51 protein-coding genes, 1 tRNA gene and 1 pseudogene (1 of these 53 only partly in view) are annotated in these 57,671 nt (G+C 54.8%); 32 read left to right on the top strand and 21 right to left on the bottom strand.

Translation table 11 applies throughout. The features are described 5' to 3' along the window. Positions 1–9: 9 nt before the first annotated feature. Positions 10–840, bottom strand: a complete 831-nt coding sequence (locus WC184_03395; protein ID MFA7476923.1) for a sigma-70 family RNA polymerase sigma factor — start codon at positions 838–840, stop codon at positions 10–12. 319 nt (positions 841–1,159) lie between these two features. Here WC184_03395 and nadD point away from each other — a divergent pair, with 319 nt between their 5' ends. From nadD to WC184_03365, 6 genes are all read left to right on the top strand, one after another. Next, positions 1,160–1,783 carry a nicotinate-nucleotide adenylyltransferase gene (nadD, locus tag WC184_03390; protein ID MFA7476922.1) on the top strand — a complete coding sequence of 208 codons (624 nt, stop codon included), beginning with the start codon at positions 1,160–1,162 and terminating at the stop codon, positions 1,781–1,783. A gap of 4 nt (positions 1,784–1,787) precedes the next feature. Next, complete coding sequence (locus WC184_03385; GenBank protein ID MFA7476921.1) at positions 1,788–3,158, top strand: LytR C-terminal domain-containing protein; 1,371 nt, start codon at positions 1,788–1,790, stop codon at positions 3,156–3,158. 156 nt (positions 3,159–3,314) lie between these two features. Next, a complete protein-coding gene (gene rsfS, locus WC184_03380) occupies positions 3,315–3,722 on the top strand; it encodes a ribosome silencing factor (GenBank protein MFA7476920.1) in 408 nt (135 codons plus the stop codon). A gap of 5 nt (positions 3,723–3,727) precedes the next feature. Then, positions 3,728–5,050, top strand: a complete 1,323-nt coding sequence (locus tag WC184_03375) for an MFS transporter (protein ID MFA7476919.1) — start codon at positions 3,728–3,730, stop codon at positions 5,048–5,050. 16 nt (positions 5,051–5,066) lie between these two features. After that, positions 5,067–5,795 (top strand): PIG-L deacetylase family protein, encoded by a 729-nt coding sequence (locus WC184_03370; GenBank protein MFA7476918.1) that lies wholly within the window; start codon positions 5,067–5,069, stop codon positions 5,793–5,795. 61 nt (positions 5,796–5,856) lie between these two features. Beyond that, positions 5,857–7,329 (top strand): NAD-dependent succinate-semialdehyde dehydrogenase, encoded by a 1,473-nt coding sequence (locus WC184_03365; GenBank protein MFA7476917.1) that lies wholly within the window; start codon positions 5,857–5,859, stop codon positions 7,327–7,329. Here the strand turns inward: WC184_03365 and WC184_03360 are convergent. From WC184_03360 to WC184_03340, 5 genes are read right to left on the bottom strand one after another with little or no spacing between them, the layout of a single operon-like run. Then, positions 7,326–8,978 carry an ABC transporter permease subunit gene (locus tag WC184_03360; GenBank protein MFA7476916.1) on the bottom strand — a complete coding sequence of 551 codons (1,653 nt, stop codon included), beginning with the start codon at positions 8,976–8,978 and terminating at the stop codon, positions 7,326–7,328. The two genes, WC184_03365 and WC184_03360, sit on opposite strands and share 4 nt — an antisense overlap. Next, on the bottom strand, positions 8,975–9,859 hold the full coding sequence (locus tag WC184_03355; protein MFA7476915.1) for an ABC transporter ATP-binding protein: 885 nt from the start codon (positions 9,857–9,859) through the stop codon (positions 8,975–8,977). Before WC184_03355 ends, WC184_03360 begins: the two co-directional genes overlap by 4 nt. 51 nt (positions 9,860–9,910) lie before the next feature. Continuing rightward, positions 9,911–10,525 (bottom strand): LON peptidase substrate-binding domain-containing protein, encoded by a 615-nt coding sequence (locus WC184_03350; GenBank protein MFA7476914.1) that lies wholly within the window; start codon positions 10,523–10,525, stop codon positions 9,911–9,913. Positions 10,526–10,559: 34 nt separating this feature from the next. Beyond that, positions 10,560–10,991 carry a Zn-ribbon domain-containing OB-fold protein gene (locus WC184_03345; protein MFA7476913.1) on the bottom strand — a complete coding sequence of 144 codons (432 nt, stop codon included), beginning with the start codon at positions 10,989–10,991 and terminating at the stop codon, positions 10,560–10,562. After that, positions 10,988–12,142 (bottom strand): thiolase domain-containing protein, encoded by a 1,155-nt coding sequence (locus WC184_03340; GenBank protein ID MFA7476912.1) that lies wholly within the window; start codon positions 12,140–12,142, stop codon positions 10,988–10,990. The genes WC184_03345 and WC184_03340 overlap by 4 nt, the downstream gene beginning before the upstream one ends. A 269-nt stretch (positions 12,143–12,411) precedes the next feature. Here WC184_03340 and WC184_03335 point away from each other — a divergent pair, with 269 nt between their 5' ends. Together WC184_03335 and WC184_03330 are read left to right on the top strand one after the other, a co-directional pair. Next, entirely contained in the window at positions 12,412–13,257 is an 846-nt protein-coding gene (locus tag WC184_03335) for a sulfite exporter TauE/SafE family protein (protein MFA7476911.1), read from the top strand. Next, entirely contained in the window at positions 13,254–13,571 is a 318-nt protein-coding gene (locus tag WC184_03330) for a hypothetical protein (protein ID MFA7476910.1), read from the top strand. Before WC184_03335 ends, WC184_03330 begins: the two co-directional genes overlap by 4 nt. A gap of 7 nt (positions 13,572–13,578) precedes the next feature. Here the strand turns inward: WC184_03330 and WC184_03325 are convergent, their stop codons facing one another. From WC184_03325 to WC184_03315, 3 genes are all read right to left on the bottom strand, one after another. Then, on the bottom strand, positions 13,579–14,112 hold the full coding sequence (locus tag WC184_03325) for a DUF488 domain-containing protein (protein MFA7476909.1): 534 nt from the start codon (positions 14,110–14,112) through the stop codon (positions 13,579–13,581). Between the two features lie 27 nt (positions 14,113–14,139). Further along, positions 14,140–14,922, bottom strand: coding sequence for a methyltransferase domain-containing protein (locus WC184_03320; protein MFA7476908.1), 783 nt, complete (start codon positions 14,920–14,922; stop codon positions 14,140–14,142). A gap of 136 nt (positions 14,923–15,058) precedes the next feature. After that, on the bottom strand, positions 15,059–16,615 hold the full coding sequence (locus WC184_03315) for a DEAD/DEAH box helicase (protein ID MFA7476907.1): 1,557 nt from the start codon (positions 16,613–16,615) through the stop codon (positions 15,059–15,061). Positions 16,616–16,751: 136 nt separating this feature from the next. Here WC184_03315 and WC184_03310 point away from each other — a divergent pair, with 136 nt between their 5' ends. The 5 genes from WC184_03310 to WC184_03290 all read left to right on the top strand — a co-directional run bounded on the left by WC184_03310 (position 16,752) and on the right by WC184_03290 (position 21,912). After that, complete coding sequence (locus WC184_03310; protein MFA7476906.1) at positions 16,752–17,144, top strand: TIGR03618 family F420-dependent PPOX class oxidoreductase; 393 nt, start codon at positions 16,752–16,754, stop codon at positions 17,142–17,144. 160 nt (positions 17,145–17,304) lie between these two features. Then, positions 17,305–19,017 carry an ABC transporter substrate-binding protein gene (locus WC184_03305; GenBank protein ID MFA7476905.1) on the top strand — a complete coding sequence of 571 codons (1,713 nt, stop codon included), beginning with the start codon at positions 17,305–17,307 and terminating at the stop codon, positions 19,015–19,017. A gap of 291 nt (positions 19,018–19,308) precedes the next feature. Then, the gene (locus WC184_03300; protein MFA7476904.1) at positions 19,309–20,124 is read left to right on the top strand and encodes an SDR family oxidoreductase; all 816 of its coding nucleotides are present in this window, start codon (positions 19,309–19,311) and stop codon (positions 20,122–20,124) included. Between the two features lie 154 nt (positions 20,125–20,278). Beyond that, positions 20,279–21,430, top strand: a complete 1,152-nt coding sequence (locus tag WC184_03295) for an ImmA/IrrE family metallo-endopeptidase (GenBank protein MFA7476903.1) — start codon at positions 20,279–20,281, stop codon at positions 21,428–21,430. Between the two features lie 2 nt (positions 21,431–21,432). Next, positions 21,433–21,912: a DUF4411 family protein gene (locus WC184_03290; GenBank protein MFA7476902.1), complete on the top strand. Its 480-nt coding sequence runs from the start codon at positions 21,433–21,435 to the stop codon at positions 21,910–21,912. Positions 21,913–21,949: 37 nt separating this feature from the next. Here the strand turns inward: WC184_03290 and WC184_03285 are convergent, their stop codons facing one another. The 7 genes from WC184_03285 to WC184_03255 form a co-directional block, all read right to left on the bottom strand. Next, on the bottom strand, positions 21,950–25,075 hold the full coding sequence (locus WC184_03285) for a type I restriction endonuclease subunit R (GenBank protein ID MFA7476901.1): 3,126 nt from the start codon (positions 25,073–25,075) through the stop codon (positions 21,950–21,952). After that, positions 25,072–26,298, bottom strand: a complete 1,227-nt coding sequence (locus tag WC184_03280; protein MFA7476900.1) for a restriction endonuclease subunit S — start codon at positions 26,296–26,298, stop codon at positions 25,072–25,074. The genes WC184_03285 and WC184_03280 overlap by 4 nt, the downstream gene beginning before the upstream one ends. After that, positions 26,295–27,212 (bottom strand): restriction endonuclease, encoded by a 918-nt coding sequence (locus tag WC184_03275; protein MFA7476899.1) that lies wholly within the window; start codon positions 27,210–27,212, stop codon positions 26,295–26,297. Before WC184_03275 ends, WC184_03280 begins: the two co-directional genes overlap by 4 nt. Beyond that, a complete protein-coding gene (locus WC184_03270) occupies positions 27,209–28,774 on the bottom strand; it encodes a type I restriction-modification system subunit M (GenBank protein MFA7476898.1) in 1,566 nt (521 codons plus the stop codon). The genes WC184_03275 and WC184_03270 overlap by 4 nt, the downstream gene beginning before the upstream one ends. 571 nt (positions 28,775–29,345) lie before the next feature. After that, the gene (locus WC184_03265) at positions 29,346–29,738 is read right to left on the bottom strand and encodes a type II toxin-antitoxin system VapC family toxin (GenBank protein MFA7476897.1); all 393 of its coding nucleotides are present in this window, start codon (positions 29,736–29,738) and stop codon (positions 29,346–29,348) included. Positions 29,739–29,749: 11 nt separating this feature from the next. Then, on the bottom strand, positions 29,750–30,010 hold the full coding sequence (locus WC184_03260; GenBank protein ID MFA7476896.1) for a type II toxin-antitoxin system prevent-host-death family antitoxin: 261 nt from the start codon (positions 30,008–30,010) through the stop codon (positions 29,750–29,752). 131 nt (positions 30,011–30,141) lie between these two features. Next, positions 30,142–31,173 (bottom strand): phosphotransferase family protein, encoded by a 1,032-nt coding sequence (locus WC184_03255; GenBank protein ID MFA7476895.1) that lies wholly within the window; start codon positions 31,171–31,173, stop codon positions 30,142–30,144. Positions 31,174–31,318: 145 nt separating this feature from the next. On the opposite strand from WC184_03255, the gene WC184_03250 reads away from it, so the two are divergent. Both WC184_03250 and WC184_03245 read left to right on the top strand, forming a co-directional pair. Continuing rightward, a complete protein-coding gene (locus tag WC184_03250) occupies positions 31,319–32,128 on the top strand; it encodes an SDR family NAD(P)-dependent oxidoreductase (GenBank protein ID MFA7476894.1) in 810 nt (269 codons plus the stop codon). A gap of 123 nt (positions 32,129–32,251) precedes the next feature. Continuing rightward, complete coding sequence (locus tag WC184_03245) at positions 32,252–33,028, top strand: NYN domain-containing protein (GenBank protein MFA7476893.1); 777 nt, start codon at positions 32,252–32,254, stop codon at positions 33,026–33,028. Between the two features lie 202 nt (positions 33,029–33,230). Here WC184_03245 and pgl read toward each other — a convergent pair whose 3' ends face one another. Next, complete coding sequence (pgl, locus tag WC184_03240) at positions 33,231–33,893, bottom strand: 6-phosphogluconolactonase (protein MFA7476892.1); 663 nt, start codon at positions 33,891–33,893, stop codon at positions 33,231–33,233. 129 nt (positions 33,894–34,022) lie between these two features. Here pgl and zwf point away from each other — a divergent pair, with 129 nt between their 5' ends. The 4 genes and pseudogenes from zwf (at position 34,023) to WC184_03220 (ending at position 39,206) form a co-directional block, all read left to right on the top strand. Then, positions 34,023–35,393 (top strand): glucose-6-phosphate dehydrogenase, encoded by a 1,371-nt coding sequence (gene zwf, locus WC184_03235; protein MFA7476891.1) that lies wholly within the window; start codon positions 34,023–34,025, stop codon positions 35,391–35,393. Positions 35,394–35,500: 107 nt separating this feature from the next. Beyond that, entirely contained in the window at positions 35,501–36,346 is an 846-nt protein-coding gene (locus WC184_03230; GenBank protein MFA7476890.1) for a Cof-type HAD-IIB family hydrolase, read from the top strand. A gap of 31 nt (positions 36,347–36,377) precedes the next feature. Then, positions 36,378–37,412 (top strand): annotated as a pseudogene (gene gnd / locus WC184_03225) (decarboxylating 6-phosphogluconate dehydrogenase). A gap of 198 nt (positions 37,413–37,610) precedes the next feature. Further along, a complete protein-coding gene (locus WC184_03220; protein ID MFA7476889.1) occupies positions 37,611–39,206 on the top strand; it encodes an ATP-binding cassette domain-containing protein in 1,596 nt (531 codons plus the stop codon). 90 nt (positions 39,207–39,296) lie between these two features. On the opposite strand, the gene WC184_03215 is transcribed toward WC184_03220, so the two are convergent. Then, a tRNA-Ala gene (locus WC184_03215) sits at positions 39,297–39,369 on the bottom strand. A gap of 222 nt (positions 39,370–39,591) precedes the next feature. Here WC184_03215 and WC184_03210 point away from each other — a divergent pair. The 3 genes from WC184_03210 to WC184_03200 are packed head-to-tail and all read left to right on the top strand — an operon-like array spanning position 39,592 to position 45,196. Then, positions 39,592–41,031 carry a DUF222 domain-containing protein gene (locus WC184_03210; GenBank protein ID MFA7476888.1) on the top strand — a complete coding sequence of 480 codons (1,440 nt, stop codon included), beginning with the start codon at positions 39,592–39,594 and terminating at the stop codon, positions 41,029–41,031. Next, the gene (gene leuS, locus WC184_03205; GenBank protein ID MFA7476887.1) at positions 41,012–43,564 is read left to right on the top strand and encodes a leucine--tRNA ligase; all 2,553 of its coding nucleotides are present in this window, start codon (positions 41,012–41,014) and stop codon (positions 43,562–43,564) included. The genes WC184_03210 and leuS overlap by 20 nt, the downstream gene beginning before the upstream one ends. Further along, positions 43,565–45,196 carry an AMP-binding protein gene (locus tag WC184_03200; protein MFA7476886.1) on the top strand — a complete coding sequence of 544 codons (1,632 nt, stop codon included), beginning with the start codon at positions 43,565–43,567 and terminating at the stop codon, positions 45,194–45,196. It abuts the gene before it with no gap. 17 nt (positions 45,197–45,213) lie between these two features. Here the strand turns inward: WC184_03200 and WC184_03195 are convergent, their stop codons facing one another. Further along, positions 45,214–46,221: an LLM class F420-dependent oxidoreductase gene (locus tag WC184_03195; GenBank protein MFA7476885.1), complete on the bottom strand. Its 1,008-nt coding sequence runs from the start codon at positions 46,219–46,221 to the stop codon at positions 45,214–45,216. A 15-nt stretch (positions 46,222–46,236) separates the two neighbouring features. After that, positions 46,237–47,130: a PAC2 family protein gene (locus tag WC184_03190; protein MFA7476884.1), complete on the bottom strand. Its 894-nt coding sequence runs from the start codon at positions 47,128–47,130 to the stop codon at positions 46,237–46,239. An 83-nt stretch (positions 47,131–47,213) separates the two neighbouring features. Here WC184_03190 and WC184_03185 point away from each other — a divergent pair, with 83 nt between their 5' ends. The 5 genes from WC184_03185 to holA all read left to right on the top strand — a co-directional run bounded on the left by WC184_03185 (position 47,214) and on the right by holA (position 52,300). After that, positions 47,214–47,906 carry a tetratricopeptide repeat protein gene (locus tag WC184_03185; GenBank protein MFA7476883.1) on the top strand — a complete coding sequence of 231 codons (693 nt, stop codon included), beginning with the start codon at positions 47,214–47,216 and terminating at the stop codon, positions 47,904–47,906. A gap of 74 nt (positions 47,907–47,980) precedes the next feature. Then, a complete protein-coding gene (locus WC184_03180; protein ID MFA7476882.1) occupies positions 47,981–48,655 on the top strand; it encodes a helix-hairpin-helix domain-containing protein in 675 nt (224 codons plus the stop codon). Continuing rightward, on the top strand, positions 48,652–50,475 hold the full coding sequence (locus tag WC184_03175) for a ComEC/Rec2 family competence protein (GenBank protein ID MFA7476881.1): 1,824 nt from the start codon (positions 48,652–48,654) through the stop codon (positions 50,473–50,475). Before WC184_03180 ends, WC184_03175 begins: the two co-directional genes overlap by 4 nt. Continuing rightward, complete coding sequence (gene folP, locus WC184_03170) at positions 50,444–51,283, top strand: dihydropteroate synthase (GenBank protein MFA7476880.1); 840 nt, start codon at positions 50,444–50,446, stop codon at positions 51,281–51,283. The genes WC184_03175 and folP overlap by 32 nt, the downstream gene beginning before the upstream one ends. A 3-nt stretch (positions 51,284–51,286) precedes the next feature. Next, complete coding sequence (holA, locus tag WC184_03165; protein MFA7476879.1) at positions 51,287–52,300, top strand: DNA polymerase III subunit delta; 1,014 nt, start codon at positions 51,287–51,289, stop codon at positions 52,298–52,300. 10 nt (positions 52,301–52,310) lie between these two features. Here holA and rpsT read toward each other — a convergent pair whose 3' ends face one another. Continuing rightward, complete coding sequence (rpsT, locus tag WC184_03160; GenBank protein MFA7476878.1) at positions 52,311–52,589, bottom strand: 30S ribosomal protein S20; 279 nt, start codon at positions 52,587–52,589, stop codon at positions 52,311–52,313. Positions 52,590–52,769: 180 nt separating this feature from the next. Here rpsT and lepA point away from each other — a divergent pair, with 180 nt between their 5' ends. The 5 genes from lepA to WC184_03135 all read left to right on the top strand — a co-directional run. Further along, the gene (gene lepA / locus WC184_03155; protein MFA7476877.1) at positions 52,770–54,554 is read left to right on the top strand and encodes a translation elongation factor 4; all 1,785 of its coding nucleotides are present in this window, start codon (positions 52,770–52,772) and stop codon (positions 54,552–54,554) included. A gap of 105 nt (positions 54,555–54,659) precedes the next feature. Beyond that, positions 54,660–55,658, top strand: a complete 999-nt coding sequence (hrcA, locus tag WC184_03150) for a heat-inducible transcriptional repressor HrcA (protein ID MFA7476876.1) — start codon at positions 54,660–54,662, stop codon at positions 55,656–55,658. Continuing rightward, entirely contained in the window at positions 55,658–56,779 is a 1,122-nt protein-coding gene (gene dnaJ / locus WC184_03145; protein ID MFA7476875.1) for a molecular chaperone DnaJ, read from the top strand. The genes hrcA and dnaJ overlap by 1 nt, the downstream gene beginning before the upstream one ends. An 11-nt stretch (positions 56,780–56,790) precedes the next feature. Further along, positions 56,791–57,465 (top strand): RsmE family RNA methyltransferase, encoded by a 675-nt coding sequence (locus WC184_03140; GenBank protein ID MFA7476874.1) that lies wholly within the window; start codon positions 56,791–56,793, stop codon positions 57,463–57,465. A 133-nt stretch (positions 57,466–57,598) separates the two neighbouring features. Next, positions 57,599–57,671, top strand: the start of a protein-coding gene (locus tag WC184_03135) for a transcriptional regulator (GenBank protein MFA7476873.1). 470 nt of this gene lie beyond the right edge of the window; 73 of the gene's 543 nt are visible here — the first part of the coding sequence; its start codon is at positions 57,599–57,601; its stop codon lies off the right edge, out of view.

Below are 57,671 nucleotides of genomic sequence, written 5' to 3'. Positions count from 1 at the left end.
CAATGTTGTTTAAGCAGCGTCGGAGTTAGCCAAAGCTTGTTCACGCACTAAGTTTACGGCACGCTTTACCAATCGGCGGGCCGCTTCTGCGGTTACGCCTAAGTCTTCACCAACTTCGCGATAGCTCTTCTTGCGACCATCGTCTAGACCGAAGCGTTGCTCAACGGCACGCTTGGCCCGTGGATCGAGGATGTCGAGCAGCCCGGTGATAGCGGCCTCTTCAGCCCGTGCGATTACTTCTTGCTCGGGTGTGGCGCTGCCATCAGAGAGAAGATCGATCAATTCGTTGCTGTCATCGTCGCCGATCGTGCGATCAAGCGAGGTGGGCGTGGTGAGGCGGTGCAGCCTGGCGTGTTCATCGTCGAGTTCGTCACCATCACCAGAAGCTTGGCGCAAAGCGGCCCGCAAACTTGCGGAACGGTCGCCTGGCAAGCGCACCAGGCTGGCCTTTTGGTCAAGTGCACGACCAATGGCTTGACGAATCCAGAAGGTGGCATAAGTTGAGAACTTAAAGCCTTTACGCCAGTCGAACTTGTCGACGGCATGCTCGAGGCCAAGGTTGCCTTCCTGGATCAAATCGAGCAGCTCCATGCTGGGGGGCAGGGGATAACGCCGTGCCACACTGACGACTAGGCGCAGGTTGGCACGAATAAAACGATCTTTAGCAGCGGCCGCCTTGCGAACAGCGCGATCAAGTTCGCGGCCGGTTTCGCCAGCCTCAAGGCGGGCGCGGGCTTCGGCGCCCTTTTCGATAAGTTGAGAAAGTTCGCGCTCTTCTTCGGCATTCAGAAGCGCAACGCTTCCTATTTCATTAAGATACTGACCTACGGAATCACTCATTAGCTTTATCTCCAATAGAGGCGATGACGAACGTCCCTATTTTGTTGGAAGAGGTGGAACGGACTTCTTGGTGGGATAGCCTGCAAGTAGTACAACGCAATTCATGTCGATTTCGTTCCCACCTTGTGGGTGACTTGTGTCACTCGCGGGCTTTTGTGGTGCCCAATCGGTAGTGGCGAATTGCAGCTAGCCCACAAATCGGTCAATGAGAATGCAAACGCTAGAAGTTGTGGCTGGGTTAAGCGGGTTTCTGACGAAATTTCAAGCATATCATGTTTTGGTGTGCTAAGGGAGTCATAGACCATCTAGGCTCGGTGCGGTGAAACAACGCGGCGAGCGGTTAGGAATCTTTGGCGGCACCTTCGACCCTCCTCATGTGGGTCATTTGGTGGCCGCGGTGAATGCTCGCCATGGGGCACACCTCGATCGTGTGTTGCTAGTTGTGGCAAACGAGCCCTGGCAGAAGCTTGGTTCGCGCGACATAACCCCAGCCCCCGAGCGTTTTGCAATGGTGCAAGCCGCCGTTGAAGGGGTGGCTGGTTTAGAAGCGTCCGACATTGAAATCCGTCGAGGAGGCCGCTCCTACACCGCCGATACTCTGCAACAACTGACCCAAGAAGACCCCAGCCGGGAGCTATTCCTTGTTTTGGGTAGCGATGCGGCTGAGGGTATTGCCAGTTGGGAACACACCGATACCTTGCGTGAAATGGCGGAGATCATTCTGGTAGAACGACCGGGCACCCAAGGGGCCCGACCCCCCGAGGGTTATCGCTATCAGGTTGTAGATGTGCCTTTGCTTGAGGTGTCTAGTACCGATGTGCGGGCCCGGGTTGCTGACGGGCGACCCCTGGATTACCTGTTACCTCGATCGGTAATCTCAACTATTTATGCTCGAGGTTTATACAGTGACGAACCAGTTTCGCCCTTGGCTCGGGTGAAATAACGTTTTGGGAAATGTAACCGGCGCTTCGTCGGCACCTGATACAGCGCCAAGTCGTCGTGAACGCCTCGGTGCGCAACGCCAGAGACACCAGCGCGAACGGCGAGTGAGCTTCACCGTTTATGGTGTCTCTTTAGTGGTGTTGGGCCTCTTAATACCAGTGCTTGGTTTGGTGGGTTTACGAACACTGCTTAACAGTCGCGATGGCGAATTATTGAACCCGGTACTTGACCCCAGCCAACCGCTCTATCAGGCCATGGTTCCACCTTCACCTACTTTGTTGGTGCTGCAACTTGACCCCACGGAAACGGTAGTAGGCGCGGCATTGTTAACCTTGCCCACCTTTGAATCTCCGGGTGGGAGCGTGTTGTTGCTGCCAACCTTATTAACCGGCGACATTCCCGAGGTCGGCGAAATGCCCATTCAGGCGGCCTATGCCTTTAGCGGACTTGATGCGGCTCGGTCGGTTACGGAATGGGCCTTACATCTAGGGATTGAACGGGCAGTGGCCATCAGCGCGACCGAATGGACCGAGCTTATTGCCGCCACGGGCCCCCTAGAGGTGGTAAACCCAGATACCTTGCATGACGCCGATCATCAGGTTATTTATGCACCGGGGGAAGTTACCTTAGAGCCCGCTGACGTACCGGCTTACGCTGCGCATTTAGATGAGAATGAAAACCATTTAAACCGGCTGCTGCGCCAAGAGCTGGTTTGGAACGCCTGGCTATCGGCTTTGGCCGTGAATCCGTCGGTGCTGGGCGAATTCGATTTCGGTAACGAGCAAACCGATATCTTGAGCCTGGGACCGTTACCATCGGCTAGCTCGGCCGATGAACAAAACGGCAACAATCTGTCTGATGATCAGCCGAATGAAGCCGTGAATGACGCCGATCTTTTGGTGCGGCGCTTTATGTCGCAACTTGGTGCTGGCGATCACACCGTTGTTCAAGCACCGCTGATTGTTGACGCTAATCATCCTTCGAACGGCTCGCCTTCAACCGAACCCGGTGAGCTAACTTTTTTCCGTTTGGACCACGATCAGATGGCCCGCTTGGTACCAAGAATTATTCCCTTCCCAGCCGGTTACGCCACCAATACTCGACCGTTGGTGAAGGTACTCGATGGTTCGGGTGACCAAAGCATGATTCCTCTGGTGGCAAGGCTGGCCATTGAAGTCGGCGGTCAGGTTTCAATGATTGGAAACGCTGAAAACTTTGATTTTACGACCACAGAAATTATGTATGCCGAGGAATCGTGGCGGCCATATGTGGAAACCCTGCAAGAAACTTTGGGGTTTGGTACTGCGGTCAAGCTAGAAGACATGGATGAAAATAGTGAAGTAGTCGTGCTTATCGGTTCCGACGCCAGGTCTTAACACTGCCGGGTCGTAGCATCGCAAGACCACAGCATCGTGGGCGATATAGCTACCATTGCGGCGACATGGCGTTAGGCTCCACCGAAACGTCCTAGCCAAATGGCGCTGCTTGCACGACAATTAGAACTACCAACGACATCAACTGCAAAGGCATGAATTATTAACACGAAGCAACCGATCGACACGACAACCGACCCCATTGAATGGGCCAAGCTGGCCGCACAAACTGCTGAGGCCAAAGGTGGGCTCGACCCACAAATCTTGGCGGTTGGCGATGTTCTAGCCATCCTCGACGCTTTTGTGATCACCAGCGCCACCAATGACCGTTTAGTACGAACGTTGGTCAATGAAATTGAACGGGCCATCGGCGAGGCGGGTGGCCCGAAGCCTCAGAAGGTCGAAGGGCTCGACAAACTTGAATGGGTGCTAATGGACTACGGCGACTTTGTGGTGCATGTGTTCCTAGAAGCGTCGCGTCGCTTCTACGATCTTGAGCACCTATGGTCTGACGTCCCTAGAATTCCTTGGGATTCAAGCATTCCAAAGGCCGCCTCGAACGGTTAGCCAAGGTGCTCTTTACCCCTTCGCCTGAAGCGGCCGACGCCGCTTCTCCCGTCCCCAATGAGCAGCGTAATGTTCTGCGGGTTTTAGTTGCGGCCCAAATATTTTCTGGTGCCGGTATAGCTGCGGGTGTGACTGTAGGTGCACTCCTAGCTGAAGAAATGCTAGGCACCACCACTTTGGCTGGTATCCCAAGTGCGCTGTTCACCGGCGGCAGTGCGGCGGCCGCCGTTTTGATTGGCCGAATTTCAGGGAAACGAGGCCGACGCCCCGGTTTGGCAACCGGTTATGCGCTCGGCGCTCTCGGTAGTGCGGCCGTGGTTTTCTCGGCCATTCTCGACAATCCCGTGCTGTTGTTCATGTCGCTCTTCATCTACGGTTCAGGCACCGCCACCAACCTTCAGGCTCGATACTCAGGTGCCGACCTCGCTACGCCTAATTATCGTGCGCAAGCTATTTCCACCGTCTTGGTTGTTACCACCTTGGGCGGCGTGGTTGGGCCCAACCTGGCTTCACCCATGCAAGGGGTGGCCGAGCTAATCGGTATCCCTAAATACGCTGGTCCTTTTATCCTGTCGGGATTCGCCTACGGGGCCGCAGCGGCCGTTATTGGCATGTTCTTAAAGCCCGACCCATTGTTACGGGCGAAAGAGTTAGCCGCAGCTGGTGAAACTCGCTTGGAGGTTCCAAGCGTCAGTACCAGCGCTTCTGATTCTGGCCTTGACGATAATGGTGAGCCCATCGTCGATCCTTCTATTCGCCACGGCCTTTTTGTTGGTGCAATGGTGCTAGTGCTGTCACAACTGGTGATGGTGGCGATAATGACCATGACCCCTGTGCACATGAAAGATCATGGTCACGCCACTAGTGCAACCGGTCTCGTAATAGCGCTTCATGTGGCGGGCATGTACTTACCTTCGCCAATCTCAGGACGACTAACCGACCGACTAGGGCGGACAACGATGGCGGTAGCTTCGGGTGTGACCCTCTTGGTCTCGGGCATTGTGGCCGCTCTCGCCCCGGCCGAATCAGTGCCCTTGATTGCCTTCGCCTTATTCTTGTTGGGCTTAGGTTGGAACTTCGGTGTGGTTTCGGGTACCGCCATCATCACCGACAACGTACCTTTGGCCACTCGAGCCAAGAAACAAAGTTCGGTTGATGTTGCCATTGCCTTAGCCGGAGCTAGCGGAGGCTTGGTTTCTGGGGTGGTTATGAGCTTGTCTAACTATGCAGCTTTGGGCCTTGCGGGCGGTTTCTTGGCTTTGGCCATGGTGCCGGTGGTCTTTCGTATGGCCAATAAATTACGAGGTGTGGCGCTAGCCTCAAGCTAAAGCACAGGAGGCTTGCGTGGAACCTGACCTAAAACCATTTCCTACTGATTTCTCGTCGGTGCTAGCCATCGTGGCCCACCCCGATGATCTGGAGTTTGGTTCTGCTTCGGCGATCGCCAGGTGGACCGAAGAAGGCAAAACCGTCAATTACGTGTTGGTTACTTCGGGCGAGGCCGGCATTGATGGGCTGACCCCAGAGGAATGTAAACCCATTCGAGAGGCTGAGCAACGAGCTAGTGCGGCGGTGGTCGGCGTCACCTCGGTTGAGTTTCTGGGTTATCGCGATGGGGTAGTGGAGTATTCGCTCGACCTGCGCCGTGATCTGGCGCGCTGCATTCGGATACATCAACCTGATTTGGTGTTAACCGGTAACCGCCACGCCACCTGGCCCGGCGGCGGTGGATTCAACATGGCCGATCACCGACACGTTGGCTTGGCCGTGCTCGATGCCGCTCGTGATGCCGCTAATCGTTGGATTTTCCCCGAGCTAATCGATGAAGGTTTCGAGCCTTGGTCCGGTGTGCGCCGTGTGGCTTTAGCTTCATCACCCTTAGCCACCCACGCTGTCGACATTACCGGCTACCTGCCAAAAGGTATTGAGTCCCTTGAAGCCCACGCACAATACATGGCGGGCTTAGGTAGTTCGTGGCCTCCAGCCGACATGTTTCTAACCGCTCGGGCTGAAGCTGACGGGCCGCGCCTCGGCGTTGAACATGCGGTCACCTTCGAAGTAGTCGATCTATAGCGGCGTCGCAGCGTGGTATTGCCTGGGTATAACGGAAGGTAGCGAAAGGTAGGAACCTCAAGTGGCAATTGATCTGGCAGGTTTGAACGAAGACACCCGAGCAGTGCTGGCAAATACTCCCACCAGGGCCTTCCTCGGTGGAGAGTGGTTCGAAGCGAAGCGACGAATGCCTGTCGAGAACCCGGCTACTGCCGCCGTGATTGGCGAGGTCAGCGATGTTGAGCCCAGTGAGTTCGAAACGGCCCTAGGGGTGGCGGATGCCTTCCAAGAAGAATTCGCTGGCCTAGCCACCAGGCAACGAGCTGAAATTTTGCGGCGAACCTTCGACCTTTTGATGGCCCGCCAAGAGGAATTGGCACACATCATCACACTTGAAATGGGCAAACCCTTGGCGGAAAGCCGAAGTGAAGTGGCCTATGCCGCCGAATTCTTCCGGTGGTTCTCGGAAGAGGCAGTTCGTTTTGGTGGTGATTATCGCCAATCGCCAGCAGGTAACGGGCGTATTTTGGTGATGCACAAACCGGTCGGTCCTTCGCTGTTCATTACGCCTTGGAATTTCCCAATCGCCATGGGTGCCCGCAAAATCGCCCCTGCTTTTGCAGCTGGCTGTACAAGTATTGTTAAACCCGCTTCTGCAACACCGCTAACTATGTTGGCACTCGCCAAAATTATGGAAGAAGCAGGTGCCCCGGTTGGCAGTTTGTCGGTATTGCCAACCAGCCAGGCTAGTGCAACCACCACCCCTCTAATTCACGATCCACGACTGCGCAAGCTTTCCTTTACCGGCTCTACAGCAGTTGGTCGAGGCCTGTTGGCCGAGGCTTCGTCGCAGGTATTGCGAGTTTCAATGGAACTAGGTGGCAACGCTCCCTTTGTTGTCTTTGATGACGCCAATCTTTCGGCCGCGGTCGAGGGGGCCATGGTGGCCAAATTGCGGAACGGGGGTGAGGCCTGCACCTCGGCCAATCGTTTCTTGGTTCATGAGGCCGTGGTCGATGAATTTATCGATCGGCTAAGTGCTGCTATGGCTGCGGTGCAGGTGGGCTCGGGTTTTGAAGACGGGGTTGAACTTGGCCCCCTGATTGACCACGAGGCGCAGTCTCGGGTTTCTGAATGGATGGCCGAAGCACAACATGATGGGGCCACCCTACATTTGGGTGGTCGTTCGCTCCCTGGCCCGGGCTGGTTCTTTGAGCCAACCGTGATCAGCAATGTTGGTGCCGACACCAAATTGAACCGTGACGAGATCTTTGCTCCGGTAGCTGCGATACGGACTTTCGCTAACGAAGACGAAGCAATAGAGATGGCCAATGACACCGAGTATGGCCTGATTGCCTACGTCTACACCGAGGGGCTGCGCCGGGGTTTACGAGTTTGTGAGGCCATCGAAGCTGGGATGGTGGGCTTGAACCGTGGAGTGATTTCCGACCCGGCAGCACCTTTTGGTGGGATTAAGCAGTCGGGACTCGGTCGAGAAGGCGGTTTTCAAGGGATTTACGAATACCTGGAAACCAAATACATCGGTGTGGCCTAAACCCGCAGGTCGCGCCTGGGATAAGCCACGAGAGCAAAAACGAATAGTGCAGTGGCCGGTATCAAGAGAATGGCTAAATGGCCGAAATTGCTGCCATGCATCAGCGGTGAAGACGAAGAGTAATAGTAGAACGGTGAAATTCGCGCCCAGCTGGCGGTGCTTTCGCTGAGCGACAGGGTGACATGCAGTAAATAACCACCTAAGCCCACCACCGCCGCGGTAACCGAAGCGGCACTACGACTATGGCTAAGCGCACTAGCTGTAGCAATGGTGGCCCCCATGAAAACCCCGAGCGCCCACAGGTGCACTGAAGCTCCGACGATCTGGGAAATGGCGATGCCTAGGCCACCCACCGTGGCGCCAATGAAAAGGCCGACGCCGGTGGCCAATGCTAGCCAGGTCAGTTGAAGCAACATAGTTAGCAAGTAGATAGAGAATATCTGGGTTCGCTGAAGGGGAGTTGAGAGCAGTAAACCAAGACGCCCTGAATGTTCGTCGCCTAAGAGTTTGGAGGCGATACCGGCTGCCAAAACCACCACCACAACCGGGGCTACCATGCCCATCCCTTCGCCCCACAGGAATCCTTCGGGCGTGGTCATATCAGGAGCGTCCCAGATTTTGAGTAGCTCGGGCGGTAGGGTGGCGAAACTATCGGCTAGCTGGTCTTTCATCGAGTTATATAGCGGCCCCATTAGAGCCAAGAACACCAACATGCCAGCGCCCAAACTGGCGGCCAGAATTCTGGTTTGGTTAAAGATCAGCTGAAAGAGACCTAAGTTGGTTTTACCCCTCGGGGTTGGCGCCGAGGACGTTTTGGCAGCATGTGGTTTAGATTGTGACGATTCTTTTTGGAAGAGTCGTGGCGGCACAAAGTTGAGGTCACGGCGAGCCAGGCCATAGCTGCCAATAGCTATGAATGCCAGTGCGACAGCTACGGTTAGCGCAAAATAGCCACCGTCAAGCCCGTTTTGTAGTGGGCTGTTCCCGGCGTACCAATGCCAAGGCACCAGCCTCACCAAAGTTTGGGTTTCCGTCCAAAGCGGCAACAATCCTGACAGTAGCCAACCAATTGCCAACAAGGTGGAGCTAATAGCGAGAGCCGCGGCCTTGTTGCCGCTGAAGGCACCAATGGCAAACGCGAGAGCCCCGTATAGCCAGGCATGGGCACCAATTCCAAGCATTAACGCCCCCAAGTGGGCTCTTCCCATCTCAACGTCGAAAGGTAAATGCCCCACCTCGGCGATCAACCAAATTGCCAACGTGGAAAAAACTGCCGCAAACGTCACTGCCGCGGCTTTCGCCAGGCCCAGTTGGCTGCGAGAGATTGGCAAGCTAAGCAGCCATTGCAAGGTTCGGTCGGCTTCTTCGCTGGCTACGCTTCTAGTGCCAAGACCAATTGCCAACCCGGCCACGGTGGCGGCGCCCACCGTCGTCAGGGTGGCGTTGTATGCCAAAATTGCGGCACTGGCACCGTCGGGGATGCCCAGCAGTGAACGAAGGTAGTCGGGCAGGTCGTCATAGACCGTGGTGTCCATGACCGAGAACATTCCTACCGCTAGAACAACCATCGAACCGACGCCCACTACCACACCCAATATTGCCCATTTGGCACGGGCCAAATCGTGGGTGACGATCGGCCAGGTTTTCATGTTGGATCCCGGTAATAGGCCAAAAACACGTCTTCGAGGTCGGCCTCTTGCGACATGATATCAACCAGTCGATAATCAGATGGCACCGCTTCAAGTAGCATGCCGATCTCTCCGGTGAAATTCATAGTCACGGTATTGTGATGCGTCACCACGTCACTGACACCGGTGATAGCGGTGAAATCAGCGGCTTCGACGACTTGGTTGAAGACCAGTTCCACTCGTCGAATCGAACGCAATTCGGTTACGTTTTGTACCGAGACCAGTGCGCCATTGCGAATGATTCCTACTCGGTGCGCTACTCGTTGCACCTCGGAGAGGGTGTGACTGGATAGAAAAACGGTGCGACCCTCGGCGACGGTTTCCCCAATTAGCTGATGAAACTCGTTTTGCATCAGCGGATCTAAGCCCGCAATTGGTTCATCTAAAATCAACAGCTCGGGCTGATGCATGAACGCGGCAATAATCCCAATTTTTTGGCGGTTACCGGAAGAAAGCTCGGCGTTCCGGCGATGTAGATCGGCTTTGAAACGTTTCGCTAAAATCTCGACATTTCCCCAAGGAACCTCCCCTCGGATTCGGGCAAAAAGCCGCAGTGTTTCAGCGCCGGTGAGCTTGGGATACAGAGCCAAATCGCTCGGCAAATAGCCAAGACGGCGATGTATCTCCACAGTATCTTGGCGGGTATCTAGACCAAATATCTCGGCATGTCCGGAGGTGGCACGAATCTCGTCAAGCAAAATTCGGATGGCGGTTGACTTACCAGCACCATTTGGTCCGAGCAGTCCATAAACCTCGCCGCTCTCAACCTCTAGGTCAACGCCTCTCAGAGCTTCAGTACGACCGAAACGTTTGGTTAGGTTGAACGTCGCCAGTGCGGACATACACAAATTCTAGGCACCTTCAGCTCCCGTAATGTGCCAAGGCCAGCCCGCTTAAAGGTCTAAGAGTGCTAACTGTTCCTTAATTAGCGTGCCCAGCTTTTCCAAGCGCGCTTGCTCGGTTTCGGTCTCTAGCAAGCGTTGCTGGTCAAGAGGACCAAGGGGGCTAAGGGCCGCCAGAATAAAAGATTTGTTATCGACGGCTTTGGGAAGTTCAAAGGTTGAGGGTGGTACTGCGTATCCCATTTCCGAGGCTCTGGCTAGAAGTTGCCGTAGCGAGCTTTCAACGGCTGTCTCCAGCTGGCCAGTTTTCGCAGCGGCTTCCTGAGAAGGCACAGGATCGGGCCATTTCACCGTTTTGGCTTGCGGATAAGGGTCATCGGGCAGCCACGATTCCACCTTGATACGTTCGATGCCTCGTATTAGGACTGCGTGCTGCCCGTTGCCTAGCGGTTGGTGTTCTTCGACGATGGCAAGTGTGCCAACGCTACTGCGAACGTCTTGGCCACCAACTTCTTGGCCACGTTCTATAAGCACCACTGCTAAGCGTCGATCACCAGCCAAGACCCGATCGAGCATGACCTGATAGCGAGGTTCAAAAATTCGCAAGGGCAGCGCGGCGCCTGGCATAAGCACGCTGCCCAAGGGAAACATAGGGGTGATGGTCACAGTTTCATAATTCTAGAAGCTGTTCTTGCTGTTCTTACTGGGTTGGGCGGAACCGATAAAGTGCCAAGGGCTTGCCATCTTTAGTCTCTCCCGCTGCTTCAAAGACCACCGTTACAGCTTGACCCACCTCTACGGTCGAAGGATCACAATCCACAATGTTCGTTAGGACCCTGGGGCCTTCTTCTAGCTCAACGTAGGCCAATACGTAAGGTGCTACCTCGGCAAATTCTCCTTGGCCTCGGTTGGAAATCGAGTAGCTATACACGCTGCCTCGGCCGCTCATCTCTTCCCAGGTGACCTCCATATGGCCACATTCGGTACAAAACTGTCGGGGATACCAAATTAGATGGGCGCAGTTATTGCATCGGGGAACTAAGAAGCGTCCTTGACCGCAACCTTCCCAAAACTCCTGTGTTTCGATGTTTGTGTGGGGCTTGCGGGTTGGTAGAAAAGTGTCGTTGCTCATGCGTCGGCTACTCCTAGAATTGCGGTGGCACAACCGTGGCGGGTGGATAGCGCACCACCGGTTCCATGGGCCAAGGCCAGTTGACAGTCGGGAACTTGAACGGCGGGGTTAGCTTCGCCCCGTAACTGACGTACAGCTTCGATGATCTTGGTCATCCCGCCGCGGTTGGCGGGGTGATTGTTACAGAGCCCGCCACCATCGGTGTTGAACGGTAAGCCCCCGAAGGGTGCTTGTAGGCGGCCGTCCATTACAAACTGTCCACCTTTACCTTTTTCGCAAAAGCCCAGGTCTTCAAGAGCAATTAGTACCGTAATGGTGAAGCTGTCATAAATTGAGGCGTAGTCGATGTCGGCTGGGGTGACGCCAGCCTCAGCAAAAGCGGCCGGCCCTGACCAAGCGGCCGCCGAATAGGTGAGGTCAACTTTGCGAGAGTCTTTTAATGCCTCGCCTTGGCCTAAAATTTTCACACAGGTGCGATTGAGCGTGCGGGCAATTTCGGGGCTTACCACCACAATGGCACCGCCACCATCGGTGATCACACAGGAATCTAAACGATGAAGTGGATCGGCGACCATGGGTGATTCCAGCACTTCTTCCACCGTTACCGGGTTCGGCATGAATGCGTGGGGGTTGTGCTGGGCATGCAGTGACGCCGCGACTTTGATTTCAGCTAGCTGGGCGCTGGTAGTGCCAAACTCATACATGTGCCGACGTGCGGAAAGGGCATAGTTATTGAGCGTGTTCACACCCCATTGAGCTTCAAATTCGCTCTCGGGTGCCGGAAAACCGCCACCACCGAACTTCATTGGCTGGCGAGGTGTGCCAGCCAGCGTGATAAGCGCTACCGAAGCATGGCCAGCAGCGATTTGTGCGGCGGCGTGGCCCAAATGCACCAGATACGACGAGCCGCCAGTTTCGGTTGAGTCGATGGTCTTGCAGTTGAGCCCCATGTATTCGACGGCCGACATGGGGCCAAAACCAGGCGCATCACCAGCACAGTAATAGGCGTCCACATCAGCGAAGCTAAGACCGGCGTCGGCTAGTGCGCCTGCGGCCACTTCGGCGTGAATTTGGGTGATGGTACGGTCGGGGATGTCGCGCCGGGGGTGCTCGTATGCACCAGCGATAAAAGCGGCACCGCGTAAACTCATAAGCGATTTCTCCCGTCAAGGAAGCTGTTCAATTAGTTGGTGCGCCAAGTGTAGCCGCTGTCACACGACACCTCGGATTCGATACCGGGTCAGGTTTTTTTCCTAACCGTGACGGCAGTGCACATGTGGTGCGCACGTAGTGCTGGTGCGGTACTTGGGCCGTGGGCATGTTGTGTTCGCGTGACCCTCATATAGTCCAAGCTGGGAAAATCGGGTGTTGAGGTGGAATTGTGCAGCAAAGGGTTTTAGAGGTGTAGGTTCGAATAGTAGTGGCAGTTAGCCTTTTCATAACCTTGTTTGTTGGTGCCCTCGTGGCCAGTGCTTTAGGCAGTGCGCTGGGCATGGCTGGTGGCATATTTATAGTGCCGCTTCTCACCTTGGGTGCCGACATTCCGTTTCCCACCGCTGTGGCGGTGAGTTTGATTGCGGTCATCGCTTCGTCTTGTTCAAGTGCACCCAGGTTCTTATCGGCTGGCCTCACCAATCTTCGGCTTGCGGTGGTGCTTGAGGTTGCCACGACGTTCGGGGCTTTGGTCGGTGTAGCCATGGTCGGTTTGGTGGCCGATGAGGTTCTATACGGAATTTTCACCGGTGTGCTCTTGGTCTCGGCTGCACAAATGCTGCATGGTCGCAAGCCACGAGAACCTCTACCGGTCCCAGCGCACGCTTTTAGCCACCAACTCGATTCGTCGTTTATAGATCTTGACGGGGAAAACGTGGACTATCAGGTTTCACGCCTACCAATGGGTGTTTCGTTCATGTTTCTAGCTGGTGTTCTCTCTGCTCTGCTAGGGATTGGTAGTGGTGTTTTGAAGATTCCAGCCATGGACGCTGCCATGCGCTTGCCAATCAAAGCCTCATCTGCCACCGCTAACTTGATGATTGGGGTAACGGCATCAGGCGCGGCTGCGGCCTATCTACTGGGTGGCAATATCGACTTGATCTTGGCGGCCCCAATTGTGTTGGGTTCCCTTAGCGGTGCTGTTTTGGGGGCACGAATTTTGGTTCGTATGGCGGGCAGCGGTTTACGAATCATATTTACAGTGGTGCTCTTGTCGCTGGCGGTGCCAATGGCCGCCAACGCGCTTGGCCTGGGATGGACGATGGGCTCATGAGTAAAATCGAGGGCGACGAGATAGCCCCCGACAGGGTTTTGGCTGGGCGAATCGCGGTGCTGATGGCCTATGGCACCAACTTGGCCACCGCTTTGCTCGTAGGTGCAGTAATAGCTCTGATTTTCGGTTTGGGACCCTTGGCCACTGTTCTACTGACAGGGGGCTGTGCCACCTTGGTGCTCTTACCATTCATCCGCCTATTAATGATGTTTAGCCATTTCCGTCACCGTGGCGAGAATCGCTTTCTTATTATTACGGTGTTGGTGATCACCATGGTGTTAGCTGGGGCCGCGCTAGGTCTTTTGCGTCGGTGAGCGCTGCCTAGGTTTCCGGCGGATACCACACCTTGGTTCCTTCCACTTTGGCGAAACTGGTGAGGTTATGGGGTTTCGTTGAAGTGACGCTCATGATGTCGCAAACCTCATAACCCCTGGTCAGCATGGCATCTCCGACCAGAGAACGGTGACAACGCCAGGGCACAGCTTCGGCACACATTATGGCCACCGTGTTGGTTTTGGTCAGTTCGATTAGTTCGTCGATACCTTCGGAGAACCCTTCGGTCTGCATGTAATCGGCGTAGCTGCGAAAGCTTTTATTGCGCCAGGCTTCATTAATGCTGGGTTCTTTGGTTGAACTGTGGCGCAAACCCCCCAGCTTTTTAATCTGCACATATTCCAGGTCTGCTGCTTCTAGGCTTTCGGCCAAGGCGTGCTGGTCGAATTGCGGATTATGGCGAGATCGGGGCACCGTACGCACGTCGGCCACCATGTCGACGTGATTGGCCGACAGCATTTTTAGGAACTCTTCGATGGGATGAGTTGAGTGCCCAATGGTGTAAAGCCGTGGTTGTGCCATACCTCCATTCAAGCGGCATCTATGCCATTAAACTTTTTCGACGATCAGGCCAATGGCGCCCATGTTGTTGTGTAGCCGATTGAAGCAGGCGTGCATACTCTTAACCCGACTTCGAGCGCTGCGGTCGGTGGCCACGCGTGCGAAAAAGCGCATGGCTGGCCAGAGACCTTCATCGTCGATCACTCGTCGGGGTGCCAAAAGTGCCATGTCGGCTCGTTCTTCGGCGATGACCCGGAAGCCGTTGTTTTCAAGTATTGCTCGCCAGCTAGCCGCGGTTAGTGGCCGTGCGCCCACATGAATACTGCGAGAAAGGTCGTCCCAAACCGCTTGTGAACGTTCCTCGGAAATGTCATCAGGAATTAGGCACAGCTCATGAATGACGTAACGTCCACCGGTCTGGAGTAGCCGATGGGCCTCGCTCATCACAGCATTCTTGTTGACATCGCTTTGCATGGTGAGCATGGCTTCGCCAACGACAACGGTGGCCGATCCCTCGGGGAGCGCCGATTGTTGTGCTGTTGAAAGCACCACTTTGCCGCCAGAGGGTGTCACTACCTTGCGGGTAATGGCAGCCGCTTCTTCGTCTCGTTCGACCGCCGTGTAACTGGCTGGCTGATAGGCCAGCAAGGCGCGGGCGGTGGCACCTACACCAGGTGCAAATTCAACTACGTGATCTTGGTTGGTTAGGCCAAGTTTGTTAAGCAGCCTGGTGGTTAGCTCACGGCCGCCCGGGCGCAGAATTTTCTTGCCAAGGCGGGCCAAAAGCCAGTGGCCAGGTGCTTTTTCGTTCGACACCGTAGAGATCGACATATGGGCCTCCCCGAGGCACAGAGCTGTGGTGGTGGGGCAGTTGCCCCTTCTTAGGCGGAGTCCGACTATTTCTAGGCTTCGCTAGAAATAAATTAGGGTCGCCTAAAGCGCTCTGTCAAGGGCCCTTTATCGCGACCTAGGCAGCGTTACGGCGTTTGGCTGAGCGGTGTTTGTTTCCGCTACGCGATGCTCCAGGAGAGCTGTTACGCGATGTGCCGCCCGAACCGGTGCGTGCTGAAACCTTGGCACCGCGAGCTTTGCCACCACGATTGCTTGGACTGTGCGACCCTGGCGTTGAAGCGTCGCTTCGACGTGCCTTTGACTTGCGGTCCTTCGCCCGCCCAGGCCGCTTGGAGGCGGGGTTAGTGCGAGTTGATTCACTGGTTGCCGCCTTGCTAGCTGGTGCTTTGGTTGGGGTGACTGGCGCTAGTGAAGCCGGTGGAGTGATGCCCAAGGCGAGCTGCAATTTCCGTTGTAGTTTCTTGGCATCAGAGTTTTGTTCCTTGGGTACCAATGCCACCACTAGGCCGGTAGTTCCAGCTCGACCTGTGCGCCCCGAGCGATGCACAAAGTCTTTGTGGTCAGCTGGCAAGTCGAAGTGGATGACGGCCGCTACGTTATCTACGTGAATGCCGCGGGCGGCGACATCGGTTGCTACCAGAGCTTGCGATTGACCGTTGGTGAAGCGAGCTAACGCTCGTTCCCGTTGTGGTTGGGACCGATCGCCGTGGATTACCTCGGTTGAAACACCTGCATTGGCAAGCTGTCGTGCGGCCCGGTCGGCCCCCCGGCGCGTACGAACGAACACAATGGCCGGCCAATTGGCGCTAATAAGGCGAGCGGTGATGTCAACTCGCTCATTGCGTTCGACGTTCCAGAATTTGTATTCGTTCTGGGGAGAGTCTTCCTTCACCACATGTTCGTGGCGGGCGGGATTGTGTTGGTATTCCCGAATTAGAATGTCAACGTCACCATCCAAGGTGGCCGAAAATAGCAAGGTTTGGCGCTTGGGTGAGGTTTGGTTCAACAGACGACGAACTTCAGGTAGAAAACCCATGTCGGCCATGCGGTCAGCTTCATCTAACACCACATAACGAACCTCAGATAAGTCAACCTCGCCTTGTTTCACCAAGTCAGCCAACCGACCGGGGCAGGCCACCGCAATGTCTACGCCGCGGCGAAGATCGCGTAGTTGGTTCCCAAAACCGACGCCACCAAAGAAGGTGGTGACCCGGGCCCCTTTAGGGCCAGCCATCATTATCAGTTCCTCACGAACCTGGGTAGCCAGCTCGCGGGTGGGTACTAGCACCAGGCCTTTGGGTCGTTTTGGTGCAGCCTTGGGACCACTGGCAATGCCGTGGAGGAGCGGAATTCCAAAAGCGATAGTTTTGCCGGAACCAGTGGGGGCTTTGCCGCACACATCACGGCCAGCCAAAGCATCGGGCAGGGTGGCAGTTTGAATTGGGAAGGCTTGGGTGATGCCTTGGTTTGCCAGAGCCGACACGATATTGCTGGGTACGCCGAGCTCGGCGAAAGAAACGGTTGACTCAACCGAAGATTCAAGAACAGTTGTAGAAGACAGGGTGTTACTCCAAAAAAATAGCCCGCAGTTCGGGCGCATGACGGGTGCGATAAAACCCAGGGGCAACCTGTTCCACTCCGTTACTGGTTGTAAACCAGCGTGGCTCTGCATCGCCTACAGAGGGGGGACAGGGTGGCCTCGACCGGGTATTCCGAACGGGACCCGCCAGCACCATCGGGGTGCAAGGCAACCTGGTGTAACCAGGACTTAGGTACCTTAACAGGTTTTCGCCACTATTCTGGGCTTTATGGCACTTGACACAGAATTAAAAGACTTTGCAACCTCAAAAAACTTTGCGGCGTTGACGACTCTTGATTCACACGGCGCGCCTTCCACCCATGTGATGTGGATTGATGCCGATGATGAGCATTTGCTGATCAACACTGAGGTCCATCGGTTGAAGTTCAAGCACATGACGAATGACCCTCGGGTGGCTGTTACGGTTATCGATGCCAATACGCCATATCGCTATATCGAGGCGCGAGGTAAGGTAGTAGAAACCGTGACTGGCGATGAGGCGCGAAACCATATTGACCATGTTTCGCAGCGTTATACCGGTGCCGACTACGCGCCGACCATTACCAGCGAGCGAGTAGTGGTGAAGATCGCCGTTGATCACGTGTATAAGCGGCTTAGTTAGGCCGTAGCAAGGGTTTCAAAAGTTGCTACCAATGCGGATGGCGGGGTGCTAAGGTTTCGGTTGTGTTCGGTACATAAGTAAACCTATGTGCTTCTCACAACTATCACCAAAGATCTTTTGGTGTATTGTAATGTAATAATAGTTAAAGTAGGGGGATTTAGTGAGGAAACGTTTCCGATTTAGGGGCGCGTTTATTTCGCTGTTGGTATTGGCGGCGTTGTTGGCCGGATGCAGCAGCGATGACAATAACAATTCGAATGCTGGCGGCGGAACAACCTCTACCACAGCGGGCGATAATAACGATGACAACAACGGTTCATCGAATGGTGGCGACGTTCCGGCACCCACTCAAGGAGGTTCCCTTACCGTAGGGCTGGAGGCTGACTGTAATAGCTATGCTCCTTGGCTCTCGTCGTGTGCTCAATCCGGCGACAACGTTATGCCAGTGATTTTCGACCCGATGGTCGTTCTTACCGCTAACGGGACCGTTGAGCCATATTTGGCGGAATCGGTAGTTGCTAACGATGATTCCACCGAGTGGACCGTAACTTTGCGTCCAGGCGTTAAGTTCCATGATGGAACCGAGCTGACCGCACAAGTACAAAAAGATGGTTACGATGAGTTTCTAGCTGCTGATGGCAGTATTTTGGCCACGGTTACAAAAGATATTGCCGAGGTGAGGGTAGACGATGAGCTGACCTACACCTATGTGCTAAGCCGACCCGACCCGCAGTTCTTGTACCTACTTGCTTCTCAGCTTGGTAACGCCTTTTCTATCGAAGCTGCCCGTGCTAACCCTGAAGACTTTGGTAGCAAGCCTGTTGGTACCGGCCCCTTCAAGTTGGTGTCTTGGGTGCGAGACGGTTCGCTGATTGCCGAGCGTAACGCTGATTACTGGCAAGAAGGGTTGCCGTATCTCGACAAAATCACTTTCGTGCCGCTGCCTGACGAAGATGCTCGCCAGACGGCCATGGAAAGTGGCGATGTCGACGTAGTGCTTTATGCTCGCCTTGGCGTGTATCTCGGTCGGTTCCAGCAAAAAGCCGAATCTGGCGAAGCGAACCTGTATATGCAAGCTGGTGACTTGGCCTCGGGTATTTTGGTTAACACCGCCAAACCGCCGCTAGATGACCTACGGGTGCGCCAGGGTTTGGTGCAAACCGCTAACCCGGAAGAGCTCGTGGTGATTGTGGCTGAAGGCCCAGTGGCCGAGCCTCGTACTTTGCTGGTTGACCCCTCAAGTGAGTTCTATTCGGAGGATGCAGCGGCTGCTTATCCGAAATATGACGAAGAGGCGGGCGGTGCGAAGCTGCAGGAATACATTGATGATCCCAACCGATCTGATGGTAAAGCACCCGGCTCTGATATTGAGATCGAGTATCTCTTCACCAACACCCCGGCGGTGAGCCGTCAAGCCCAGTATTTGCAGGCCAAATGGGGCGAGCATGGTGTGAAGCTGGAACTGGTGGCCAATGAAATGGCCCAAAGTATTCAGCGAGCCATTGAAGGTAGCCACCAGCTGGTGTTCTGGCGCCCGGGCGTTCAATCGGCGCCACTTACCACTATGCGCAACGAGTTCTCCAACGTGACTGATTTGTCGAACGTTTCAAACTTCACTGACCCTCGAATTGATGAGGCCCGTGACCAGCTAGAAACATCGCAGACCTTCGCCGAGCAATATGATGCCGTGGAGAAATTCCTAACGGTTATTGCCGAACAAGTTCCTTTCATCATGATCGCTAGTAACAACGAGTTCTTTGCTACTGCACCTGATGTGTATGGGCTTGATACTTGGACAACGCCTGAAGGTGATTTGGGCTTCGGCTCACGCCGTGGCCGGACCATTTGGGGCCAGGTGTATAGGGCCTCATAATGGTGTGATTAAGCACTGACGCTTAGTTGAATAATTAATTATTGGTCCCGTCACCTCCGTGGCGGGACCAATGCATTTTTGCGCTGCTTTAGCCAATTGGCAGTTAGAAGCCGTCGTTAGGTTTTGGGTCTTTGTGCCCTCTAAATCCGAAGGTTTGCGCCGTACCCTAGATAGCAAGATGTGTTGCTTTTTGTTGGTGGAACCTAACCCATAGGGCGTAGCCACAATGTGGGCCCGACGGTGTTGGGCGCACACGACCAAGCGGTCGGGTGGGTACGAAAGGGTATAAGTATGAGCGCAGACCAGGCGGTAAACGACGACGCGTCGGCTGACCCCGAGGTGGCTCGATGGCGAGAACGAATTAATGAGGGTCGCTTTTTGGGTCAAACCGTGATTGTCACGGGCGCTGGCTCTGGTATTGGTTGGGCGGTGGCTTCACGGGTGGTTCGTGAAGGTGGGCGAGTAGTGGCGGTGGATGTTAGCCAACCTCGTTTGGATGAGCTGGTGGGCAGTCATACTGGTGCCGAAATTGTGCCGGTGGTGGCTGACATTACCGATGATGCGGGGGTGGCAGCCATTGTTGAAGCCGCCGGTGGTCGTATTGACGCGCTAGCCAACATTGCCGGGGTTATGGATGACATGACTCCCATCGGTGAAGTTAGTGATGCCGTGTGGGACCGCGTGATGAACATCAACGTGAATGGCACTATGAAACTTACCCGGGCGGTGGTTCCGGTCATGCTGGACGGCGGTGGTGGTGCGATTGTTAACACCGCTTCCGAGGCTGCGCTCCGAGGTTCGGCGGCCGGGGTGGCCTACACCGCTTCCAAACATGCGGTGGTTGGTATCACTAAATCTACGGCGTTCATGTACGCCAACCGAGGTATTCGGGTTAATGCCGTGGCTCCCGGGCCGGTGCAAACCAATATCCAGGCGTCGTTTGCTTCCGAGCTTGGCACCGAACGCATCGGCCTTGGGATGGCGGTGTTGCCTCAAATGGCCCAACCGGCTGAGCTTGCTGCGGCCATCACGTTTTTGTTGAGCGAGGACAGCGTGAATATCACTGGTGTGGTGCTACCCAGCGACGGTGGTTGGTCGGCAACTTAGTCGTTGGGTGCGGCGGTACAGGTTATCTCGGGTCTGTTGATTCGTATTTCTGACGGTGTGAACCCTGGCAGGCTGCATACTATGTAGGTTAAGTTCCTGGCTAAGTATCATCTGGCAGTACCCCGGGAGTTCTAATCGAACGGAGGTGGTTGGGGTGTCGACTCGCGTTAATGTTCATCCCAACCTGCTCCTGTGGGCGGTAGAACGTGCCGGTTGGGACGACGAGACCACTGATCGCCGGGCACCGAAGTTAGAGGAGTGGGTCGAGGGCTCGACGGCACCAACTTTTAGGCAGCTAGAAAGTTTCGCTCAGGCCACGCATACGCCGCTCGGGTTGCTCCTCTTGTCGGAACCACCTGATGAGAAGCTTCCGATACCTGATATGCGAACGATTGGGAACGTTGCCGTTCCCGAACCGAGTGTTGACCTTCTAGACACCATCTATATGTGTGAAGCGCGCCAAGATTGGTATCGCTCATTCGCTCTGGAGAACGAATTTGAAGAGCTTGATTTTGTTGGCAGTGCTTCGGTTACGTCCTCGCCAATTGAAACTGCTGCCGAGATTCGCTTAGCGCTGCGCTTTGAGATGGATGACAGATCTAGCTTGCAACCTTGGGCTCCGGTATTTCGATACTTGGTCGACCGGATCGAAGAGCTCGGTGCGTTAGTGATGGTAAATGGTGTTGTTGGTTCCAACACGCATCGAAAACTTAACCCGGACGAGTTTCGGGGGTTGGCGCTGTCCGATCGGTTAGCACCCTTAATTTTTGTGAACGGTGCTGACACCAAGGCTGCCCAGATATTTACCCTGGTACATGAACTTGCTCATATATGGTTGGGCGAAAGTGCGATTTCTGATGCCGCGGTTGGCGCGAGCGATGCCCCTCAAGAGGAACTCTGGTGTAACGCAGTAGCGGCTGAGGTTCTTGTTCCACTTGAAGAGCTTCGTAACCGCTATAAGGACACGTATCACACCGAGGAACTTGAACGGCTGGCAAAAGAATTTAGTGTGAGCACGCTAGTTATTCTGCGAAGAATCTTTGATGCAGATTTTGTGTCGTGGCCGACATTCCAATCGTTGTACCAAGAAGAGCTTCGCCGCGTGATGGCTATTCTCGACCAGCGGGAGAGCACAGGCGGTGGGGATTATTACAACGTCCAACCGCTAAGAATCAGTAGGCGGTTTGGTCGAGCGGTAATTGTTAGTGCTCTTGAAGGTTCTACTTCTTATCGTGATGCCTATCGCCTTTTGAGCGTCAAAAAGCACAGTACTTTTCAAGAGCTAGCCGAGAAACTTGGTGTTTAGCCGTGTACCTCCTCGATGCCAACGTTTTCATTGAGGCTAAGAACCGCTACTACGCCTTCGATATCGCGCCGGGCTTCTGGGAGTGGCTCGCCCAAGCCGTGACTGAAGGCAAAGTTCAAAGCGTAGAAGCTGTTCATCAGGAGGTTCTGGGGCGCAGCGATGAACTTGTGCCGTGGATCACGGCGAATCGATCAATGTTCAAGAACGTTGATGACCCTACGGTTGAAGTCTTGCGAGAGCTAAGTTTATGGGCCACACGGGAATACAGCTTTGCCGCGAGTCGTGAATTCATTGGTTCTACAGCTGACTACTTCTTGGTGGGGTATGCCTGTGCTCACGGGTTAACGCTTGTAACCCATGAGAAACCGAGCAAAGGATCTATGAAGAAAATCAAAATACCCGATGCGTGTGCAGAATTTGACGTGCCCGTAATATCTACTTTTGAGATGCTGCGTAGTGAGGGAGTGCAGCTACGTTACTAGGCAAGGTTTAACTAGACGACGGGGGCTGGTCGGCAACTTAGTTGTGGTTCTGTGTGGCAGTGCTGAGGCCGAAGAAACGGTCGAAAAAGGCTCGAAGGCGGTTAACCACCCGCTCTTTAGTTTCAGCATGGGCGGTGTCGGGGCTGAAGCGGCTTAGCGGTGGCAACACCTCGGTGATAGCGGTACCAGCCGTTTCTAACGCCCCATCGCGAAAAGCGGCTTCCATGTAGGCCCTAGCAGCGTCTTCCCGCAGGTTTTCTTCGGCGATAATGGCTGCCAGTTCGGCTTGGCGTGCCTTGGCGATAAAGGTTTCCCATTCCTCATCCACGGCGGCCGTCAAACTAACCGAATCCACAAAACGTTCAATTAGGTCGCGTTTGTTGCGCAGGGTGGGGCTGGCGTTAACGGCTCGGCTGATCTCGGCCCGAATCTCAACGTCCTCCCCGTCGCCCACCTCGGCTTGGCGTTTTGCCACCAGCATCAAGATGTAATCAACGCTGATCTCAACTTGTTTTATGAGCTCAATCTCAAAGACCAAATCGTCAATGATCGGCTCTTTGTCCCCAGTGTCTTGGGGGCGACGTTCGTCGCGGATACGCAGATATTCACTCCGGAAATCCTGTGCTTGTCGATCGGAAAGGCGCCGGTCGTTCTCAAACTCGTCAAACGAGGTGAGAATGTTCTCCAGCTTTACAATCTCACCAAAAAGCACCACAAAATCACGCTGATCGCCCTCGCTGTCAATGCGTTCCCCAGCACTAAAACGGCCTAACAGCTCGGCTACTTTTTGCGAGTACTCCTCCAAGTATTCGGCATAGGGCCGCAGCAGCACCACACCCTTGGCGTCTTTGTTGCCGAAAAGTTCTAAAGCTTGGTTGGTAGCGTCTTCTAGGTTTCTAAACGAAACGATGTTGCCATACGTTTTAACCGAGTTGAGAATGCGGTTGGTGCGTGAGTAGGCCTGCAATAACCCGTGGGAGCGCAGGTTCTTGTCTAGGAACAAGGTGTTAAGCGTGGTGGCATCAAAACCGGTTAAAAACATGTTCACCACAATCACCATGTCTACTTCACGGTTCTTTAGCCGCATCGACAGGTCGCGGTAGTAGTTGGCGAAACGGTCGGCGGTGGTGTCGTAGCTGGTACCAAAAAGCTCGTTGTAGTCGGCAATGGCGTGTTCCAGAAACTCTCGGTCATCCAGGCTTAAGCCGTCGGTGTCAACGGCTTCTTCTCCCAAGAGGTCACCATCAACTTCTTCGTTGGCCCCATACGAGTAAATCAGGGCGATTCGTAGGCGACCTTCAGGCGGCAAGTCGGCTTGGGCCAACTGGAAACTGCCGTAGTAGGCGCGGGCCGCTTTGATAGAAGCAGTAGCGAAAATAGCGTTAAAACCTCGCACCCGCTGTTTGGCCCGCGTAGGCCCCTGGCTACGGCGAGAACGTGACGCTTGAGCCACGTTGGTGACCACCGAATGTTCGTAGCTTGAAGCCCGTTTAGTTTTTTGATCGAAATGGCGCAGCGTGTAGTCCACAATCAAATCAAGCCGCGCCGGGTCGAGTAGGGCGGCTTCAGATTCAATGGCCGACACCTGTTTGTCTTCAATGGTCCCTGCCCGCACAGTATTGATGTAATCAATGCGAAACGGCAGCACGTTCTTGTCCGTAATGGCATCGACAATGGTGTAGGTGTGCAGCTTCTCGCCAAAGGCCTGTTCGGTGGTTTTTAGCTGCGCCAAACCGCCGCTGGGTGCGTTCTCAGCAAAAATGGGGGTGCCGGTGAAACCAAACAGGTTGTAGCGCTTAAAGGCTTTGGTGATGGCGGTATGCATTTCGCCAAACTGCGAACGGTGGCACTCATCAAAAATAATCACCACATGCTGGCCGTAAATCTGGTGGCCCTTGTTCTGGTTAACAAAGTTAGAAAGCTTTTGGATGGTGGTGATGATGATGCGGGCGTTGGGGTCTTCCAACTGGCGTTTTAGTACTGCCGTTGAGGCGTTGGAGTTGGCCGCCCCTTTTTCGAAGCGGTCGTACTCGCGCATGGTTTGGTAGTCGAGGTCTTTGCGATCTACCACAAAAAGCACTTTGTCGACCGAAGGAACCTTGGTGGCCAGTTGAGCGGCTTTAAACGACGTGAGGGTTTTACCCGACCCTGTGGTGTGCCAAATGTAGCCCCCGGCTTCTATCCGCCCTAGCTGTTTGTAGTTGGTGGCTACTTGGATGCGTTGCAGAATGCGTTCGGTGGCCACAATTTGGTAGGGGCGCATCACCAACAACAACCGGTCGGCGGTAAACACGCAGTAGCGGGTGAGAATGTTTAGCAGGCTGTGTTTAGCGAAGAAGGTTTTTGCGAAAGACGTTAGGTCGGCAATCGGTTTGTTTTGAGCGTCGGCCCACCACGAGGTGAACTCGAAACTGTTCGAAGTGCGTGGGGCTTTGGTGCTGGCTTGTTGTTCTTTTAGATGCTGGTGGCGGGTGGTGTTTGAGTAGTACTTGGTGTGGGTGCCGTTAGAAATAACAAATAGCTGCACGTAATCAAACAGCCCAGCTCCGGCCCAAAAACTATGTCGGTGATACCGGTTGATCTGGTTAAACGCTTCTCGAATAGCCACCCCGCGGCGTTTAAGTTCAATGTGAACCAGGGGTAGGCCGTTGACCAAAATGGTTACGTCGTAACGGTTGGCGTAGGTACCACCGGTATCGGAGGTGTCGGCCGGGTCGGCCCGGGGTACTTCGTATTGGTTGATTACTTGGAGCCGGTTGTTGTGAATGTTGGCTTTGTCGATGAGGGTGATGTTTTTGGTGCTGCCGTCGTCTCGACGTAGAAGCTGTACTGGGTCTTCTTGAATACGGGCGGTTTTCTCTACTAATCCGTCGTTCTTACTGGCGATTTTCTCGTTGAAGAACTGTTGCCATTCGGCTTCCGAGAAGGTGATGCCATTGAGGGCTTCCAGCTGGCGGCGCAGGTTAGCAATTAGCTCGGCTTCGCTGGTGATGGGCAGATATTCATAGGCTTGAGCCTGGAGAATGCGGATGAACTCGGCTTCTAAGGCGGCTTCAGATTGGTAGGCCGTTTCGGTGGGGGAGTCGGCAATGTATTCGGCCACCACCGTGCTTTCACCCGATACCGCAATCGGGTCGAACCGGCGCACCCCGTTGCCGCTCATGCGCTTAACTCGTCGAAGGTTAATAGCTGGTCACGGTAGTACTCGTACTGCTTTCGCCGGGCCTGTAGTTCCGCTGGCAAGCCAATGCTTAAGTCGTTGACCAAAGCATCAAACTTGTCGAGGATTTCTATAATTCTCTCCTGCTCCTCGAGAGGGGGTAGTGGGATTGGGAAGTTTTTAATTATCTGAGCATTGAGATCTGCTCGAGCGCCACGACCCTGGGCCTTTAGCTGTTGATAGCTATTCGCTGTCCAGTGAAAGACGTATTGATAGTTTGCAATAGTTGGATCGATTTGGAGATTACAGCAGTGCTGGTTGGTGGTTAACGGAATTTTGTTAACGGCTGATCGTCCGGCGGTAGCCCCCGAAATTGCCACGATGACACAGTTTTTGGGAATCCACGAAGCAGCAGTCTCGCTCACGGCACGTTCGGTGATTCGCATCTCGGTATCCAGAATGTCGGTGAATCTGACTTCGTTCGTCCGTAACCACGGAATTGTCCCAGTCGAGTAGTACGGCTCGTACCCGGCCTTTGGAGTGGCCCCTGATGAGACTTTGATGCTGATCTGACCGAGAGTTGACCAATTGACCTGATGGTCATTGACGCCAAACGTCAGCAGTCGGTCGCGGTAGAACTCATATTGTTTGCGGCGCGCTTCTAGCTCCGCTTCTAGCTCCGCTTCTAGCTGACTAAAGTTGTCCAAAATCCGCACGATCTCCCGCTGCACCTCCATCGGCGGCACTGGTACATAGTGGCCACGGAGCCAGGATGTTGAGAGATTCTTGACGGTGCCTCCACTTACCGACGCAACTGCCTTGTTTTCGAAGTACGTGCTATTCAGGTAGTGGTATAGGAATCGGACCATAAGATCCTTAGGTAATGGCCGGATAGCTGCGACCCGTTGGTTCAAAGCCGCTGGTAATTGGGCGTCATTTACCATTGCCACGCGACCGATACTTCCAGATAGGGATAGGACTAGATCGCCAGTGTAAAGAATATATTGTGGAATATTAGCAACCTTGTCCAGAGGATAATATTTTATGTCCTTATCGGATATGAACCCTTTTTGAACGTCAGAAATCCTAATAATTCGTACACCTGTAGACGTATATTCAGCGCTCCTAAATGCAAAACCGTTTAGAATCTCTGAAACTTCTGCCAAAGGTTTGAACTCCACACCGTCCGGACACAACTCAGCAATTAGGGGTTCGATGTGGCTCATGCGAAGAAGTCCTCGTCGATTTCCACCACGTCGTAGGTGCTTTTCACCTGAACGCCCACGTTGTAGCGAATCATCAACCTTGTTAACCGATCACCGTCAATCAAAATTATTCTGGTTGGCACATTCTCTGCGTATTGGTGAGCATCAGCCGAGAACCTACTGGTCGTAATAAATACTCCCCGGTCGGCTTTACCACTTAGTGCCCCCACAAAAGCTTGAATATCGGGGCGTCCTACCACGTTGCCCGGTCCGTAGCGTTTGGCTTGGACATAGACCCGGCTCAAACCTAAAACGTCTTGGTCGATAACCCCGTCAATCCCGCCATCACCACTAAGTGGGGTTACCACACCAGTGCCCTCGGTGCCGCCATAACCCATAGCCAACAACAGCTTCACTACGGCTTCTTCAAAGAACGCCGGTTCTTGGTCTTGCAGGCGCTCCAATAACTCGTTGGCCACCTCTTGTTCAATCTGTTCGATGCCAGCTTCCACGAGCTCTACCGGTGCCATGGCAGTTTCACGAGTGTCCGACGAGATGACTTCTTTGGGGATGCGAACTGACGATTCATACGCTTTAACCAAAGACTCAGGGTCTTGGGCCAGGCGATTTAGGTCTGCGACCGTTATCGTGTCGTTGAATTTTTCTATCAGCTCATGTCCGGTTGCAGTAATAGCGTAGCTTCCCCGCGCCACCCTCTTTAATGCCCCCACCTTGGTGAGCCGCGACAGGCCAAAACCTATGCGATTCTCATATGTGAGCTGGCCCGATGAAAGTCTCAGGCTGGTCAGCTCGGCTGGTAACCCCAGCAGGGTGGCCACGCTGGGTGCAATATCGCGGCGGTGTCGCGCCGAGCCATCAGCAAGAACCCGAAGGGTGGGAATCATAAACTCTTCCCAGGTTGGCATGGTGCTCATTTACTGCCCTCCAAGTCGGCCACAATGGCGTCAATCTCAATACGTAGTTCGGCTTGGCGTTCCACAATCCGAGCAATTTCGGCGTTTAGCTCGACAATGTCAATAACCTCGCGGGTGTCTTCGGGCTCTACATACGACGACACCGCCATGTTGTAGTCGTTCTCACCAATCGCTTCGTTTGAAACCAAGGCCGCCACGTAATCAACATCCGTCCGATCTGCCAACCACCCCAAAATGCGTTCTTGGTGCTCGGGGGCCAGCTTGTTCTTGTTGCCCGAACGCACAAACTCGGCTGAAGCATCCACAAACAACACCGAGTTATCGGCCTTCGAGCGTTTTAACACCACAATGCAAGTGGCGATGGTGGTGCCAAAGAACAGATCGGGCGGCAGCTGCACAATGGCATCCACAAAGTTGTTGTCCACCAAATACTTACGAATTTTGGCTTCGGCTCCACCCCGATACAACACACCCGGAAACTGCACAATGGCGGCCGTGCCACTGGTAGAAAGCCATGCCAGCATATGCATAGTGAAAGCCATGTCGGCTTTTGACTTGGGCGCAAGAACCCCGGCCGGAGCAAACCGTAGGTCGTTAATTAGAAGGGGGTTGGCGTCGCCTTCCCACCGGGTGGAATAGGGGGGATTAGAAACAATGGCGTCGAAAGGCTCATCGTCCCAGTGCTGGGGGTCGGTGAGGGTATCACCGTGGGCGATGCTGAAACTGTTGTAGTTCACATCGTGTAAAAACATGTTGATGCGAGCCAGGTTGTAGGTGGTGAGGTTAATTTCCTGGCCATAAAACCCACCCACGTTTTCGGTGCCCAACACCTTGGCAAACTTCAACAACAACGAACCCGAACCAGCAGCTGGGTCATACACCTTGTTCACCCGGGTTTTACCGGCCACCGCAATACGAGCCAAAACCTCGGAAACCTCTTGCGGTGTAAAGAACTCACCCCCCGATTTACCAGCCTCGGAGGCGTACATTTGCATCAGATATTCATAAGCATCACCAAAAAGGTCAATCGAGTTCGACTCGAAATTACCCAACGGCAAATCGCCAATCGCATCTAGCAACTTCACCAACTTGGCATTGCGGGCCGCCACCGTGTTGCCCAACTTGGCGCTGTTCACATCCAGATCGTCGAACAGGCCCTTAAGGTCGTCTTCACTAGCGCTGCCACGGGCCGAACCTTCAATATTCTTAAAGACCCGCTCCAGGGTTTCATTTAGGTTCTCGTCGTGGCGCGCTCGGGCACGCACGTTTTCGAATAACTCAGAAGGCAGAATGTAAAAGCCCTTTTCTTCCACCGTGGTGTGGCGGCCAAACTCGGCTTCTGCATCGCCTAGTTCGGCGTAACTGAAATCACTATGGCCCGCTTGGTGCTCGCCAGTGTTTAGATAGGCCGCCAAGTTCTCGGAAATAAACCGGTAGAAGAGCATGCCCAGCACGTAGGTTTTGAAATCCCAACCATCTACGCTGCCCCGCAAATCGTTGGCGATACGCCAAATAGTCTTGTGCAGCTCAGCCCGCTGGGCTTCTTTAGTGGCTGGTGCCATAAATAAATCGTCCTCCCGCGTGGGCAACACTTAAGTGCCGATAATCTCACCGACACCTTAGTGGCGGTCTATGACACCATCGCTTAACAAAACCCGCGGAAAGGAGTGTGGAGCAGCGGAACCTAGTGGCTGGTCATAACTTTTCAATGGCCGTAGGCAGCCTATCGCCGAGAGAAGTTCACTCTGGGGGTAGGTGCTGGGTAGCAACTTTCTAGTCGGCGTAACCAGAACTAGAAAGCAACGTCTATAAGGCATCCTTGGGGTCTTCCGGCGAGCCTCTAGCAACAAATTTGCCGGGCAATTCTTGGGACCAGGTAACTTTCCTGAAAGGTCAAGATCCCGAAGCACTATGTTCCGGCCTACTAGCGCCTCTAACGAGGCAGAAATAGAAGTCACCGGCACCACGGGCGTGCATTCATACCCGGTCACCGCGTGGCGAGGTGGGCTGGTGGGCTTAATGTTTGTGCTGGCCTTTACCCTGTTGTTGGGTGGCGTTCTCGGCATTGCTAGCCGCAATCCACACAGACAAGATAGCACTTTCGCTGCTAACCAACTTTGTGCGCTGTTACCTCTAGCGGGGTGTGACTGTTTGAATACCGTTCGCCTGTGCTGCTGTAATTAGACGGTCATCATAAGCAATGAGGCCCTCTAAGTCGTCACCAAGCTCCAAAGCAGCTGCAATATGGAGTGCGTCGAGGCTGCGGAGGATTACAGGGTCTAGTCGAGCAGCAAATTCAAAGAGTCGAGTGTCCAACCTCATGATAATTATAGCGTTGAGAACTATCTGAGCTCTGTGAGTTACTTCTGGGGCAACACGGCGTACTGCCCGTAATAATTCTGTTCGTGCTAAGTCAGAGGTAATCAAAACCGGAGTGGACGTGGTTATCCAATCCATTAAAGCCATCGTCTCAGCCTCGGCCACGACGAGTTTCGTCAACGCGGAAGTGTCGACGTAATAGGCCATAGTTTTGCTTATTAGCGCTCGGCGTCACGCATAGCAGCAAGCTCTGCTGAGATATTTGGACCAGGTTTAGGGCTAGGTAGGTCGCAGATGTTGGATTTAGCTGCACGGGCTTGGCCACTTGAAAGTAAATTAGCCAAAGGGGATCGTGATATGGCGCTTATCTGTGCCACTGGCTGGCCATGATCGGTGACAACGACAGTTTCGCCCGCGACCACATCTGCGATCACGGTAGAGGCTTTCTCTTCTAGCTCCCCAATTCCAACCTGTGACATGCTCTACATTGTAATCTCAATATTACAAATATGTGTGGGGTTGAGTGGTCGAGAGGCGCCCACCAACGACCAAGGCCGTCGTACCCAGTATGCGGCACTAGTTTGGGCCCGAGCGGTTAAACCTCTACCGGTTAGTCAGCGTTATTAATACGTCGTTCGGCTCGGGCGAACAGGTCGAGCGTTTTCTGGTGCAGAACTTCGCCCACCGCTTTTGGTGCCGCTCCCGACATCGAACGGGCATAGGTGCCTTCCAACAAAATACCTAGCTTGTAGCAGGCCAAAACCTCATACCACACCACCGCCGACATATCACGGTTGGTGTGCTGAGCATAGGTTTCCACCAGCTCAAGAGCACTTGGAAAACCTTCCCACGGCTCTATCGAAACCCCTTTGTCGTAACCGGGTTCGGGCCAAGTGGCCAGCAACCAACCTAAATCGATCAGCGGATCACCAATAGTGGTTAGCTCCCAATCAATAGCGGCTGCTACCCGAGGGGCATGCGGCGAACACAAAATATTGGCCAGGTGGAAATCGCCGTGGATTAACCCTGGAGTCCAAACCGAAGGCTGGTTAGCGTCAAGCCATTCACCTACTCGGGCCACTCCGGGAATTTCGGGCCCAGAATAGCCCGGCATCTGGCGGTAGGAATCGAGCTGTGATCGCCAACGCTCTACCTGACGCTCGAGATACCCTTCGGCACGACCCAAATCGCCAAGCCCTAAACGCTCGTAATCAACCGCTCCAATTGTCGCTGCGGTCACCGCTATATCAAGCCCAAATTGGTGGCGCCAATCGGTGGATTCCAAATAAGGGGCAGGCAACTCAACAGTAGGGTTAACCCCATCTACCTGCTCCATTAGATAAAAAGCCGAGCCTAAAACTGTGATATCACCACACGCTGCCAACAAGCGCGGGTGTGGCACATTGGTGTTCGCTAAAGCCCCTAAGACCCGAGCTTCGCGCCGCATAGTTTCGTCACTGTTGGCCCGCTTGTGGGGTGGTGGGTGACGTAGCACAAACCGTTGCCCACCTTTGGTAAAGGCCAACAAAATGTTTTGGGTGCCGCCTGTAAGTGGTTCCACTTCAATAATTGGGCCCGCAGCTAAGCCATGGCTATCCATCCAAGCAGCCAATGCCTCCAAAGAAACCATGCTGGTGTCCATAATTGCCCGGCCCTCCAACCAGCCTCGCCGCCCAAATGTTTGGCCATTTAGCCATACCGCGTTGGCACCCAGACTAGTCGTGTCAGGTTAGAGCGGCGGGAGATTTTCGCCTCGGCTTGCCAAGTAATTGGGCTAAACATTAGCCATGTCGAAGGAAACAAACGCCGTTCGTCTCAGCTCACTTTCTCGCTCGATATCAGGCGAGGTCGCCATCATCACCGGAGCGGGCAGTGGCATTGGCCGCGCGACGGCCCACCTCTTCGTCGATGAGGGTGCTCGGGTGGTGGTCGCCGACCTCGACCAAAGCCGGTTAAGTACAGTGTTGGCAGAAATATTCGAGGTTCACGGCCCCGATAGAGCGTTAGGTGTGCCGTGCGATGTGGCGCAACCAGATGAGCTAAAAGCCCTGGTAGAGCAAAGCGTCAAATGGGCAGGGCGCCTAGATATTCTGGTTAACAACGCCGGAATGGTGCGAGTCGATGGCACCGTTGCCACGGAAGATGATTTTGAAACGGCCTGGACACAAACTCTGAACGTAAACCTCACCGCCCAAATCCGTCTGGTGCGCTACGCCTTGGCGCACCTGCGTGAGTCACCCCACCCGCGAGTGGTAAATATTGCCTCCACCGAAGCCATTGTGGCCACATCGGCCCTGGCTAGCTACGCCGCTAGTAAAGCTGGTGTTACCGGCCTTACCCGCTCGCTGGCGGTAGAGCTTGGTAAAGATGGGATAACCGTAAACGCTATTTGTCCGGGCCCAATCCGCACCGGCATGACCGAGGGCATTCCTGAAGAAGCCAAAGAAGCCTACGCCCGACGTCGAGTGGCGTTGCGTCGTTACGCCGAAGCTGAAGAGATCGCGCAGATGGTGCTTTCCTTGGTGCTGCCAGCGGCCAGTTTTGTAACCGGAGCTACTTTGGCGGTTGACGGTGGTCTAACCATTCGCCATACCTGAACGCGTTGGCACGAGGGTTGTTGATGAACGTGCACAAAGGTCGCTACCTGGTAGTTTCAGCGGTTCATTAACACTTTCAGCAGTTCAATAGCGTATGCTCGCTTGGGTCTGACACAGTGGAGCATGGCCCAAAACTCCACGCGCATCGCCTTGTTGATCGACTCTGACAACGTAAGCGCCGAGCATATTGTGAACATCCTCGACGAACTGTCACGCTATGGCACCACCTCGGTGCGGCGTATGTACGGAGATTGGACCACCGAGGCGCTGCGACGCTGGAAAACGGCCGCCAACGAGCATTCCATTCAACCGATACAACAATTTGCATATACAACCGGGAAGAACGCTACCGACAGCGCCCTAATCATCGACGCAATGGACCTATTACACCAAAACCAGCTTGATGCGTTCGCAATTGTGTCATCCGATAGCGACTTCACCCGTTTAGCAGCCCGCCTTCGTGAATCAGGTGCGAGGGTGTTTGGCTTCGGACAGCGCAAGACCCCCACGCCTTTCGTGAATGCTTGCGATACATTCACCTATCTCGAAGTGTTGAAACTTGAAGCGGAAGGTTCACCAGGCGATAGCACTGAAACACCCAGCCCCAAAGAATCGAGCGGCCGCCAAGCTCGGCTTTCTTCAAAAGAGCTTCGTGGTGATAGCCGCTTATTGAACCTGCTTCGAGCGGGAATTGCGGCCAACGAAGACGATGACGGCTGGGCCAATCTGGGTGCGGTTGGTTCCACAATCCAGAAACGCTCGCCTGACTTCGACTCTCGAAATTGGGGCTATCCGAAGTTAAGCGAGCTGATAGAAGCCGTGGGTCTTTTTGAACTGGATCGTGTGGTCGGCCCTGGTAACAGTGTCAGTTTGCTGGTGCGTGTCCCACCCAAAAAATAAGATGGCGCGGCCTACCCCTTACCGTTCTACTGCCCCAGGCTTGGCTCAGCGCTAGGGTGCGTTGCTATACGTTGAGTTGAGCTATTCCTGCCACGGCGAGTTTGTTTACAGCCTCACCTAGCCCAATGCTGCGATCTCTCACCATTGATTCTCAAGGCGATCTAGTTTGGTGAAGCGGGTGCCGTACCCCAGCTCTGGCTACCTAATTTGGAGCTGCTAGACGATCAGCTAGCACCATGGATTGTGTTGCCCGCACTCGGCCTGCCGGAATACTTGGGTCAAGCCGTAAAAGCTTGGCCAAAGCATCTTTTTTGTCACCGCCAGCTACCAACCACACAAGCTCACGGGCCGATGCCAAGGCTGGAAAAGTTAGCGTCATTCTGCGATGCCCCTGGTAAGGCTGGGTCAGGGCCACTAGCAGGTCATCTACGTTGAGAACCGGGTCACCCGGAACCAACGACGCGGTATGTCCATCGCTACCAAGGCCCAGGTGTATCAGGTCGAATTCGTCGGGAAGCCGCGCCGCATAATCGGCGGCAGCGCTTTCTAAATCGGTGTCGGTGACTGGCATCGGCACTATCTCAACCGCCGTATCGCTGAACGCCTCTACCAACGAAGTCAGGTTTCGATTGGGGTCGCCATTGGGTGCAACCCGTTCATCAACTTGAAAGATTCGTAGCTGTGACCAGGGCAAATCCATTTGCGCCAACTGGCGAAACATTGCCCACGGTGTACGGCCACCGCTTACCGCAATGTTGCATGCGCGCCCCTCGCCGGCTACGGCCCGAACCTTCTCAGCAACCCGGTGTGCGCCTTCTCGACTGAGAGCTTCAACGTCGGACAGAACCACAAGTTCGTGCTGCATCGTAACCTTCTTGTCATACGGCAGTATCTACATCACTGAGTGGCGTGCATTTATTTCAGCCTAGCTTTCGTGGCAATCAACACGCGCCAGTGGGTGAAGCAGCGGTTTCACCACGGTAGGCTGCCAAATATGCGCAGTGATGCCCTTGTATTTTTCGGTGCTACGGGAGATCTGGCCTACAAGCAAATATTCCCCGCCTTAGCAGCGTTGGTGGCCAACGGAGAGCTCGACGTACCGGTGATCGGAGTCGCCCGGTCCGCTTGGAATACCGAAGCGTTGGTGGAACGAGCTCGAGATAGCCTTGCCCATCACGGCGACGGGAAAATCGACCCCGAAGTGTTCAACCACCTTGCTTCACTCTTGCGTTATGTCCAGGGAAACTACGATGACCCGGCTACTTATGTTGCGCTTCGCGAGGCGTTAGGAACAGCCAAATCTCCACTGCATTATCTAGCCATTCCAGCTGGATCGTTCGCCACGGTCGTGAACGGACTCGGAGCTTCCGGTTGTGCCAATTCCGCACGTGTGGTGGTGGAAAAGCCCTTTGGCCACGACTTGGCATCGGCGCACGAACTGAACCGCGTATTGCACGACGTTTTCCCCGACCAATCAATCTTCCGCATTGATCACTACCTGGGCAAAGAGGCCGTACTGGGGCTCTTGTACTTCCGATTCGCCAATTCTTTCTTAGAACCAATTTGGAACCGGACCTACGTGGAATCGGTACAGATCACCATGGCCGAAGACTTCGGAGTCGCCGATCGCGGTTCGTTCTACGATCACACTGGAGCGCTTAGAGATGTGGTGCAAAATCATCTCTTGCAGGTGCTTTCGCTCTTGGCTATGGAGCCGCCCACTGGATACGGGCATGAAGATATCCGCGATGAAAAAGCCAAGGTTCTGCGGGCCATGCCACCCATCGATCCTCGGGCGATGGTACGAGGACAGGTTCGTGGGTATCAGGAGGTCACCGGGGTTGACTCTAATTCGACGGTTGAAACATTCGCGGCGCTTCGAGCCTATGTAGACACCTGGCGATGGCAAGGCGTGCCGTTCTTCATTCGGGCTGGAAAATATCTGCCCACAACCGCCACCGAGGTTCTAGTTCGTTTGCGACAACCACCCATTGCCTTTGATGTCACTGGAGAGCTTGGGCCGCCGAACTATCTACGCTTCCGCCTCGGACCCGAGATCACAATCTCTCTAGGGGCCCGAGTAAAAGTGCCCGGAGAAGCCTTGCAGGGGAGTGATGTCGAGCTCATGCTGCATCGGCGTCCTTCCCCACATGATTTGCCGCCCTACCAGCGATTGCTAAGCGCCGCCATGGAGGGCGACACAACCTTGTTTACCAGCCAAGACGCGGTCGAAGCAGCTTGGTCGGTGGTAGAGCCAGTGCTCGATGATGCCACACCCCTGTATCAGTATGAACCGGGAAGTTGGGGCCCGGAAGAGGCCGAGGCGCTAATAGCCGAATATGACGGTTGGCATGATCCGGCCTAACCCACGACTAGCTGAGTTCAGCGATCCTAACGATTCACGTGATCTAAGTGATCGATGTGGTTCTAACGATCCACGTGACCGTATGGGTCGGACTTGAGAGTGTGACTATGCCCCCGATTCGCCTTTTGCTTTCAGATGTCGATGGCACCTTGATCAATAGCCGTAAGGAACTAACCGCCGCCACCGTTGAAGCAGTAGCCAAGCTTCGAGCCCACGGCGTGTTGTTTGCCATTACCAGCGGCCGTCCACCACGAGGAATGCGACAGCTGGTCGACGCTCTAGCGCCCGACGTTCCGGTGGGAGCTTTTAACGGAGGCATGCTGGTAGATCGAACGCTGAACGCTCTTGTCACGCACACCATAGAGGCTGATTTGGTAGTGCCAATTTGCAAGATGATGAACGAATTTGGCTTGGATGCTTGGCTCTACCGAGGTGCTGATTGGTATGTGCCTGACTTGGAAGGCGCTCATGTGGCACGTGAAATTGCCACCGTGAATTTCGAGCCTCGCCTATTGAGCAGCGTGGCGGGCGGGTTGAGCGCATTAAAGGATGGGGTCGCCAAGATTGTTGGGGTCACCGACGATTCGGGTGCCATGGCGGCTGCAAATCGGGCCGTGTACGACACGTTTTGTGATGATGTCACCGCGGCCACCTCGCAGCCTTATTATCTTGACGTAACCCACCCAAATGCGAATAAGGGTGCCGTTGCCCAATATGTGGGCAAACACTATGAGTTGGATCCAGCCGAGATCGCCACTATTGGTGACATGCCCAATGATGTGTTGATGTTTGCGCATTCTGGTCTGTCGATCGCGATGGGGAATGCAGACCCGCAGGTCAAGCGAGCGGCACGACGTATTACGGCTAGCAACGACGAAGACGGTTTCGCTAAAGCTGTCGACGAGCTCATTCTGCCTCACGCCAACGGTGCATTCGCGGCGGCTGGATTGTGAAATCGATCGGTGAGGTACCAGGTTCCAGGGAAAGGACACGAGGTTGATGCAAATAGGTGTTGTGGGCTTGGGCCGCATGGGTGCCAATATCGCTCGGCGTTTAATGCAAGCCGGGCATGAATGTGTGGTCTTTGATGTCGATTCAAATGCTGTAGTCGACATGGAAAACGAAGGTGCCACCGGCGTGGCCAGCTTGGACGGCTTGGTGGCGGCGTTGGCGGCACCGCGGGCCGTCTGGGTGATGGTACCAGCTGGTGCCATTACCGATGAGACTATCTCTGAGCTGGGGAAACGGCTTGAAGCTGACGATGTGGTAATTGACGGTGGAAACACCCACTATCACGCCGACCTGGTACATGCGGCCACACTTGGCGAGCGGGGAATCCATCACATAGACGTTGGTACTAGCGGTGGTGTTTGGGGCCTCGAACGCGGCTATTCGTTGATGATCGGTGGTGAAGACGAACCGGTGGCTCGGCTAGAACCAATCTTTCAGGCGTTAGCTCCGGGCGTTGATGCTGCCGCTCGCACGCCAGGTCGCGATGGTGCGGCCACGCCCGCCGAGCACGGGTATTTCCACTGTGGACCCAACGGTGCCGGGCACTTTGTGAAGATGGTGCACAACGGTATTGAGTACGGAATCATGGCTTCGCTGGCCGAAGGCTTAAACATTTTGCACCATGCCAATGTGGGTGATCGCGCCCATGTAACCGACGCCGAAACAGCGCCCCTAGAAACTCCTGAGCATTATCAGTACAACTTTGACCTTCCAAATGTGGCTGAAGTTTGGCGGCGGGGGAGTGTAATTGGCTCGTGGCTCTTAGACCTTACCGCCGCCGCTTTGGTGGAATCACCCACGTTGGAGGGTTTCTCGGGTCGAGTTTCAGATTCTGGGGAAGGGCGTTGGACAGCTCTAGCCGCTATCGAGGAAGGCGTGCCAGCACCTACCCTTACCTCGGCGTTGTTTTCCAGGTTTGCTTCTCGTGACGCCGACCGCTTCGCTAACCAGGTGCTTTCCGCGATGAGAAGCCAATTTGGCGGCCACGCTGAAAAACCAGCGGACTAGATATTGGCCCGTGGGCAATAGCTGTTAGCCTTCGTGCATGGATATTAGTTAGATCGAAAGAGCCGGGCTCTAAAGTTGCTCGCTCGAGTTTCCCCTGCGCTGTGTGGTGGCGTGAAACTCAGTGACGCCGGGCCCACGCCATCGTTCTCACGCCATCGTTCTAATTGTGCTCATTTCCCGGCGCGTTCCAGGTTGTCTATGAATTCTGTTATTACCATGAACGAACTCACCTTCGAGTGGCCCGATGGCACCGTCGTACTCGAGGGGGTAAGCGGAACGTTTGGATCGGGCCGCAGCGGCTTGATTGGTCACAACGGATCTGGCAAGTCAACCTTGCTGCGGCTAATCGCGGGAGAGCTTCAGCCAACATCAGGCCAGGTCAGCACCATTGGCGAGGTTGGCTATTTGGCGCAAACGCTCACGCTCACGTCGTCTAGTACGGTGGCCGAACTGCTCGGAGTCGACACGATTCTTAACGCCATACGAAAGATCGAAGCTGGCAGTATCGAGCAACATCACTTTGACGTGGTGGGTGATAATTGGGACATCGAATCACGGGCTGGCGAGGTCTTATCCGAGATTGGTTTCACGTCGGCCGATTTGAACCGCACCGTCGGACAGCTTTCCGGCGGTGAGGCCATGTTGATCGCCATTACCGGATTGCGAATGATGCGCACGCCAATCACCCTGCTTGATGAGCCGACCAACAACCTCGACCGGGCGACCCGTGCCAAATTGACTGACATTATTCTCCACTGGCCGGGTGCTCTCGTGATCGTGAGCCATGATCTCGAGCTTTTGGAACACATGGATACGACGACCGAGCTACACAGCGGGGCATTGCAGACCTTTGGTGGCCCTTACAGCGCTTGGAAACTACATCAAGAGCAGGAACAAGCTGCGGCCAGACAAGCCCAACGTTCAGCACAGCAAGCGCTTAAGTTAGAGAAAAAACAACGAATCGAAGCGGAAACAAAGCTAGCACGGCGTGAACGGACGGGTAAGAAGGCGCAAAAGGATGGCGGAATTCCGCCGATTGTGGCTGGCAAGCTGGCCGCTAAGGCGCAAATTTCATCAGGGTTGCTGCGTGCAACCTTGGATGACAGGGTCGATGCGGCTAAAGCCAAAGCCGAAGCGGCGAGCGCACGTGTACGTGAGGATGAACATATTCGCCTTGCTTTGCCCGATCCGAACGTTCCGCGAGGTCGACGTATAGCAGTGTTGCAGGATGGCGATCAGGATTTTGTGATTCAAGGTCCCGAGCGAGTGGCCTTAATCGGCGCTAATGGCACTGGGAAAACAACGCTGGTTGAACAACTGCTTGGTAGAGGTGAACCTCGCGCTGGGTTTCCGAATGGGCATCTTTTTACTGACAGGGTGGGCTATCTACCTCAAGGTCTTGACGCGCTCCACGATGACCAAAGCTCGCTGGAAAATGTACAGGCGGTAGCACCCCTGGCGGCTGTTGGTGATCTTCGTTATCAACTTGCTCGCCTGCTGCTTCGTGGTGACGCCGTGAATCGCCTGGTTGCCACGCTTTCAGGCGGCGAAAGGTTTCGAGTGTCGTTGGCGCGACTGCTCTTGGCCGATCCGCCTGCTCAGCTTTTGATTCTTGACGAACCTACCAACAACCTCGACATCGCCACGGTCGATCAGCTGGTTGAAGCCTTAAGCGAATATCGAGGTGCACTGTTGGTGATTAGCCACGACTTCACATTTCTCGAACAGATTGGCGTCAAGAGCATTCTTGAGCTGAACGAACACGGACGTTTGCACCGACGCGCTCAACTTTGACTTGCGAATGCTCGCAGCTCGCAATCATTCTTACGCAGGCACCCGCACAAGCATTTCGCCTGGTCAGGTGCTTGTCTGCGTTTGATCAAGTGGAGCTAAAGGGAATCGAACCCTTGACCTCTTCCATGCCATGGAAGCGCTCTACCAACTGAGCTATAGCCCCATAAATTAGGAATACTCAGCTTAGCGACCTTATGTCGCCGATGCGCAATCGAAGTTCGCGAAACGTCGGGTTGGGTGGTTGCGCATCAAGATTTTGGTGCTGGCGCCGTTGGTGCGTCTTTGCAGCTCAGCACGAGTACGGGCACAAATGTGGCGACATATATACATAAAAGTTTTTGAAAAGGTCGTTGATTCGCGAACGAATGTTCGTTAGAATGGCTTCATGTCTAGAACTCCGCAGAACTCATCCTCGCCTCATGGCCATAGTTCGCGGGCTGCAATAGGTAACGTGGCTAGCGCGCTCAATCCGGGCCATTTAGATCATGGCGACGTCGCTTCGTTGCTGGACGATCCCGTAGCCGTTAACCAGCGATTTTTGGCACTGGTCGACCAGCTTTCGCTGCTAGCGACCGCGGTCGATGTCGACGGAATCGACGTTACTTCACAGGCTTACCTACTTTCCGACGTGCTCGATCTTCAAACTCGGCTCGAAGCTTTCACTACAAAGCTGGCCGGCAGGGTAGACACGTCAATGGTGTGGTCAAGCGATGGCTCACGTAGCGCAGCTGCCTGGCTTGAGCGGGAATCTGGCCGCAATCGTCAAGAGTGTAAACGTCTGTTTAAGCGCGCTCGCCATCTGCGAAATATGCCGCTTACCGAAAGCCAATTTGGGGAAGGTAAGCTTTCCGTAGCTCACGTCGATGCGTTAGCTCAAAAGGCCAACAAGCTACCTGAATTGTTTCCAGAGGCTGAAGAGCTGTTGGTTGGTCATGCCAATATGCTCACCTTTGGTGAGTTCAGAGCCTTACTCGATCATTGGGAGGTCTGTGCTGACCCCGATCAAGCGGAGATAACCGCTGCTAAACAGTTCGAGAATCGCTCGCTCCATCTCTCGCCAGGCTTAGACGGTGTTGGCTGGCTCGATATTCAGTTTGAGCCGTTCGGTCACGAGATTTTCTCGAACGCCCTCAGCCGTATTCAACAAGAGCTATGGAAAGCCGATTGGGCTGAAGCTCGTGCGCAATACGGTGAAGCAACAACCTCCGCCCACATGGCCCGCACCGATGCGCAACGCCGATACGACGCCCTAGTCGAGATGGCGAAACGTTCAATGCTGGTAAGCGAAAAAACTCGTCCGATCCCGCCACTAATCACAGTGCATGTTGATCATGAAACGGTAACAGGGCGAGTTTGCGAGCTGGGCTCAGGGGCGCAAATTACCCCAGGTCAGATTACAAGATTGTTGGCCGATGCCGAGGTCAGAATTGAACGTGCGGTGTTCAATTCCAAAGGCGAGGTCATCGACCTTGGCCGATCTCAGCGATTGTTCATCGGTTCTGCTCGCCATGCCCTAGAAATAAGCGACCGGCACTGTCAATATCCTGGTTGCAGGGTGCCCGCAGAGTTTTGCGAAGCCGACCATATAAAAGAATGGGAACACGGCGGCGAGACAAACCAAAGCAACGGTCAATTGCTATGTCCGGCGCACCACAGAAACAAAGCCAAACATCCGCCTAAACAACAAAAGGTTGGTTTTGGTCTCTGGCCGCCACAAAGATCTCCCCAAATCGAAGCCCGAATGGCCGAGCTCTTGAAGTTGGGAGAACAAAAATGGGGACCAATTGTTAGCCCTGGAGCGAGCGATGATCCGCTCCGCACCTGACCATTTATGTCTCATCGCCGAACATAATTCCGCCGGTCGTGTAGCTGTAAGTAGCATTAACGCTATGGCAGATGGATACGACGTTCAGGCGATTGAAGCGAAGTGGCAGCAACGGTGGAAAACCGACGGCACCTACAACATCGAGAACGACGATCCTCGCCCTCCTTACTATGTGCTTTCCATGTACCCGTACCCAAGTGGTCGCGCTCACATGGGCCATGTACGCAACTACACCTTTGGTGATCTAAACGTGCGTTACCGCACCATGCGAGGCTATGGGGTTCTGTCGCCCATTGGCTTCGACTCTTTTGGTCTGCCCGCCGAGAACGCCGCCATTCGTACCGGAGAACATCCTCGCACCTACACCGACGCTCGTATCGAAGAGCTGGCTTCTTCACTTGAGCGAATCGGTGCTGTTTACGATCATCGTCGCCAAGTTAAAAGCCACAGCCCTTCTTACATCCGATGGACACAGTGGATTTTCAAGCGCATGTTGGAAGCGGGCTTGGCTTACCGGGCAGAAGCCCCAGTGAACTGGTGCCCGGGTTGCCAAACTGTTCTTGCCAACGAGCAGGTTTTGGCCGACGGTACGTGTGAACGTTCGGGCGACCTGGTGGAGAAACGCAATCTTGAGCAGTGGTTTTTCCGAATTACCAAGTACGCCGATCAACTACTGAACGACCTAGACGACCTGGAATGGCCAGAGCGCGTGAAAACGATGCAGCGCACCTGGATTGGTCGCTCTGAGGGCGCCGAGTTTGTGATGTCAGTAGTTGACGCAAACGGCGAAGCTACCGGCCATGAGATCAAAGTGTTTACCACTAGACCCGACACCAGCTTCGGCATGACGTTCGCCGTTCTGGCGCCCGAACACAAACTAGTGCCAGAAATCACCGCCGCCGATCGAAAAGCCGAAGTGGAAGCGTTTGTGAAGCGGGTCTCGCAAACCTCGGAAATCGACCGACTCTCGACCGAAGGTCCTTTAGAAAAACGAGGCGTGTTCACGGGAAGTTACGCCCTAAACCCTTTCAACCAACAGCCTGTTCCCATTTACCTGGCCGATTACGTCCTCACCACCTACGGTACCGGGGCCATTATGGCTGTCCCCGGGGAAGACACCCGAGACTGGCAATTCGCCAAGGCCTACAACCTGCCGATTGTCCGAACGGTGCAGCCGCCAGAAGATTGGCCCGATGAGGCTTATACGGGCGAGGGTGTTCGCATCAATAGCGACTGGCTTAACGGAATGGACACCCCAACTGCCATCGCTGCGGCCACCGAATGGCTAGTTGAACAAGGCCTTGGCGAGCACAAAGTGAATTTCCGCTTGCGCGACTGGCTGCTTTCTCGCCAGCGCTTCTGGGGTTGTCCTATCCCAGTCGTATATTGCCAAGGCGATTGCGGCATCGTGGCGGTACCCGATGAAGATTTGCCAGTGGTAGCGCCCGACGATGTCGAATTCCGTCCCACCGGCGAGTCGCCGCTTAAGTTCCATCAAGGCTTCCTGCACACTACGTGTCCAACCTGTGGCGGCCCGGCCACCCGTGAAACCGACACCATGGATACCTTTGTCGACTCAAGTTGGTATTTCCTGCGCTTTGCCGACGCCCACAACGACGAGCTTCCGTTTTCCAAAGAAGCCGTTGAACATTGGCTACCAGTCGATCAATACATCGGTGGGGTAGAGCACGCCATTTTGCATCTTATGTATGCCCGTTTCTTCACCAAGGCTCTTTCCGACCTTGGGTACGTGCCAGCCGATATTCGCGAGCCATTCCAGCGCCTCTTCACCCAGGGCATGATCCGCCTGGGTGGTGCTAAAATGTCGAAATCTAAAGGCAACCTGGTCGAACCAGAACAGATCCTCGATAACGAAGGTGCCGACGCCCTGCGCTTAGCACACCTCTTTGTGAGTCCTCCCTCCGACGATGTTGATTGGGATTCGGTGACCACCGAAGGCACTAGTCGTTTCTTGCACCGAGTTTGGCGCCTGGCGATCGGAGAAATCGGCCATACGACCGAGCGAGAACCAACCGACGCCGACCGAGCCATCGAACAGTCAACCCACCAGCTAATCGCCAGAATTACCGATGAATATGAACGCTGGGCGTACAACACTTCAGTGGCCGGGTGCATGGAGTTTGTTAACCAGCTATACCACTACGCCCAGGACGGGTCGGGGGCACGTGCGGAAACGTTTAACTTCGCGATCGACACGCTGTTGCAGGTAATGGCACCCATGGTTCCCCACATCACGGCTGAGTTGTGGCAACGTCGCCACGGTGAGAACGCCATGATTCACTCTCTGGCTTGGCCTGAAGCTAATCCCGAGCTGCTGAAAGTCGCCACCACCACCATGATTGTGCAGGTTAACGGTAAAGTACGCGGCAAAATAGAGGTTGATAGTGAAATCACCGAAGCAGAAGCCGTGCCGCTAGCCATGGCGCTGACGCCAGTACAGGCGGCCCTTGAAGGAGCACAACCTCAAAGGGTGGTCGCTCGGCTGCCGAAGCTATTGAACCTGGTGAAGTAGATGCCAACGCTCGCACAACGCATAGAAGCGGCCGCCAATCGTAAGGGTGCTATTACCTTTGTAGGCTCGGCCGATCCGATTACTGTGCCCTGGCAGCAGCTCCACGAAGAAGCCAAGACCATGGCGGCCACTCTGGCGAGCCACGGCACCAAGCCGGGTGACCATGTGGCGTTATTGGGTCCAACCAGCAGAACGTTGGTTACCGCCATTCAAGCGGTTTGGTTAGCCGGGGCCACCATTGTGGTAATGCCAATTCCAATGCGGATGGCTTCGATCGAAGCCTTTGTGGAAGCCACTAGGCGGCGCTTGAAACGAGCCGACGTAGACCTGTTGGTGCTCGACTCTGATTTGGCACCTTTCATCGAACCCATCGAGTCTGATCCACCTATTTTAACCACCACCGATTTAGCAACTGCCCCAAATCACGAGTTCAAGCCGGTCGATCACCACCCTGAACGTCGAGCTATTTTGCAATTCACTAGTGGCTCCACGTCCGACCCCAAAGGTGTGTCGCTCACCCATAGGGCGGTGACGGCGAACCTCGACGCCATTGCGACCGCAGCCCAACTCGATCCGGATATCGACGTGTTGGTTTCGTGGTTGCCGCTTTACCACGACATGGGCCTTGTAGGAAAACTTGTGTTGTCGATGACGACGGGCACCAGCTTGGTATTGGGCAGCCCACAAGATTTTATGGCCTCGCCGCAACGTTGGATGCAGTGGGTCTCCGACTATCGGGGCACGGCCACCGCCGGACCAAACTTTGCCTGGGTACTAGCGTCGAGGGCTTTAAATCGCTCCGAGCCACTCGACCTCTCATCGCTACGCATTGCATTGAATGGCGCCGAACCAGTCGACCCCGAAACCGTACGGAACTTCGTCGAAGCGGCCACCCCACACAAAATGCGACCTGGCGCCGTTTTCCCGGCCTTTGGTATGGCTGAAATCGCGATCGCCGGAACTTTTCCCGAACCGTTGGCTGGTTTGCAAACCGACTGGATTGATGTCGAAACACTTGAGCTGAAACATCGGGCCGAACCGGTCGCACCAAACAGCCCTGGTGCTCGTGAGCTGGCAAAACTCGGCCGACCGGTACCGGGATTAGAAATCCGCGTGGTCGACCCGTTTGGCAATGCTTTGGCTGAACGCCAGGTAGGCGAACTGCAGATCAAGGGCACTTCCCTCTGCGAGGGCTATTACAACGACTCCACCGCCACCGACGCCCTTTTCGATGACGATTGGCTCTGTACTGGTGACCTGGCCTATCTCGTCGACGGACAACTTGTTATGTGCGGCCGTATTAAAGATGTGATTATCGTCGGCGGTCGAAACTTATTCCCAGAAGACATCGAGCGCGCTGTTGCCCAGGTGGAAGGCGTGCGTGCCGGCAACGTAATTGCCTTTGGTGTAGAGGGCCACAACGGAAAAGAGGCCGTGGTTGTGGTGGCGGAAACCAAACTTAGCGACCCAGCTAGCTTGCCACGTGAAATTAACGCCAAGATACGCGCTTCGGTGGGGGTACCTGCCAAAGACATCGTATTAGTGGCACCGGGAACGTTACCCAAAACCTCCTCGGGCAAGTTGCAACGTTCCCTGTGCCGTCAACAATATTTGGAACAAACCCTGGTGTAGCAGCTGGCTATTTCGGTTTAACCGGCGCGAAGTTCACTAATTACCGGCAACCAAACCTCGGGGTTTGATTGATAAGGCGCGTAGAAACTAATCCGGTCAATAACATCGGCATAACGCTTTTTGAGCTCGGCGGCCAGCTGGTTCGGTTCGCCGACCACGGCAAAGGTGTTTAAGATTTCGTCGTCGATCAAGGTGCCCATCTGCACCCATTCGCCCTTCTTCGACAGGGCGTTGAGCTCGCTTTGCAGTTCACCCCAACCATGGTGTTCAAGCACCCCGCGGTAGGCCGGCGTAGATCCATAAAAGGCGATCTGACGCTTTGTGGCTTCAGCTGAAGCGGCCATTTCTTCTTCATTAGTACCAGTTACCACAAACGCCGGAAACGACAGCTCAAAATCGGCCCGATCGCGGCCGCTCTTTGCCATACCAGCTTCAAGTGCTGGCAAGGTGACCTCTCGTAGATAAGACTCGGTGGTGAAGCCGTGTACCAAGAAGCCGTCGCAAACCTCGCCAGCTACTTGGGTCATAACCGGTCCAACCCCAGCGATAAAAATCTTGGCGTCGCCGTGCGGGTTGGGCCCCGGGTTAAAGAACGGCGTCATTAGGGTGTGCGTGTAGAAATCGCCCCGGAAATTCAAAGGCGTATCGTTATTCCAGGTGTCCCAAATAGCACGAATTGCCAAAATCATCTCACGCATGCGCGGCGCAGGATGCGACCATTCCATTGAGAAACGCTTCGTAATGTGCGGCTTAATTTGTGAGCCCAGCCCCAAAATAAAACGACCGCCAGAAAACTTCTGCAAATCATAAGCCGTCTGGGCCAACGTCATTGGGTTTCGGGCAAATGCCACGGCAATTGAGGTACCCAAATCAACCCGTGAAGTGTGCTCCGCCCCGATGATCAGAGGCAAAAACGGATCTTGACTGGTTTCTGCAGCCCAAATGCCGTCGTAACCAGCATCTTCCGCTGCCTTAGCTTCGCTCGCTGCACGCGTAAGGTTTCCAATTCCCCCATCAACTTTCATGGTTTGAACCTTACACTAGCTGCCTTGACCCCTAAGGAATCGTTCAATTTCACCCGCCAGCTCTTCTCCCGAGGGCAAATCGGCTTCGTCGGGTGCTTGAGTACTCGTACCTAGTTCGGGAAGGTTCTCAGCTTGTTCATCCACATGCTCTTCTAGCTGGCGCAACATAGCGGTGTGCTCACTATTATCCGCCACCAGCTTATTCAACCGGTTGGTCACGGCGGTTGCTTCTGAAGCTAACGTGCCAGTGGGAAACGACAAGTTACCAAGTTCATTGACCTTGGCCGCCAACGACAGCGACGCCGCCGGGTACGGCATGCCCGCGGCATAATGAGGAACTTGAGCCCACAAACCGATAGCTGGAATGCCAGCAGCGGCGGCTTCAACCTCGATTGCCGCCTGAATACCGGCAGGCACATCGATAGTCGATCGAATAGTTCCGCGGCGGTCAACCAACTCGGGGCTGGCGGTGGTGGAGGCGATAAGTGCTGGTCGAGTGTGGGGTGCGGCAGCTGGAAAAGCTCCGACCCCAATTATTAATCGCACCCCTAATTCGGAGGCCAGAGAGACCACCGATCTTGCGACCGCCTGCCACTGATGGTCAGGCTCGGCCCCCGACAACACCAACACATCGCGACCATGAGGATCGTTAAGCCCAACTAGTTCGATAGAGGGCCAAACCAGTTCGGTGTGAACGCCGTCTTCAATGCGCATTATGGGACGGCGGGATCGGTGATCTAGCAGCAAATCGGCATTAAAGCTGGCTACAGGAATGGTGTTGGCATCCTCCAAAATAGACGTCGTGAGACGGCTAGAAGCGCCGCCAGCGTCGATCCAGCCTTCAAGGGCCAAAATCAAAACCGGAGAGTCAAAGGTTGGATGGGGGTAAATCGTGTACAGGTCTGTCATCGTGCATCCATGAAAGTGACATCTATCTTAGTAGCCTTGAAGTAGGTACCAGTGAAGTCTCGGGAGTATGCATGATAATCGACGTGACCGACGCAACCCTCCAAAGCGAGGTAGTCGAACGTTCGCTTGACACCCCAGTGGTGATCGATCTTTGGGCACCATGGTGTGGTCCTTGCAAGACACTAGGTCCCATTCTCGAAGACGTTGTGAGCCGCACTAACGGTGAAGTTGTGCTGGCCAAGATCAACGTTGACGAGAACCCCATGGCCTCGCAAATGTTTCAGGTTCAAGGGATTCCCGCGGTCTATGCCATGTCGGGTGGCAAGGTCGTGAACGGTTTTGTGGGGGCGCAACCACAAGCCACCGTGGAAGCATTCGTAAACTCGTTGGTGCCAACTGAGGAAGATCGCAGGATTTCTGCCCTGCTCAAAGCTGGTGATGAGCAGTCACTGCGAGAAGTGTTAGAGGCCGATCCTGGGCATGAACACGCCATTTTGAAGCTTGCTGAGTTGTTGGTAGGCGATGGGCGCAACGGGGAAGCGCTCGAGTTCCTAGCCCGAATTCCCGAAACGGGTGAAACTCGACGGATCGCGGCCCTTGCTCGCACTGGGGGTACCGAAACTGGTGACGTGGAAGCACGACTTAGCGAGTTATTAGAGAATGTGAAAGCCGACGAGACGGCTCGCAAAGAGTTTCTTGACCTGCTGGAAGTGCTGGGCCCAACCGATCCTCGCACCGCTCAATTTCGAAAGCAGTTAACCGCTCGGTTGTACTGAGCAAAACCCGTAGTAACATAAAAACAACTCCTGCCTTCCCCTCTGCGTACCTGCCCAGCTCATAGGGGAAGGCAGTGTCATTTTCATTGCCACCGGCACCAGCTAATGGTGAGACCGGTGTCTTAAGTTTTCTTGAAGAATGGGCTGATCGGGTAGGTACAACGCCCAGGGCCTTGGCGTTAGCAACCCTAACGGCCGTGGCGGTAGTGCTGGCCGCTTGGCTATTTTGGTGGAAAAGTACCTCGTCGTCGGCAGAAATTTCTATCCCGTATGCCGCGCCGTTGCCGGTGACTGCCACGAGCGTCGAGCCGTTGCCAACCGTATTGGTGCATGTGGCAGGTGCCGTCAAACAACCAGGTGTTTACAGTTTCGAAGTTGGCCGTCGAGTTGGCGATGCTATTGCCGCCGCAGGTGGCCCGGCCGAGGGTGCCGAGCTTAACCAACTCAATCTGGCGGCACCGTTGGCTGATGGCACCCGTATCTACATTCCATCAGAAGGTGAAGAGGTTGTGCCTGCTCTGGCGATGCCCGAGCTCTCGTCGCAGCGGCCAGAAAATGCGCTGGTTAACATAAACACAGCCGATCAGGCCACCTTAGAAACACTGCCCGGGGTTGGGCCCGCCACGGCAGCCGCCATTATTAGTCATCGCGAACGTAACGGTGCTTTTCAAAGCATCGATGATCTGATCGACGTGCGTGGCATCGGCGAGGCCAAATTGGCGGCCATGCGTGAACGAGTCACGATATGAGCCGACTGCGACCCAAGGGCACCACTTTCTACATAATTTCGGCCGCCACGGCGGGCATTGGAGCTAATTGGGCCAGACCTATACCCCTGCTTATAATTGTGCTTCCTCTCACCCTGGCCTGGTTGTATCGCAAACCAAGGGCATGGGCACTGCTGGCAGTGATATTCATATTGGCCAGCCATTTTGGGGCGAAAGCCGAGGCCGGGTTAGTCGAACCATTGCGCGCCACTTATGAGGGGCAAGCCACACTAGTGGGTGATCCGAACTGGTTTGGTACCTCGCTGCGGGTGGATTTGAAGATCGGTAATTACCGCTATGAGGCCTGGGCAAGTGGAACCGAGGCGGCGCGTCTAAGCCGGCTCTTAATGGGGGAAAAGGTCATTCTTCGAGGCCGCCTAGGCCCCCTGTCGCCCCAGGCCAGCTGGCTACGTACTCGCCATATTGTCGGTCGAGTTGCCGTGGCCAAAGTACTGACCACCGAGCCCGCCTCACAGATTCATGGTGCCGCTAATGGACTACGGCGTCTGCTGGAACAAGGCTCAAAATCACTAGGGTATGAACGCCAGGCACTGTTCTTGGGACTGGTTATAGGCGATGATCGCAACCAGAGTGATGCATTGGCTGACGCCTTTGCTGGGTCGGGTCTCACACACTTATTGGCTGTGTCAGGCTCAAATGTGGCTTTCGTGGTGAGCCTGGCCAAACCACTCTTAAGTCGTTTGCGCCCCCACCCGCGCTGGTTGGTCACGCTGGCTTTGTTGGCGTTTTTCGTGTTGGTTACCCGCTTCGAGCCGTCGGTTTTGCGTGCTGGAGTCATGGCCGCCTTGGCCACCACGGGTAGCGCGTTGGGGTTTCGGTCTCAAACCAAGGTTCTGTTGGCCTTAAGCGTGATGGTCCTGGTCATGATCGACCCGTTTCTGGTCGATTCACTGGCGTTTCAACTTTCAGTAGCGGCCTCGGCCGGAATTTTATGGTTCAGTGAGGGGCTCACCAAGGCCTTGGCCCCGTTCGGGATTTTGGCGAACCCCCTGGCGGTCACAACCGCGGCGCAACTAGCTGTCGCACCGATTCTGATTCCAACCTTTGGTTCGATGCCCTTAGCAGCGTTGCCGGCCAACATATTGGCAGCACCAGTGGCGGGCCCGGTCATGATGTGGGGATTAGGGGCAGGTTTGCCCGCGGGCTTGGTCCCACCCCAGTTGGCGACGGTATTGCATCTACCGACCAGAACTATGGTTTGGTGGATTGACCAGGTGGCTCGCCGTAGCGCCCAACTGCCGCTGGGCTCGATTCGCATGACTCATCTGGTACTAATTCTGGTTGCGGCCTTAGCAATTAGGTATCGGTGGTATTTTGATGCCACAGCGGTCTATGTGCGTATCGCGACCATCGTGGTTATGGCCCTGGCGATTACCCATCCGGTGGTCGAAAGCCTGCGGTTACCTCCGCCGGTGGTGCAGGCCGGTGAAAACCTAACCATCTATCGATCTGGTGGTGCCACCGTTGTGAGCTTGGGTGGTGCCACAAGTCCGCAACTTACTTTGGCTGAGCTCCGTGAGACGAACGTCCGCCATATTGACGTGTTGATAAGCCAATACGGTGGACGAAAGAGTGCCGAAGTAGCGGCGGCTATCAGTGAGGTCTATCGGCCTAAGCTCATTCTGGCACCAGCTGGGCATCGTGTTCGAGGCGGCTCGGCGCCACAAGTAGGCGACCAAATCAAAGTTGGTGGGCTGATGTTGCAGGTGGGCTCTACGACGCCCCAGTTAGAGGTGGTAGTTTGCCAGTATGGAGCTTTGGCTGGGCGACTCCCGCTTTGACATTACTCACCACGCTGTTGTCATGGGCATCCTCAACCGAACACCCGACTCGTTCTACGACAAGGGTGCCTATTGGAACTTTGATGCTTTCTTGGCCAAAGCCGAAACGCTGGTCAATGATGGTGCCCATTTCCTAGATGTCGGTGGCGTGAAGGCCGGACCAGGCGAGGAAGTGGGTGAGGCCGAGGAGTTAGAACGTGTGATTCCGGCCATCGAAGCATTGCACCAACGCTTCGATATTCCGCTGTCGGTCGATACATGGCGCGCCAACGTAATCGCCGAGGCCATTTCAGCTGGCGCGGTGGTCGGCAACGATATTTCTGGATTCTCTGACCCCAAATATTTGGAGGTTTGCGCCGCTGGTAACGCCTCGGTGGTCGCCACACACATTCGCTTGGCACCGCGAGTTGCCGACCCAAACCCTACCTACAACAACGTGGTCGCCGATGTACATGACTATCTGGCCAAACGCGCCGCAGCCGCGCTCGAGGCCGGAATCCCACCACAACGCATCATGCTTGATGCGGGCTTAGATCTAGGCAAGAACGAACGTCAATCGTTAGAGCTGCTGAGAAATACCAGCTCGCTCGCTGATTTAGGCCATCCGGTTTTCCTCTCCGCTTCCAACAAGCGTTTCCTGTCGGTGCTTCTGAACAAGCCAGTCACCGAGGTCGCAGCTGGTACTCAGGCGGCGCATGTGTTGGGCATCATGCAAGGCGCACGCATTCTTCGAGCCCACGACGTGAAAGCCAGCCGAAGGGCCGCTGATGTCTCGGCGGCTATGTTAGCGGCACTGATGGCCGGCTAAACCATGGCTAGCAACGTCTATGTCATTAAAGGTGACGATGAGATACTCATTGGTGAAGAGCTGCGCCGCGTACTTGATTCCCTTCCGAGTGAAGCTGATGGCAGCCGGTGGGTTGAGGAAATTAACGAAGATGACTATCTAGCGGGCGAGGAACCTACGCTGGCACCGGTCGTTAGCGCGGCCTTAACTCCACCCATGTTTTCCCAGCATCGTGTGGTAGTTGCGCGCCACCTGGCCCGATTCACTACAGCGCCATCGGTACTGCCACTCGTTGAATATCTGGCTGATCCGCTGCCTTCAACTATTTTGGTCTTGGTTTGGGAAAAAGGCCCCAAATACAGCGGTCGCGGCACCCTACCGAAGAGTCTTTCACAAGCCCTTAAATCTACCGGGGCCCAAATCGTCGATTCCGCATTACCAACCGCTGCCAAGGGACGCCAAGGCTGGCTAAATGATCAACTAGCCACTCACAACATCAAGCTCGACTCGGCGGCCAAGGCCTTGCTATTTGAGCATTTAGGCGAAGACCTCAACCGGTTGGGTGCCACACTCAATACCCTCGAAGGCTCATATGGTCCTGGGTCTGCCATTGGCGTAGACGAACTTCGTCCGTTTGTGGGTGCTGCTGGTGGAGTGCCGCCGTGGGAGTTAACCGACGCCATATCAAACGGCGATATTGCAGCCGCCATTAGCACGTTGGGTCGCATGATGGGGGCTGGTGAACGCCACGCCCTGCAAATCATGGCGACGTTGCATCGTCACATTGGTGGCCTAATGGCCCTCGACGGAGCCTCGGTGCGGTCTCGAGACGAGGCTGCCAAGCTTCTTGGCATGGCACCATATCCAGCTGAAAAATTGATGAAGCTCGCCCGGAGCACTGGCTCGGAGCGAGCTCGTCAACAACTCTTGTTGCTAGCGGAGGCCGACTTAGACCTTCGGGGCGCTAGCGAATGGCCCGATGAGCTAATACTAGAAGTCTTGGTAGCTCGCCTGGCCCGCCTAAGTGCCCGACGTTAATTACGTTAAACTATTCGGCCTTGGCAGCTGCGTAAAGACTGTTTACTCGCTTGGTGAGGCGAGACTTGGTGCGGTTGGCGGCGTTGCGATGCATGATGTTTTTCGCAGTGCCTTGGTCGATACGCTTGATAGCACCGCTAAGCAATTGCGGAGTTTCCGGGTCGCCAGCGGCAGCCGCAATTTCTACACGCTTGATGCGGGTACGTAGCTCGGAACGCAATGCGCGGTTACGTGCCTGGCGCTTGATGTTCTGACGGTTACGCTTTTTTTGACTCTCGATGTTCGCCACAAAATATCCTGGTTAAGCAGTGGGGGTGAGCTGATGCTCTAGAAATTCTAAGACCGTGCGATAATAGTCAAGCGGCGACATCGTTGTCACGCCTAGACCGGCACACAGCACTCTAAACTAGCACTTCACCCTCCAAAACACGAGGGCCTAGGTACCGAAAGGGTATCGTCGATCAATCCTATGGATCTCTCACGTATTCGTAACGTCTCGATTATCGCTCACATTGACCACGGAAAATCTACCCTCGCCGACCGTATTCTTGAAGTTTGTGGCGCTGTTGATGCTCGTGAAATGCGTGAACAATACCTCGACTCGATGGACTTGGAGCGTGAGCGCGGCATCACCATTAAGTTGCAAAGCGTTCGGCTCGACTATGAGGGCAACGTAATCAATCTGATTGATACGCCCGGTCACGTCGACTTCGGTTACGAAGTTTCGCGTTCGCTGGCTGCCTGTGAAGGCGTAATCCTGCTGGTCGATGCCTCACAGGGCATCGAGGCTCAGACGCTGGCCAACTGCTATTTGGCGCTGGAAAACAATCTAACCATCGTGGCTGCGCTCAATAAGATTGACTTGCCAGCCGCTGATCCCGATCTCTACGCCCAAGAAATTGAACAGGTGCTGGGAATTCCAGCCGACGAAGTACTACGTATAAGCGCCAAAACCGGTGAAGGTGTGCAGGAGCTGTTGGATGCCGTGGTCGAGCGAATCCCGGCACCACAAGGTACAGCCGATGCTCCTTTACAGGCCCTAATTTTCGACTCCTTTTTCGACCAGTATCGAGGTGTGATCTCCTCAGTTCGGGTAATGGATGGCGAATTGCAGACCGAATCCAAGATTCGCTTCATGCAAGCCGGAAGTACCCATGAGGCCACCGAGGTTGGCGTTCGAACCCCCGCCAACACTCCGGTGAAGAAGCTTGGACCAGGCGAAGTGGGCTATCTGGTTGCAGGTATTAAAGATGTGGGCGAAGCCCGTTCTGGTGAAACGGTGACCACCGCCAATAAACCAGCGGAAGTGGCGTTGGAAGGTTACCGCGAACCGAAGCCGATGGTGTTTTGTGGGCTTTATCCGGTGGAGGGCGACGATTTCAGTGACCTGCGAGAAGCGCTCGAAAAGCTTCGTTTGAATGATTCGAGCTTCACCTACGTGCCTGAAACTTCGGGGGCACTGGGTTTTGGCTTTCGGTGCGGTTTCTTAGGTCTCTTGCACATGGAAATTGTGCGAGAACGTCTGGAGCGAGAATTCGACTTAGCGTTGATTGCTACTGCTCCCTCCGTGGAATATCAGGTTCACAAGACCGGTGGTGACGTTCTTGAGATTGACAACCCGAGCGAGCTTCCGAGCATGGGCGAAATTGAAGGCATCGACGAGCCGTATCTGAAGATCTCGATTCTGACACCCACCAACTACACCGGCGCCGTAATGGAACTTTGCCAACAAAAACGTGGCTCGATGACCAACATGGAGTACCTCTCGCCCGAGCGTGTTGAGCTTTCCTACGAAATGCCGTTAGCGGAGATGGTGATGGACTTCTTCGATCAATTGAAGAGCCGCACCCAAGGCTACGCGAGCTTAGATTACGAACCGATCGGATATCGCCGTTCAAAGTTGTCGCGGGTTGACATTTTGCTGCAAGGGAGTCCGGTTGATGCTTTCAGCATGATTGTTCACCACGACTTTGCCTACGACTACGGCCGTAAAATGTGTGACAAGCTGAAGGAATTAATTCCTCGACAACAATTTGATGTGCCTATTCAAGCGGCCATTGGCGGCAAAATTATTGCTCGCCAAACCGTGAAGGCCTACCGCAAAGACGTGACCGAAAAGCTTTACGGCGGTGACATCACCCGTAAGAACAAGCTGCTCCAGAAGCAAAAGGCCGGTAAAAAGCGGATGAAAAGCATTGGCCGTGTGGATATTCCCCAAGAGGCGTTTATTTCTGCGCTCAAGTTGTCTGAATAACAGACGCAGCCGCCACCAACCGGTCGCGACCTAGGCCGGAATCGTTAGCATTCGATAGCATAGAGTGCTAACGAAACCGAATGCGTTGGGAGGATGGTGCACTAGATGTTGGATGATCGCAAGGCCTCGATCCTCCGTGCCGTAGTGGAAGAGTACATTCGCACCGCTTCACCCGTAGGCTCCAGCTTGGTGGCCGCTAGTCCAGCGGTGGCAGTTTCTTCGGCCACGGTAAGAAATGAAATGTCAGTTTTGGAATCCGAAGGGTACCTGGTGCAACCTCATACCAGCGCCGGACGCATTCCCACTGAAAAGGGCTACCGTTTCTTTGTTGATCACCTGCCTGCCTCACGGCCCTTAGAGCACGCCCAAAACGATCAGATTCAGAACTTTTTTAACCGGACTCACGGCGAGCTAGAGGCGATGTTGGCTGATACCAGCCGCCTTTTGTCAGCCATCACCAAACAAGCAGCGGTCGTGGTGGCCCCACCCGCTGAAGTGGCGAGCCTGCTTTCGGTGCAATTAGTGGCACTGAGCGGGCGCACCGTGTTGGTCGTTGGCGTTCTATCCAGTGGGGCCGTGCACAAGTCAAGTTTTGAAACGTTCACCGATGTTGACGATGAGACTCTCAGCGCAGCTTCTACATTGTTGAACCAAGAGTTGGTTGGATCATCAATTTCAGCTTTGCCTGGCATCGCCAGCACCGGCGATGGAGAGCTCGACTCGGTGCTGGAGGCCGCTCTAGGTGGCCTTAGAAGCGAGCCAAGTGAGTCCGATGCGGTCTATGTCGGTGGTACGTCTCTTATGGTTGACGGTTTTCAGGCCGTAGAGACAATTCGGCAGGTTCTCACCATTCTCGAACAACAAATAGTGGTGGTGACGTTGCTACGAGACGTGATCGATCGTGGGCTCACGGTAGCTATTGGTTCCGAAACTGGAGTCGAGCCTTTGGCCGAATGTTCCTTGGTCGTGGCACCCTATGAAGTAGATGGCGAAGACGTAGGTACCATTGGCGTGCTTGGTCCGACCCGCATGAATTATCCGCAGGCACTGGCCGCCGTGGCCGTGGTAAGCCAACGTTTGAGTCACCGCCTGAGTGAGGGCTGATGTCAGATTTTTATGAGTTGTTGGGCGTAAGCCGTGGGGCGACCGCCGAAGAAATAAAGAAGGCTTATCGGCGTAAAGCACGCGAATACCATCCCGACGCCAACCCTGACAACCCCGATGCTGAAGCCAAGTTCAAAGAAATAGCCAAAGCCTATGAGGTGCTTTCTGATCCGGCGCAGCGCAGCCAATACGACCAATTTGGTGAGGCTGGCTTAGGCGGTATGGGCGGTTCACCCTTCGATGCGGCCGGAGGCTTCGGAGATATTTTCGATGCCTTCTTTGGTGGTGGCGGTCCCTTTGGCAACGGTGGTCGTACGGGGCGTCCAAGTGGCCCGAGCCGTGGTCCCGATTTAGAAGTGGTAACCACCATCGACCTGCGCGACGCGATATTTGGCACCCAAGCTGATGTCAGTGTACGAACGGCAGTGGCCTGCAACACTTGCGAAGCTACGGGGGCTAAGCCCGGTACCGAGGCCACCACCTGTGCGACCTGTGGTGGATCTGGTCACGTACGCCAAGTTCGACAATCAATCCTGGGTCAAGTGGTAACCGCCGGACCTTGTGCCACCTGTAACGCCACCGGGGTTATCATCCCCGAGCCGTGCGAAACCTGCGGTGGGGAAGGACGCGTGGTTGAAGACAAAACCTTCACTGTCGATATCCCTGCTGGGGTCGATACGGGTTCGACGCTTCGCCTGAGTGGTCGCGGTGCAGTTGGAGTCCGAGGTGGTGGCGCGGGCGACTTGTACGTTCATCTAGAAGTTCGCCCTGATCCACGCTTTGTTCGTGTTGGGCGCGACTTGGAACACGATTTGTTAATCAGCATGCCCCAAGCGGCCTTAGGGGCTCGTATCCCCATCGACACCTTCGATGGGGAAGAAGAAGTAGTGGTTTCTCCGGGAACACCAAGTGGCCACGTCTTTCGGTTGAGAGGCCATGGTGTGCCTACGGTTGATGGCCGTAGTAGGGGAGATATTTTAGTGAAGATCGGGATTTCGATTCCCAAGAAACTAAACGACAAACAAGAAGAGCTGCTGAGGGCCTTTGCTACTGAAATGGGCGACAACGTGGCCTCACCGGACGAAGGTTTTTTCGCCAAAATTAAGTCGGCGTTCAAGTAGCGTCGGCACCAATGGAGTACTCCACACCTGATGGCAAGGGCGGGCCCCATGTCTTCGTGGAAGATCTGGAAAATCCGCTTCTCGACGATGCTGACCGACATCACTTGCAACGGGTATTGCGCCTAAGGGCCGGTGATCCGCTCACGGTGAGTGATGGGCACGGGCGTTGGGTCGAGGCTCGATTTGGCACCGCTTTAGAAACCACGAGCGAAATTCACGTGTCGGAACGCTTGCTGCCATTAGCGGCCGTTGGTTTCACGCCGGTTAAGGGCGATCGCCCCGAATGGACCGTTCAGAAGCTGACAGAGATCGGCGTGGATCGGATTATAGTGCTGCGCTCTGATCGTTCTGTGGTGCGGTGGGAAGGGGAGCGGGCCGAGAAGGCATTAAGCCGCTTACGCCTGGTGGCACGTGAGGCCGCCATGCAGTCACGACGCTGCTGGCTTCCAACGCTCGAGGGTATTTGCCCCGCTCTAGAGGTGATGGCACAACCATCTGTGGCGCGAGCTGAGCGTGGAGGTGGGAGGCCCACCGTGCTGCCAGAAACCATTGTGGTTGGTCCTGAGGGCGGTTGGAGTGAGCGGGAGGTAGAGGCGCTCTCGGTCACGGTTGGCTTAGGTGACTACGTCTTGAGGGCGGAAACGGCGGCGCTGGTGGCGGCGGTCTATCTGGTCGGCCAACGTTAACGTTCACTCAGAGTGGCTATAATCGGACCATAAACCGGCTTAAAGCGTTGAAGCAACCACGCACAGCGGTTAAAGTTACGTCGTTGTGATTTTGGTGCGTCATGGTCGCTGACGTACAGAACAGAGAGCGTTAATGGCTTCACCATCTTCATTGGAACCACCCGCCAAACCAAACGGCGACATTTGTGCTGGCTTGGGTGAACGGC

The sequence above is a fragment of the Acidimicrobiia bacterium genome (genome assembly GCA_041676705.1).
In the GTDB taxonomy this organism is placed as follows: Bacteria; Actinomycetota; Acidimicrobiia; order Acidimicrobiales; family SKKL01; genus Actinomarinicola.
Note: the sequence above shows the minus strand (reverse complement) of the source record. Positions and strands in the feature narration are given on the sequence as shown.

Bases quoted from the DNA above. Each gene is read 5' to 3' on its own strand.
- WC184_03395 (MFA7476923.1), bottom strand. From the start codon at position 840: ATGAGTGATTCCGTAGGTCAGTATCTTAATGAAATAGGAAGCGTTGCG.
- WC184_03360 (MFA7476916.1), bottom strand. From the start codon at position 8,978: ATGAAAACCTGGCCGATCGTCACCCACGATTTGGCCCGTGCCAAATGG.
- WC184_03355 (MFA7476915.1), bottom strand. From the start codon at position 9,859: ATGTCCGCACTGGCGACGTTCAACCTAACCAAACGTTTCGGTCGTACT.
- WC184_03345 (MFA7476913.1), bottom strand. From the start codon at position 10,991: ATGAGCAACGACACTTTTCTACCAACCCGCAAGCCCCACACAAACATC.
- WC184_03340 (MFA7476912.1), bottom strand. From the start codon at position 12,142: ATGAGTTTACGCGGTGCCGCTTTTATCGCTGGTGCATACGAGCACCCC.
- WC184_03330 (MFA7476910.1), top strand. From the start codon at position 13,254: ATGAGTAAAATCGAGGGCGACGAGATAGCCCCCGACAGGGTTTTGGCT.
- WC184_03325 (MFA7476909.1), bottom strand. From the start codon at position 14,112: ATGGCACAACCACGGCTTTACACCATTGGGCACTCAACTCATCCCATC.
- WC184_03320 (MFA7476908.1), bottom strand. From the start codon at position 14,922: ATGTCGATCTCTACGGTGTCGAACGAAAAAGCACCTGGCCACTGGCTT.
- WC184_03315 (MFA7476907.1), bottom strand. From the start codon at position 16,615: ATGCAGAGCCACGCTGGTTTACAACCAGTAACGGAGTGGAACAGGTTG.
- WC184_03310 (MFA7476906.1), top strand. From the start codon at position 16,752: ATGGCACTTGACACAGAATTAAAAGACTTTGCAACCTCAAAAAACTTT.
- WC184_03300 (MFA7476904.1), top strand. From the start codon at position 19,309: ATGAGCGCAGACCAGGCGGTAAACGACGACGCGTCGGCTGACCCCGAG.
- WC184_03285 (MFA7476901.1), bottom strand. From the start codon at position 25,075: ATGAGCGGCAACGGGGTGCGCCGGTTCGACCCGATTGCGGTATCGGGT.
- WC184_03280 (MFA7476900.1), bottom strand. From the start codon at position 26,298: ATGAGCCACATCGAACCCCTAATTGCTGAGTTGTGTCCGGACGGTGTG.
- WC184_03275 (MFA7476899.1), bottom strand. From the start codon at position 27,212: ATGAGCACCATGCCAACCTGGGAAGAGTTTATGATTCCCACCCTTCGG.
- WC184_03270 (MFA7476898.1), bottom strand. From the start codon at position 28,774: ATGGCACCAGCCACTAAAGAAGCCCAGCGGGCTGAGCTGCACAAGACT.
- WC184_03265 (MFA7476897.1), bottom strand. From the start codon at position 29,738: ATGGCCTATTACGTCGACACTTCCGCGTTGACGAAACTCGTCGTGGCC.
- WC184_03260 (MFA7476896.1), bottom strand. From the start codon at position 30,010: ATGTCACAGGTTGGAATTGGGGAGCTAGAAGAGAAAGCCTCTACCGTG.
- WC184_03255 (MFA7476895.1), bottom strand. From the start codon at position 31,173: ATGGACACCAGCATGGTTTCTTTGGAGGCATTGGCTGCTTGGATGGAT.
- WC184_03250 (MFA7476894.1), top strand. From the start codon at position 31,319: ATGTCGAAGGAAACAAACGCCGTTCGTCTCAGCTCACTTTCTCGCTCG.
- WC184_03245 (MFA7476893.1), top strand. From the start codon at position 32,252: ATGGCCCAAAACTCCACGCGCATCGCCTTGTTGATCGACTCTGACAAC.
- pgl (MFA7476892.1), bottom strand. From the start codon at position 33,893: ATGCAGCACGAACTTGTGGTTCTGTCCGACGTTGAAGCTCTCAGTCGA.
- zwf (MFA7476891.1), top strand. From the start codon at position 34,023: ATGCGCAGTGATGCCCTTGTATTTTTCGGTGCTACGGGAGATCTGGCC.
- WC184_03230 (MFA7476890.1), top strand. From the start codon at position 35,501: ATGCCCCCGATTCGCCTTTTGCTTTCAGATGTCGATGGCACCTTGATC.
- WC184_03220 (MFA7476889.1), top strand. From the start codon at position 37,611: ATGAATTCTGTTATTACCATGAACGAACTCACCTTCGAGTGGCCCGAT.
- WC184_03210 (MFA7476888.1), top strand. From the start codon at position 39,592: ATGTCTAGAACTCCGCAGAACTCATCCTCGCCTCATGGCCATAGTTCG.
- leuS (MFA7476887.1), top strand. From the start codon at position 41,012: ATGATCCGCTCCGCACCTGACCATTTATGTCTCATCGCCGAACATAAT.
- WC184_03200 (MFA7476886.1), top strand. From the start codon at position 43,565: ATGCCAACGCTCGCACAACGCATAGAAGCGGCCGCCAATCGTAAGGGT.
- WC184_03195 (MFA7476885.1), bottom strand. From the start codon at position 46,221: ATGAAAGTTGATGGGGGAATTGGAAACCTTACGCGTGCAGCGAGCGAA.
- WC184_03190 (MFA7476884.1), bottom strand. From the start codon at position 47,130: ATGACAGACCTGTACACGATTTACCCCCATCCAACCTTTGACTCTCCG.
- WC184_03175 (MFA7476881.1), top strand. From the start codon at position 48,652: ATGAGCCGACTGCGACCCAAGGGCACCACTTTCTACATAATTTCGGCC.
- folP (MFA7476880.1), top strand. From the start codon at position 50,444: ATGGAGCTTTGGCTGGGCGACTCCCGCTTTGACATTACTCACCACGCT.
- holA (MFA7476879.1), top strand. From the start codon at position 51,287: ATGGCTAGCAACGTCTATGTCATTAAAGGTGACGATGAGATACTCATT.
- lepA (MFA7476877.1), top strand. From the start codon at position 52,770: ATGGATCTCTCACGTATTCGTAACGTCTCGATTATCGCTCACATTGAC.
- hrcA (MFA7476876.1), top strand. From the start codon at position 54,660: ATGTTGGATGATCGCAAGGCCTCGATCCTCCGTGCCGTAGTGGAAGAG.
- dnaJ (MFA7476875.1), top strand. From the start codon at position 55,658: ATGTCAGATTTTTATGAGTTGTTGGGCGTAAGCCGTGGGGCGACCGCC.
- WC184_03140 (MFA7476874.1), top strand. From the start codon at position 56,791: ATGGAGTACTCCACACCTGATGGCAAGGGCGGGCCCCATGTCTTCGTG.